Raw genomic sequence first — 53,743 nt, forward strand, 5'->3', positions numbered from 1 at the left:
AGCATTAAATTACGCAGGCTGCAGCAAGGGTGAAGAATCCGCTAAATGGATAGTAATTCTCCACATACTCGTTCAGTTTGTCCCATCGCTTATCGGTCTCCTTCCATTTCATGCTAGACCAACTACCAACATGCTCTTCTTGGGCGAAGAGGGCTAAGCTTTTGTAGCAGATTGACTCCTTAAGGTCAGGGAGCTTCTTGGCGACAAATTTCTTGAATGACGCCTCCCCCTCTTGCGGGAACCCGCTTTGGTAAAACGCGATCGCCATGCTGAGTGCGTCCATAAGCTCTGCCTTTTGGATCGTTGATTGTTCCATTTACTCTCCACAGCGTTGCATTAAGTTTGGTATTTGATAAGGGGCCAAATCGAGAGTGCAATCTCATACCAGAGATCTGACAAAGGTCACTTGTTGACTGGTTCCTGATCCGCCCCTGTGGCAGATCCTACCCAAAGACCGCCGCAAGGCGTTTTTTTTTGCCTGGAGAAAACTCATGACCCAATCCCAGCCCCGGGGCGTGCGCAACCGCAACCCCGGCAATATCGATTTCAACCCTCGCAACAACTGGCAGGGCCAGATCGGCAAGGAACCTGGTGGCCGCTTCGCCATCTTCGACACCCCGGAGAACGGCATCCGCGCTTTGGGCAAGCTGCTCATCAACTACCGGGGCAAAGACGGTATGCCAGGCGTGGGCGGGAAGGGTATCGATACCGTTCTTGAGACTATCAACCGCTGGGCGCCGAGCAACGAGAACGACACCCAGGCCTACGCTGCAGCCGTGGCCAAGTGCCTGGGCGTGCGCACCACCGACCCGATCAACATCAAAGATCCGGTCACGCTGCGCGGGATGGTGGTCAGCATCATCATTCATGAGAACGGCGGCAACCCTTATACGCCGGCGATCATTGACGAAGGGGTAAGGAGGGCGCTGGCATGACGATCAAGACGATTGGCCGGTGCTTGGGGCAGGCCGAAGATGGCTCGCCCTGGTTTTTCTGCAATGGCTGCAATCTCCCCCATAGCCTGAACGTGGGTGCAGGCAATGGGCCGCGCTGGGGCTATAACGGCGACGCCGAGGCCCCGACCTTTACGCCGTCCGTTCTGTCTCGGTATCGGATGGGCAGCAAGGAGACTATCTGCCACTCCTTCGTAACCGAAGGGCGCATCCAGTACCTGGCGGACAGCACCCATCAACTGGCCGGCCAGACGGTCGACCTTCCCGACTGGGAGGCAGCATGGAACAACTGGTAGCCAGATACAGCGCGCCCCTGCGCTGCATTGTCCTGTTGCTGTTGTTGGCATCCTATTGGGGCGTCTACCAGCATGGCAGATCGGTGGAGCGGGCCGAAGCCGACCAGGCATCAGCAGAACGAGACAGCGGCGACCGCCTGGCCGAGGTGCTCGGCGAGCGCGGTGCCCGGCAGGAAGAACAACGGCGCGCCACGGCGCAGGAGGAGGTGAGAGCGCATGCTCAGGAAGAACGAACGATTGCTGATGCTGGCGCTGCTGGCGCCGATGCTGCTGGCCAGCGGCTGCAGCACGAAGGCGCCAAGCTCGCCGCCACCGTCAGTTGCACCGGCACGGATACCGCCGCTGTCGCCCGAGGCCAAGCAGCCACCCGCGCCGCAATGGTGCTCTCCGAACTGCGCGACCGGGCTGATGCTCGAGCGGGAGAGCTGGCGAAAGCTTATGACCGTGCCCGAATAGCCGGCCTGGCCTGCGAAGCATCCTATAATGCGCTGACCAACTGATCGGAGCAGGGTGGTGGGGAAGCGCACTTTTATTGGGCTGGTGGAAGCGGGTGAGCCGCTGATCAAACAGGCTATCGATGCTATGCGGGAGTATCACGAAGCGGAGGCCGCTGGCTTGCCTTCGAGTGAAATCCAGCGGTTGCGTCTACTGGCGGATTCGCTACACCAAGCGGTTATCGATTACCAGTTAATCCAAGCAGGACGGGCACCGTCTACCATTCAGTGATGGCCGCCTCAGAATGGAGCTCCGATGAACCGTAAGCCGCCGATCCTCTACCCTGATCATCCCATGTACACCAACGCCGTACAGGCATGGAAGCGTTACCATGAGGCACAGGCTTCGGGTGAGCCAGCGGAAGAGCTGGAGCGTCTGCGCCTAATTGCCGAGGCACAGTACCAGGCGGTCACCGACTACCAACTTCGTGCTATGGCCGCAGCTCGCGGTGAAGAGCCGCCGCCCGTTCATTAGGTCCGCTGATCGACAATTGCCCGCAAGACGCCTGCTCTATACGATACTGTTTTTTTATACAGTATAGGTGCCCCATGTACTTCCTCCTCGTTCGACGCCGCGAGAATGGCGTGGCCATCCCCTCTGATCGCCTCAGGAAGATCAAGCCCCTGCGGGCTGACGTCCATATTGGTGACCATCACAGCGAAGTGCTGGGCCGAGTCGCGACCCAAGCGTGGGTGTTCAACCCGACACCCGGGCCTGACATCATCCCGCGCTTGCTCGATGCCAAGGTCAACGGCATGGCCCAGCTCGGCATGAACATCAATGGGGTGGAGGAAATCGACGGCGTGATCTATGCGCAGTCGTGGTGGTGCAGGACTGAATGATGAGCGGAATACCACGGGCTTGGCTGGCTGAGCTTGACGACCGGTTTGCCCTCGTCACGGACCCCGACGGACGCGCGGCCGTGCTCAGCGAGATGGCATTCGCCGCGCGCCGGCGCCGGGAAGTTGATGATGGCTGCCTATGCGACATGCTCGAGCTTGCGGAGGCGGCAAGGGTGTGGGCTCTGCTAGAGCACGAGGATGCTTGGCACATTGGCCTTTTTGAATATGAGGGTTGGGTTGAGCACGAGCCAGGACGGATCGTAGTTGGCAGAACGCCAGGGAAGGGTGCTTCGGATGTCTAAAACTGCGGTAAAGCTACGTGGTTTTACTGGGCCAAAGTCGACCAAAATCGCTAATGCATATTAGACACACCCGATGCATAGGCCGCGAAGTGCGCGGCCTGAGGTGCGTTTCTCACACTACTGCTGCAGTACTGGAAATTCAGTAGCAGCCGTAGCTGTTGCAGGTCGAGTGATAGGCGTTCCCACGAGAGTCAACACCACGATTGATAACTGTATTGCCGATCTGTTGGCTCGTCCCGTTCCATGAGTTGCCGTTGGCAGAGGTGCCGTTGTGGAAGGTGGTGTTTCCCATGGTAGTGCTGTGCTGATTCCAAGAGGAGCCATTGCCAGCATTGAATCCTTGCACGTTCGTGGTGTTGCCGAAGCGCTGAACGTTATACGTGTTCCCGCTGTTATCGGTGCAAGTCTTGAAGGTACCAGTGCCGTAACATCCCGCAAATGCGGCGGGAGACAGAGCGATCAATACGATTGCTACAGCTAGCCTCTTCATGGTGGCGCGTCCTGGTCGGTGATGTGGCGAGGCACAAGGATAATGCCTTTGATGTCACGGTGCTATGTGCTAGGGCGTCTCCCGGATGGAAGGTAAAAACGCTCTAGAATCGGTTCCAAAACTGAAATGGCGACCCTTGCAGTATGCGGCCTGTAGCCGTGCCGTTTCGCCTTTGTTTTGGAATCGATCTTGCCCCTGAAACCGCATGGATTGGGCGCTTATACCACGGTCTTGAAAACCGTAGGCAGACTTGGCAACGCACAGCCTCTGGTGAAGCAGTAGATGGCGCAGAATGACAGGTGGCTATATGATGGCTCGCTGCGACCGGCTTTCAACTCATAGCGCCCTTGGCGACCGTCCGCATACGACCCAAGCGGACGGTCATCGCGGACACCTGTCGACCAAGAGAAGTCATGACTGAGCAGTGCCCGCCACCGATTGCCGATAGTCATCGCCTGGTAGCGAAAGGGGGGCATCGGGTCACGTCTGCCCTTGAACCAACAGTTATTCGCTGAAAGCCGAACTTAAATCCGTTCACGTACCGGGTTTAGCCGTGTAGGCTTGCGAGCATGCTGAATAACGCTCTTGTGCGGTATTCACCCGTTAGGCTCTCTACAAACATGGAAGTCACTGTGAGCGGTTTTATATGTAACACCTGCGGCAAGCCGCACGATGAGTTGCCGATGTGCTTTGGCCCGAGCGCGCCAGACCTTTGGTACTCAATACCAGAGACCGAGCGAGATGAACGAGGCGAATTGTCATCTGATCAATGCGTGATTGATGGCGAGCATTTCTTCGTCCTAGGACGTATTCTCATCCCTGTAACCGACGGTGTCGGTCCATTTGCCTGGTTGGCATGGATCTCATTGAGCGAAAGCAATTTTCTTCGAATGTGTGAGCTTTGGGAACGTGATGGCAGGGAAGCCGAACCGCCGTACTGCGGGTGGCTGCAGAGCGATTTGCCCTACGAGCCGTCAACGTTGGGTCTTGAAATTCAAGTTCAAACTATGCCTTTGGGTGAGCGTCCACTTATCTTATTTGATCATACAGTTCACCCCCTCTCTGTAGAGCAATACACCGGTATAACGATGGCCCGAGTCCAGAGCATTGTCGAGGCGGCGCTTCATGGTTAAGCAGACGCCCGGTTCCCCCATCAAGGAATGGTTGTCCGCATTGTCGTATCTATTAGTCAGTGACGCTCTAAAAGTCGATGACTACCTCCAGCTAGTTTTTTGTGGGCGGCGCCGTGTTGTCTATATATAACCCTTGTCGGTTTGAAGGTCTAATCTTTTCCGATCTCATTGGCTGTGCGCTTAAAGAAATACGTGCAGACGAAGAGGCCGACGTTATTGTATTGGTCTTAGATAGAGGTACTCTCCATGTCAATGTGCACCCTGACGCCTGGACAGGGCCTGAAGCAATGGTGCTCCACGGGCCAGAGAATCTAATCATGATTTGGTAATGACCTCTGCTGAGTGCTCTGTAGCGGCGGTTTGCGGCTGTCAGTTATCCTCTTTGAAGGACTGCTTCGGGTCGACTGCAGTCGGTCGCGACTGACCGCTGTCGACCCATAGCGGCCTCTGGCTTTGGCCTGCAATCGGCCGCCCGCGCCATTGATCACTAGGGGGGGCAGTATGCTTCGTGAGGACACTAACTGCCGACAGAACTGGGCGAGATTTACTTAGGAATATGGTGGCCACTTAGTCAGTCTTTGACTTCATTCCGAGACAAAACATCTTCCGATAATCAGATGGCGATGTGCCCAGATGAGCGCCAAATTGTTTTCTTAAAGATAGGGGCGTTCCAAAACCTACTTCACTCGCGATGCATTCAATCGGTAGGTCAGTCTTTTCTAATAACTCCTGCGCTCTGGCAACGCGTTCAGCGCTCAACCATTTGGACACGGTAGTGCCGGTGGTCTCCTTAAACCGACGAGTAAAGGTGCGCCTACTCGTTTTCGCCATGTCTGCCATGACGTCGAGCGACAAATCATCGGCCAGATTGATGCGAGCCCACGCTAGTACATCAGAGAAATGAGTCTCGCTAGGTAGCTGCGGCACAGGATGCTCTACGTACTGAGCTTGGCCTCCCTGCCTATGCGGCGGTGTCACCAGCATCTTAGCGGTGCGATTCGCCACATCAGCACCGAGCCGCTGGCGTATGAGATGTAGGCAACAATCGATTGCCGCCACGGTTCCGGCGGAGGTCATTATATTGCCATCACCTACATAGAGCACCTCAGGCCGAAAATGAACCTCAGGGAAACGTCGCGCAAACTCGTCACGGGCCATCCAGTGAGTCGTTGCCTCTTTCCCATCAAGTAGTCCGGCATCGCCGAGCACAAATGCGCCCAAGCATAACCCTACTATCAGCTTGCCTTTGGAATTGGCGACCTGCAGCGCCCTCATTAGCTGTGCAGATGCAGTGACCGATTGATCGCCCCACGCTGGAATGACAATTACATCAGACCCCTCCATCAGTTCCAGGCCGTGGGTTACCGCCAGCGCGATGCCTTGGTCACTGCTCACCAGTCCCGGCACCTCAGCACAGTAATTGATCTCGTAAAGAGGCTCATCAGGCGCGGCTCGCGCTGCACCTAGTACGACGCCCGGCACAGATAGATGGAACAGGCTTACGCCATTAAACGCTAGAACAGCAACACGTATGGATTGCATCTGTCAGCCTCAGATTCACCCTGTATGGCTCAAGCCTATCGCACACAGGAGTTATGGACGACCGCACACGCTGATCGCGTTGTCACGGATGGAAAGGGCACGCCGACCACCATCGGCTTCCACCGATAATGCCCATCATTTGGCCCAATTATATCGAAATATGTCATTCAGGCCACTGTTTGACACGCCAGCGTTAAGCAAAAATGGTGTCCTTGATGAATCAACAGGATCAATTTGATGAAATATAGAGCTCTGGCTTTTGCCATCAGCATCGCTGCCACTTCGCCGGCCTTCGCAGCTACAGCCGCCTCCGCAGCGCCTGACGCATCTCATAAAGTGGCTTTTGAGCAAGTGCGTAACGCAACGGCAAAAATCACCTATGGTGGGACGACATTTTTGATAGACCCGATGCTTGCAAAAAAGGGCGCATATCCGGGATTTGAAAATACCTACCGTAGCAACCTGCGCAATCCACTGGTTGACCTCACCGAGTCGCCGGAAAAAGTGATCTCTGGTGTCGACGCTGTCATCGTCACTCATACGCATCTCGACCACTGGGATGATGCTGCGCAGAAAGCACTACCTAAGGATATCCCTCTGTTCGCTCAGCATGAAGAAGACGCGCAGCTAATTCGCTCCCAGGGTTTCAAAAATGTGCGCGTGTTGACTAATGAAGCTGAATTCGGCGGAGTCAAAATTACCAAAACTGGTGGTCAACATGGCACAGATGAAATGTATGCGGTGCCCGCACTCGCTAAGCCGCTAGGAGAGGCCATGGGTGTGGTTTTCGAAGCGCCAGGCTACAAGACCCTTTACCTCGCTGGCGATACTGTCTGGCGTAAAGAGGTGGATCAGACCATCGAAAAATATCATCCACAAATCATCGTACTTAATGCCGGCAAGGCAATGATGACCGGGTACAAGGGCTCAATCATCATGGGCGAGGAAGATGTATTGCGCGCCTCAAAAACTGCCAAAGACGCGAAAATTGTCGCCGTGCACATGGACGCAATCAACCATATGTCCCTGTCCCGTGAGCAGTTGCGTACCTACATCACGAAGCACGGTATCGAAAGCCAAGTCGATATTCCGGAAGACGGCACTTCGCTGAGGTACTAATCAATTGGGCCGTAGATGACGCTGGATTACCTGTCCACGAAATCTCGGCCTTCTACATCAGTTCATTGATAATTTGACTGGAGATTCCTCATGAAGCGAGCCCTAGTTGTAGTTGACCTGCAAAACGAATACCTACCCACTGGCAAGCTGCCTTTGACCGGCGTTGACACCATTGTCGAGAATGCAATCCGGGTGATCAGCCACGCCCGTGATACGGGATTTCCTGTTTTTCACATACGGCATGAGTCCGCTGAAGGCGCTCCAATCTTTGCAAAGGGGTCGGCTGGTGCGGAAATCCAACCCGATGTAGCTCCACAAGGTAATGAATCTGTAATCGTAAAAAAACACATTAATGCCTTCAGGGAAACTGATCTGAAGCAGCAGTTGGAAGCCGCTAACGTCGATGAAATCGTGGTCATAGGTGCGATGAGCCACATGTGCATTGATGCCGCAGTTCGCGCTGCCGTAGACATGGGGTATAAGGTCACTGTGCTGCATGACGCCTGCGCCACGCTGGATCTGACATTTCGCGGAGTGGCTGTACCTGCCGCCCACGTACATGCAGCGCTGATGTCAGCCTTTGAGTTCGGTTATTGCACTGTTGAGTCAGTCGACGATTATCTCTCGGCGTAAGCTCATTTAAACTCATTTTTGTATTAAACCTCCCTATGACCGTATGCAGCACATGGGTCGATAGCGGATATTTAGCCATGGGGACCAGGGGATACCAATGATGGAGATTGAGGGGGGCGGAGGGGTGTTTAGCCCAATGAAATCAATCCTTTACCACCACCCAACACCCCTTAAAAACTGCATGGTGATGTTGGCAGTAGATACCGAGGAGGCTTCCAATCAGTGCCGACCCTATACCGGATCAAGCGCGGCTTGTTGTCTGCTTTTTGCGCTACTCCATTACTGGAGGGTGGCGGGAAGATGGCCAAAAAACGGTTCCAAAACTGAAACGACGACCCTTTTAGAATGCGGGTTGTAGGCGAGCAAATCCAGTTTCGTTTTGGAACTGATTTTTCGATACAGTCCGCATGAAACGGCAATTCTTAGATCGGATTGCAAATCCGTCTACGCCGGTTCGATTCCGACCTCGGCCTCCACATTCGAAAGCCCCGCAGATTAACGTCTGCGGGGTTTTTCTTTGCGCGCTAGAAAACCTGATCGTTTCCGCATCACAAGGCATCGTTTGCGCATCAGACCGTTACTTGGTTGGGCTGACCACCTCGCTGACGCGACGATAAACTCGCTTGGTGATCTTCTCATTCGCAGGCCCGGAGCCGTCGGTGATGAGCCGAGAGTCGCGCACGCCCTGGAGCTTGCGGCGTTCAAGCAGTGTTTCAATGAGCAGGTCACGGCCGGTCGGCTCACTTTCGATGCGCCCTGCGCGCCCTTTCTATTCGCTGACCGGCCAGGGATTGGTTCTTGTTGAGTACCAATTTATGAGCCGAACAGCTCTCTATCCCAGGCAAACGGGTGGGTAGCATGGGCGCGACTTCCAGAAGGAACCGTTATCCCTAGCCGTTAATGAGGTGTGCCATGCCCAAGGTCGTTCACTTTCACCGTACCGGTGACGCTGATGTTCTGATTCTCGATGAAGTCGCTGTACCCGCGCCGAAAAGCGGCGAGGTTCAGATCGAAGTAAAAGCTATCGGCTTGAACCGTGCGGAAATCATGTACCGCACTGGGCAGTACGTGATTGATCCGCAGTTCCCGGCGAAGCTCGGCTATGAAGCGGCCGGGATTGTCCGCGCGGTTGGTAGTGACGTCAGCGATGTTGTTCCCGGTGACGTAGTTAGCGTCGTGCCGTCGTTTTCATTCGCTGATTACGGCATGTATGGCGAGGTGGTCAATGCGCCCGCGCATGCTGTCGTCAAGCATCCGTCCAACCTCAGCTTCGTGGAGGCAGCGGCCAGCTGGATGATGTTTGTCACTGCATACGGCGCCCTGGTTGAGTACGGCAATCTAAAGGCTGGCGAAACCGTGCTCATCCCGGCTGCGTCGAGCAGTGTCGGCCTGGCAGCGATCCAGATCGCCAACATGCTAGGCGCCATCCCGGTGGCCCTTACTCGCACAAGTGCCAAGCGCCAGGCGTTGCTGGATGTTGGTGCAAAATATGTAATCGCCACCCAGGAAGAGGATCTGATTGCCGAGGTGGCCGCGATCACCGAGGGCGAAGGCGCGCGTATTGTTTTCGACCCCGTTGGTGGCCCCGAGGCAACCAAGTTGATCAAATCCATGGCCAATACCGGGATCTTCTTCCAGTACGGCGCTCTCGATCATCGCGATATCCCGGTTCCGGTCTTCGACATTCTTGGCAAACACCTGACCGTGCGCGGCTACGAGCTGTTCGAAATCACCACAGATATTCAAAAGCTGGCCAATGCCAAGGCATTCGTTGGCAAAGGCTTGGCAGGTGGTCAGCTCAAGCCCGTCATCGACCAGGTCTTCCCGCTCAATGAAATTGCGGCAGCACACCGCCGAATGGAGTCGAATGCGCAGATCGGCAAGATCGTCGTCGTGGTTGACTGAATAGCATCCTGCGGCCGTCAGCCAGGCTGCGGTATGCCATCGCTGCTTGCTACCAAGCAGTGATGGCATATTTTGTTTTGGTGTATGAGAGAGGCGCCTGGCTTCGCTATCGTCCTTAGTGCAGAGTACGTCTGGCCCAATGCACAGGTAACTGGAAGATCGCGATGAACCTGATCGAAGCCATGCAAATGTTCGTGGCAGTTGTTGAGCATGGCAGCTATACCAAAGCGGCCGAGGCGCTCAATGTGCATCGCCCGGCACTCTCCAAGCTCATCCAGAATCTTGAGCACGAATTGGGCGTTCAGCTGTTACACCGCACCACGCGCAGGGTGAACACTACGCCCGCTGGCGATGAGTTCTATGAACGAAGCCTGAAATTACTCGCTGAGCTAGCGGACACGCTGGACTGGTTTTCGCCGACCCGCCCGCCGCGAGGCAAGCTCAGGATCGACATGCAGACCGTACTCGGCCAGGCGGTGATAATCCCGCGATTGCCCGAGTTCATGGATCGCTACCCTGGCCTGGAAATATCTCTGGCAACCTCTGACAATCTGAACGACCTTATCGCGCAAGGCATCGATTGTTCCGTGCGGCTCGGTGATCTGGATGATTCGAGCCTGGTTGCCAAACGTATCGGCGAGGTTGCTTTGGTGACCTGCGCGGCTCCCGCCTACGTAAAGAAACATGGGTTACCCGGCACGCTGGATGATTTACAGGCGCACCTGGCAGTCAACTTCATGGTTGAGCAGCGCCGCCAGATCATGCCTTGGCGATTCAGGGGCAACGGTAAAATGATCAGTGTAAAGATGCGCAGCGCCATCGTCGTCGACAATGCCGGGGCGTTACTCTGCTGCGCGCTGGCGGGGGTCGGGATGGTGCAGGGGTTGCGCCCGGCGTTGCAGCGATACATCGATAGCGGGGGCCTGGTGGAGGTTCTGCCGGATGTTCCAGTCGAGCCGAAGACCGTTTCCGTGCTGTTTCCGGATCGCCGGCGCCTGTCCCCCAATGTGCGCGTATTTGTCGAGTGGGTAAGTGCGTTATTCCAAGAGGAAAGGGATTCTCCGATCAGGTCAGCACGCTAGACGAGGGCAAAATCAGTTACGCAGCCCTTTGCGTCGATTGCCACCGTAAGTACCTGAGGGTCGCTCAGGCCCAGGGCCCCCTCAGTGTAGACAAACACCCACCTGAGCAATCTCAGGTCACCCAGGCTCTCGCAATTCTCATATGGGCCAAGCAGCACCTCTAGTTCGCCTGATGTGGATTGCCCGCAAACGATGTATTTCAGTTGCTCCTCAATCCGGGTAGCGCTGATGCTGAAATTCTCAAGCAGCATCTTGTGCTCCAGAGCGGTCATCAGGCGATTTGAATCCGTTTGCATCGTCTCAATACACTCCATGACCAGATCGTAGGTTTGTAGGGCAATTGCCAGTCGTAGTGGATTTTACCCATGGAATGTACTGATTAGTACAAAAAGTTGACCAAGGGTCGTGCGTGAGCTTGTTGGGCGCTGCGGCACCCGATTGTCTGAAAGTCGGCTGCATCCCTCAGCAGGGTGGCTTGATCAACAAGCACCCGCTACGGTGAGGTAATGAAGGAGATGCGGACATGGCAGATAAATATGTCGGAAAAATCATCGGTGTCGGCACGGACAACGTGCGGTACGTGATCAACATTTATCAAGATGAAACCGTTGAGCGCTCGCCGCACGGCATGGTTCGGCATGAGGGCTTGAAGCATTTCGAAATGCAGGCTGGGGGGGATGTGAAAAAGATTTCTGAAACAGAGTACGAGGTTTTGGCTACGGGTGTGAGGGTGACCGTTCTTGACGCTCCGGTCTGAGCGCCCGTCAGTAGTTTTTGGCGCGCGAGCCCGGCCAGTCGTGCGACCCCCAAGGCACCAGAAAAAGAAAACCCGCCAACAAGTGGCGGGCCTAAAGAACGTACGAAGCAATGTCAGTGTGCCTATGCACTTGTCATAAATTTGTGAAGAGCTTGTTCGCAGCCTGTCATGGCTGGCTCACTCATGGCTCAGTTCAAGTGCGCTGATCACGCACACCGAGGCATCCTCTGCCGGCGTGTCATCGCTGTAGTCCACCTGGTTGTAGACGCCGCCGTGAAAATTCAGCGTCTGCGTCGCCCAGGATGGCGCCAGTTGCAGTGCGGTCGTGGTGCCGCTGCGGCCATTGCTGCTTGCACTGACCATGCAAGCGCCACTTTCGCTCACCTCGATGCTCACATCGAAACGCGTACCCAGCGGCACCTCGGCCAGCACGGTGCTGTTGACTGGCGTGGCCTGGTTAAAATCTGAACGAAAGCCGACAGTGATTTTGCCTTTGTTCCAGAACACCTTGATTGGCGGGCTGTTATTGTCTTTCACATGCAACTGGGCAATTACCACCTTTCGCGCCAGATTTACCTTCTCAAGGGTCATTGTCTGGTGATTGCGGTGGCGCGCTGCGCTGCCCAGTGACCAATACACGGCTTCTTTCCATTCGCAGCGTGTTCGGTGAGTACTTTTGCTGGAAGCACCCTTGGTCGGCGCGGTCATGCGTATCGAGCCGTCACTCTGGCGTGCAACAACGTGGGTCAGGCTAGCCAATGCCTGTGCGCCAGTGACTTCCAAGGCGACCGGGTTGGAGGCGGATTTCGGCACCGGAGTGGTAATGATGAGACTGTCGATGTTTACTGCCATGAGATTTCTCCTTGAAAATTCCGGGTCCTGCAAGGTTTGCGAGCGTGGCAGGTGGGGGAGAAGTTCCATCGAAGAAGTCTGTCACTGATGAAGGGCAGTGCAAAAAAAGCCCGCCATTAAGGCGGGCAAGTCACGTTTGAAGGGAGAGCTTGCAGGATGAAGGTTACCGGTTAAGTCAGCATTAACCCCCGCCCCATCCATTGACCATGCCACCCGATGCGCTTATACAGGCGTGCCACTTTCCCAGGAGCGATCATGCGCCACGAAGACGACCTGCACGAGCCTGAACACGATCACCTGCTCGACCACGAATTTCTCTACGACGGCTTCGAACCCGAAGCGGACGCTCAGGGTGCCGAGGATGAAGTCGAGGAGGACGATGCGTTGCTGGATGACCTCGATGACGACGAGCGCGACCACCCAGCCTGGCACGACGACCTGGAAGACTGACTCAACGCCCGTCCAGCGAGAAGCGCCCCGGGCCGCTCACCGCCAGGAGCAGCAAGCCGCCAACAATGCTCAGGTTTTTTAGGAACTGGGTCATGTTGGCGGCCCGTTCAGGGTCGACCATGTTCCAGAATGGATGTCCGATCAGCGCGGTGCCCAGCACGAACAGGGCGAACAGGAAGGCCAGCGGGCGGGTGTAGAAGCCGAGGATCAGGATGATGGCGACGAAGAACTCCATGATCACGGCGATCGCTGCGGCAACCATGGGCGCGGGGGCGCCCAGCGAGGTCATGTAGCCGACCGTGCCATCGAAGCCGGTCAGCTTCGCCCAGCCGGAAATGACGAAGAGGATCATCAATAGCACACGGGCGATCAGGATGATCACGTCGCGTTGGCCAGCGAACAGGGAGTAGCGCATGGTGGCATTCCAGTGGATGCAGACAAGCTCCACTTTAGCAGCTGCATGGCGAATTTCCGCCGGGCAGCAAAAAGGCGCCGCAAGGGCGCCTTTCCTGGAAGTATGGTGCGAGTGGCGGGACTCGAACCCGCAAGGCTCACGCCGACAGATTTTAAGTCTGCTGTGTATACCAATTCCACCACACTCGCACGCGTGATGCCGGCACGCTTCTAAGCAGAAGGCCCTGGCAATCAAGCGCGCTTTATAACCCATTGTTATATTTGAGTCAACTATAGCGCCTATGATCTAAGAAGTGGGGTGGCTTTGGCACAGGCGATTGACACCTTACTGTCATTAGGCCACTGTGCCGTTCCTGACTGGATCCAATGAGTGCTGCATCCATGTCCCAAGCCTGTCCTCACCGTGCTGACGGGTTCATCGTCCGCCCATGCTTGGGGGCTACTCTGGCCGAACTCATTGCCGCCCAACCGCTGTGCCTGTGGAGTTTGCATGGTTTCAGCCGACTGCATCGCCTCGCCTGTAATGACCGCCAACCGCTACGAGCAGTTGGTGCAGGCTGTGGTGGACTATGCCATCTACATGCTCGACCCCTCTGGCCATGTGGTGTCGTGGAATGCAGGCGCCGAGCGGATCAAGGGTTACCGTGCTGACGAAGTTATAGGCCGGCATTTCTCGCTGTTCTTCACCCCCCAGGACTGCGCCGAAGGGCGTCCTGACTATTTGCTCAAGCAAGCCCTTGAACTGGGCGTGGCGCAGGATGAGGGCTGGCGGGTACGCAAGGACGGTACGCAATTCTGGGCGTTGGCCGCCCTCGATGTGATCCGCGATGATCTGGGGCACATCATTGGCCTGGCCAAGGTCACGCGCGATATTACAGACCGGCGCGAATCGGCACTGCAACTGGACGCCATCCGCGCCCAACTGTTCCAGGCGCAAAAGCTCGAGGCGCTGGGCCAGTTGACCGGTGGGTTGGCGCATGATTTCAACAACCTGCTCACTATCATCATGAGTTCGGCCAAGTTGGCACTCAATAGCCAGGACCCGGCGCGTGTGCAGCGTATGCTGGAGCACATCGTGGATGCGGGCCGGCGTGGTACCCAGCTGACTCAGCAACTGCTGACGTTCGCTCGGCATCGGCAGATGGATGTCACGATGGTCGCACCCGCCACTGTGCTGGCTTCGACGCGCAGTTTGCTGGAGCACGCCTTGCCGAGCGATGTCGAGTTGCAGGAGCACCTGCAACCTGACTTGCCCGTGATCGAAGTGGATGCCGGGCAGTTACAGATGGTATTGCTCAATTTGCTGTTCAATGCCCGCGATGCAATTGGCGAGCGGGGTGCGATCTGCATTGCGCTTGATGCTGTGGTGCTGACGGGCGAAGTGGACGGGCTGCACGGCCCGTTCGTGTGCTTTGAAGTGCGCGACACCGGTGCTGGCATCGACCCCCAAGTACTGCCACGCATCTTCGAGCCATTTTTCACCACCAAGCCTTTTGGCAAGGGTACAGGCCTTGGGCTCAGTCAGGCCTACGGCTTTGCCAAGCAAAGCAACGGCGCAATCACTGTGCAGAGCACGGTCGGCAAAGGCACCTGCATACGCCTTTACCTGCCGACGTCGGAGCGCGCTGCGGCCCCTCAACTCCACAGGTAATCCTCATGGTTCAGGCACTCAAGCGGCTGTTGACGGGGATCGAAGGGCTCGATGCCCTACTCAAGGGCGGCCTGGTCGCAGGTGGCTCATACATCGTTCAGGGGCCGCCTGGCGCCGGCAAGACCATTCTCGCCAACCAATTGGCCTGTGGTCATGTGCGCAACGGCGGCCGAGTATTGGTTGCCACCTTGCTCAGCGAGTCCCATGAACGGCTTTTTCAGTACCTGGCGACCTTGAGGTTCTTCGACTCGACGCTGATCGGTGACCAGGTCCAATTCGTCAGCGCCTTCGATACCCTTGAACAAGAGGGGCTCGATGCGGTGGTCAAATTGCTCCGCCAGGAAATCGGCCGGCAGCAAGCCAGCCTGCTGATCGTTGACGGCGTGCTCAACGCCCGGGTCCGCGCGGAAACGGCACTGGACACCAAGAAGTTCGTTTCCGAATTGCAGGGGCATGCCGCTTTTGCCGGCTGTACCGTGCTGCTGCTGACCAGTGCCCGGCTCGATGAAGGCAGCCCCGAGCACACCATGGTCGATGGCGTGATCGAACTGGGCGAACAACTGCTGGGCAGCCGCGCCGTGCGCCATGTGCAACTGCGCAAAACGCGGGGTAGTGGGGCGCTGTCCGGGCGCCATGAATGCCTGATCGACGAGGCCGGGATCCATGTGTATCCGCGCCTGGAGGCGCTGTACAGCCACCCCAGCCAGCTGGGCTCGGCCACGCTGAGCCAGGTGACCACGGGCGTATCCACGCTGGATGAAATGCTGGGGGGCGGGCTGGCCAGTGGCTCGGTCAGTTTGTTGATGGGCCCCTCGGGCGTTGGCAAGACGTCACTGGGCCTGGCCTTTCTTGGCGCAGCAACTGCCCAAGGCCCCGCGCTGCATTTTGGCTTCTATGAAACACCTGCAAGGTTACGCCTGAAGGCCACCTCCTTGGGTTACGATTTCGCCGCGCTGGAACGGCAAGGTGCTTTGCAATTGAGCTGGCAGCCGACTACCGAGGGTTTGCTCGACCAGGTTGGTGCGCGCCTGCTGGAACAAGTTCAGCAGCAGGGCAGCAAGCGTGTCCTGATAGACAGCCTGGGCGCATTCAGCCGCCTGGCAACTGATCCGGCACGGCTCAACGCGTTCTTCCGCGCCTTGACTGGCGAGCTGCGCGCACGCGATATCAGCGTCATGCTCACCTGGGAGATGCGCGACCTCTTCGGCTCGGAAATCACCGCCCCGGCCCCCGATCTGTCGAGCATCGTCGATAACCTCTTGCTGATGCGTTTTGTCGAACTGGATTCGCAACTGCGGCGCATGTTGTCTGTGCTCAAGGTGCGTGACAGCCATCACGACCCCGCGCTGCATGAGTTGCGTATCGGGCCGCAGGGCATCCACCTGGACAAGACTTTCGAGGGCGCATCCGGTGTGCTCTCGGGTACTCCGGTGCCCCAAGGCAGCGGGTGAAGGGCCTGCTGATGAACACTATCCTGATCGTCGATGACGAATATCTGATCGCCGATATCCTGGGCTTTGCCCTGGAGGACGAAGGCTTTTTGGTGGAAAAGGCGAGCAATGGGCGCAAGGCCCTGGAAGCGTTACAGGAAAAACGCGTGGATCTGGTGATCACCGATTACATGATGCCGGTGCTCAACGGCGAAGAGCTGGTGCTGGCGATCCGCAAAGAGTTGCAGTTGCCCGACCTGCCCGTGATCCTCATGAGCGGCGCGCAGGCCAGCCAGGGACGCCCGGAGCTGTTCGCTGCGGCGTTCGACAAACCGTTCGACGTGGACAAGTTGATCGCCAAAGTGCGCGAGCTGCTTGGCGCCTGAGGCTCGGGCTGCGGTGTGTGTACCCAATCGATCAAGCGCGTCCGTGCGGCTTGAAGTGTCGCAATCAGTGTTGGTCGTCGTGCTTTTCCGGGGCCGGGCTGCCGGCCTGGATACGCTTGAAGATTTCTTCCCGGTGCACCTGGACATCCTTTGGTGCATCGATGCCAATCCTCACCTGCATCCCCTTCACGCCCAGAATGGTGACTTTGATGTCATCGTTGATGACGATGCTTTCGCCAACCTTACGGGTGAGTATCAGCATGTAGTTCTCCTTGGTGATATCAAAATCCACCCGGCAAGTGCCGCAGTGGTGGGAGCCTGTCCCTCTTCCTTCTCATTAAAGACGCTTTCGGCGGATATTAATTCCCCGTCAGACAAATTCTGTTGTGTGTCTTTAGTTGCAGGTGCCGTTGTAAAACGCGGTAAGCGTCCCGGCGAAGGTGCTCGGTGGCAAGGATAGGGGGCTTCGGCCTTAATGGGAAATTTCTCTGCATGATTGCAGGCATAGGTTCGCTCAATTGGCTTGCGCTTGCTCCAGTGCCTGCAGAAACAACAGCAACGCTACCTCTTCGGGATCAAGGCCTTTGCGCACACGGCTGCCTGGCAGCTCTGCCAGGCGCCCCAAGGCGTAATGCTCCAGCACTGCAGGGTGGATGTAGCAGCGCCTGCACACGGCAGGGGTATTGCCCAGGCGCGCGGCCACCTGCTTGACGATACTCGCAACCTGGCGCTTTGCCTCGCTCTCGGGCTCCCAGGCCAGCGGCCTGAGCAGGCTCAGCGCCAGGCTGCTACCTGCCCAGGTGCGGTAATCCTTGGCAGTGAAATCGGCCCCGGTCAGTTGTTGCAGGAACTGGTTGATCTCACTGGACCCAATGCTGTGCCGCTGGCCTTCTTCGTCCAGATACTGGAACAGCGCCTGCCCCGGCAGCTCCATGCAGCGTTTGAGCAGGTTGGCCAGGCGTCGGTCGCGCAGGGTGACATTGTGTTCCACGCCGCGCTTGCCGCGGAACTGGAAGCGGATGGTGCTGCCCTCGACCTTGACGTGGCGGTTGCGCAGCGTGGTCAGGCCGTAGGATTTGTTGTCGCGCAGGTAGCGCTCGTTGCCGATGCGGATCAGTGTGTGGTCCAGCAGGCTGACCACCAGTGCCATTACCTTTTCCCGGTCCAGCCCCGGGCGCGCCAGGTGTGTCTCCAGCTGTGCGCGAAGCTTGGGCAATGCCTGGGCAAAGGCCAGCATGCGCCCATATTTGTGTTGATCGCGCAGCTCGCGCCACTGGGCGTGGTAGCGGTACTGCTTGCGGCCACGCGCATCGCGCCCTGTGGCTTGCAGGTGGCCTTGCGGGTCGGCGCAGATCCACACGTCGGTGTAGGCCGGCGGGATCACCAGGGCGGCGATGCGCGCCAGCGTTTCACTGTCGCGCACACGTTGGCCTTGGGCATCCAAATAGATGAAACGGTCACGCCAGCGGCGCCGGCTCAGGCCGGGCTGGCTATCGTCAACGTAATGCAGGCTGGCGGGCAAGTTGCAGTCAGGCATGGGCGGCAGGCCTCGTTCAGGTCACTGATCAATGGACAGCGGCCGTGCGAGCGATGCTCAGCCCAATAGCGCTACCGACTTTATTTGCGCAAACAAAGCCTGCCCCGGGTGCAGGCCGAGCTGGTCCGCCGAGAAGCGGGTGATGCGCGCCAGCAGGGCATTGCCGCCGGCATCCAGGCTTACCAGCACATGCGCCGGGTTATCCGCCGGGTGCACTTCGCGTACGCGCACCGCCAGCCGGTTGAGGATGCTGGAGGTACCATCTGCCGTTAGCGTGAGGCTGACGTCGCGGGCCTGAACCTTCACGCGCAAGGCGCTGCCCATGCTGTGTGCCGGGTGGGCAATGCGTAGTAAAGGCGCTTCGTGGCCAGCCAGGCGCAGGTCCAGCAGGCCGTACTGCGGGTCGTGGCCAACCACAAGGCCCTCGAACACCACGCCGGCATCGTCGCCCTGGGCCAGCGACAGGTCCAGGCGCGCGAGCGTCTGGCCAATCGGGCCACTGGCCGTGGCCTTGCCTTGCTCCAGCAGCACCAGGTGATCGGCCAACCGCGCCACTTCATCCTGGGCATGGCTGACGTACACCAGCGGGATGTCCAGTTCCTCGTGCAGGCGCTCCAGGTAGGGCAGGATCTCGCGCTTGCGCGGCCCGTCCAGTGCGGCCAGGGGCTCATCCATCAATAACAGGCGCGGGCTGCTGAGCAGCGCCCGGGCGATACCCACACGCTGGGCCTCGCCGCCGGACAGGGTCGCGGGCCTGCGCTCGAGCAGGTGGCCGATGCCCAGCAGCTGGCAGGCCTGGTCGAGGCTGACCTTGCGCTGGCCTGGTGCAATTCGCCGCCAGCCGAATTCCAGGTTGCCGCGCACCGACAAGTGCGGGAACAGGCTGGCCTCCTGGAATACGTAGCCGACCGGGCGCAGGTGCGGCGCCAGGAAGTGGCCACGTGTGCTGTCTTCCCAGACTTCACCGTTGACCTCGATGTACGCGCTCGCAGCCCGTTCCAGCCCGGCCAGGCAGCGCAGGCACGAGGTTTTGCCCGAGCCGGAATGGCCGAACAGCGCGCTGATGCCGCGCCCTGGCAGTTGCAGGTCGACATCCAGGGTGAAGTCGTCACGCGCAAGCTTGAGGCGCGCCACAATCGATCCGGTCATTTCAGCTCCAGCCAGGCTTGCCACGGCGCCCCGCGTACAGCAGGAGCAGCACCAGGAACGAGAACACCAGCATGGCACCTGCCAGCCAGTGGGCTTGCGTATACTCCATGGCTTCGACGTGATCGAAGATCTGCACCGAGACCACGCGGGTCTTGTCGGGGATGTTGCCGCCAATCATCAGCACCACGCCAAACTCGCCTACGGTGTGGGCGAAACCGAGAATGGTGGCGGTGATGAAGCCAGGCCGAGCGAGCGGCAGTACTACATGCACGAAGGTGTCCCACGGGCTGGCGCGCAAGGTGGCGGCAACTTCCAGCGGGCGCTGGCCGATTGCTGCGAAGGCGTTCTGCAGCGGTTGCACCACGAACGGCAGGGAGTACACCGTCGAGCCGATCACCAGGCCAGTGAAACTGAACACCACGCTTCCCAGGCCCAGCGCCTCGGTGGCCTGGCCTATCCAACCCTGCGGGCCGAGGGCGATCAGCAGGTAAAAACCGATCACCGTCGGCGGCAGCACCAGTGGTAGCGCCACCACCGCACCCACCGGCCCGCGCAGCCAAGAGCGCGTGCGCGCCAGCCACCAGGCTATGGGCGTGCCGATGAGCAGCAAGATCAGGGTGGTCAGGCTGGCCAGTTTCACCGTCAGCCAGATGGCACCCAGGTCACTGGCGTCCAGCGGCATCAGCGTTCATAACCATAGGATTTGATCAGCGCAGCAGCTTTTGGGCCTTTGAGGTATTCAACCAGTGCCTTGGCCGCCGGGTTGTCTCTGCCCTTGTTGAGAATGACGGCGTCCTGGCGGATAGGGTCGTGCAGTTCGGGCGGTACGACCCAGGCCGAACCGCCGGTGACTTTGCCGTCTTTGTAGATCTGCGAAAGGGCGACGAAGCCCAGCTCGGCATTGCCGGTGGAGACGAACTGGAAGGCCTGGGTGATGTTCTGGCCTTCGACGATCTTGCCCTGGGTGGCTTCGGCCAGGCCAAGCTTGGCCAGCACCTGAGTGGCGGCCAGGCCGTAGGGTGCCGTCTTCGGGTTGGCGATGGACAGGTGCTTGTACTGGTTTTTCTTCAGTACCTCACCATGGGCGTCAACATAGCCTTCCTTGGCCGACCACAGCGCAAGGGTGCCGATGGCGTAGGTGAAGCGCGAGCCGGGGACGATGTCCTTTTCCAGCTCTAGCTTGGCCGGGGTGCTGTCATCGGCGGCGAGGAACACCTCGAACGGTGCGCCGTTCTTGATCTGTGCGTAGAACTGCCCCGTGGCGCCATAGGCGGCGATCAGCTTGTGGCCGGTGTCTTTCTCGAAGTCCTTGGCGATGGCCTGGATCGGCGCGGTGAAGTTTGCCGCGACCGCAACCTGCACCTCGTCGGCCCAGGCGCTGTTGAGTGATAGCAGGCAGGCGAGGGCAGTGGCGGTGAGGTGGGGCAGGCGGATACGCATGAAAACAGCTCCCTAGGAGTGCAGGTTATCGTTATAGCGGTAACTATATAGCGATAGGCCCCAAGCCGGAAGGTGCTGTCTGGCTTGCAATCCTTGCAGGAGCCGGCTTGCCGGTAATCACCGGCACAGCCGGTGCCATGCCCCGCAGCCCCTGCAAGCCGGCACCCCCGATAAATTCCTAACGCCCAACCAGCGCCAACGCCCTCTCTGCAATCTCCCGGGTCAACTGTTCAGCCGGCATTGCCTTGCCCAGCCGCAACGCTTGCCCCGCCCACAAGTTGCTGAAGTCGCTGTTGCCTTGCGGGTCGGTGATTGCCCGCAACGGCATCAGCGCGCCGCCTGCCAGGGGGAAGCGTGGCGCCAGTTCACTCATCGGCCCCAGCTCGCGCATGACGCGGTTGTTGATGCCGCGCGCCGGGCGCCCGGTGAACAGGTTGGTCAGGGCCGTGTCGCTGGCCGGTGCACTGTCCAGCGCGCGTCGATGGGCCGCAGCCACCTTGGCTTGGGGGCAGAACAGGTAGGCCGTGCCGATTTGCACGGCGCTGGCGCCCAGGGCCAGTGCTGCAACCAGGCCACGGTGGTCAGCGATGCCGCCAGCGGCGATCACCGGCACGCCCACTGCATCGGCAACCTGCGGCACCAGGGCGAAGGTGCCGATCTGGCTGTTGATGTCTTCGCTGAGGAACATGCCGCGATGGCCACCGGCTTCACTGCCCATGGCAATGATCGCGTCGCAACCCTTGGCCTCCAGCCACAGCGCTTCTTCCACCGTGGTGGCACTGGACAGCACCTTGGCCCCGGCTGCTTTTACCCGCTGCAGCAATGCAGCCTCAGGCAGGCCGAAGTGGAAACTCACCACCTCAGGGTGCAATTGTTCGACCAGCCGGCAGCTGTGCTCGTCGAACGGTGCACGGTTGGAAACCGGAGTGGGAGCCTCGAAGTCGGCGCCAACTTCTGTGTAATACGGTTTGAGTGCCAGCTTCCAGCGCGTTTCGCGGTCGGTGTCTGGGGTGGGCGGCTGGTGGCAGAAAAAATTCAGGTTAAGCGGGGCGCCCGGGCAAGCGCTGCGAAAGGCTGCAATCTCGCCGCGCACCTGCTCGCCCGTGAGCATGGCGCAGGGCAGGGCGCCCAGGCCACCGGCTTTGGCCACGGCGATTGCCAGGGGCGAGCCGCTGGCGCCGGCCATGGGCGCCTGGAGGATGGGCAACTCGATGCCCAGCAGATCGAGAATACGATGGTCGGGCCAGTTGCTCATGCAGTCCTCCCTGCGGTTTTACAGTGCCTTGCTGACCTGGATGTCGCTGATCTTGTCGGCGTCGTCGCCGTGGATCTTGCGCAGGGCATCGAGTGCCTGCTCGTGCGAGGCATCGGGCATGACGGCGAAATCCCAGCGGCGTTCGCCGTCGAGCTTGTATTTGATGACGTACTTGATGTTCTGGGTCATGGCGGTCTTATCTGAGTTTGGACGACGAACGACGGATGATCTTGATCTTGTGGGTCAAGGTCGGCTTGCGCGTTACCGAGATGGGACGGGTGGTGACGGTGTCGATGGTGATGTTCCAGAAACCGGTGCTGGGTACCGTGATCTTGGCCGGGAACCGCTCGAAGTGGCCGCCGTGGTAAGTGTGTCGGCCGCCATTTTTGAAGCTGCGGAAGTTGGCGTCGTTCATCAGGCGGATGTTGCAGCGTTGAGAGCACTCGACGACAACGATGTCGTCCTCGTTGAGATGCTCGCGCTGGTGTACGAATTTCATGGGGTGCTCCGCAAAGTCGGGTTCTGCAAACGCGAACGATACCACGATGTCGGGATTGGCTGGCGCGCCTGATGGCATGGGGCTAGATAAATCTGCCAAAGCACGGAGCAAAAGTGCCTGGCCGTGGTCTGATGCATTCCTGATAGGTGAGGTGTGCCAAATGAAGTGGATGGTGGCGGCGTTGTCCCTGACGCTGGGTGGTTGTGTCAGCGTTTCCGAGCTGGAGCAGTCGCACGAAACGATGGATGTGATCTCTGGCAAGACGCCCCGCGAGTATGCCGACTGTGTCAAGGCAGAGCTGGCGAACACCCGTGATCCCTTGGTCGAAGAGCAGCGCGACGATGGCCTGCGGTTGATCGTGCCGCAAAAGTTGACTGCCGGCGCCGGGCCAGCGGCACTGGTGGACATCGAGGAACGTGGCAGCGGCAGCAGCATCAAGCTGCATGAACGCTTGAACAACTTCCCGCTGCGCCTGGGTGATGTGCGTACGGCGGCGACCAAGTGCATCTCTGGCGGTTGATCTGGCTCAAGTAAAACGCGCTTAACAGGCCAATTGCCATCTGTTGGTCGGGTTGGCGTTGTTGGCAATTCCCTGGCGGGGCTAGTATCCATTTGCTTATGTGTTTTAAGCCTAAGCTTATAACAAAAGAAATGGAGATTCGTGATGACCCCGTTGAGTCGAGTCCTGGTCGGCAGCCTGCTGATCCTGGCCTGGCCCATGGCGCACGCCGCCGATGGCCAGAAAATCTTCACCCAGGGTGGCGCCAACCCTGCCGCCATGGCATGCCTGGGCTGCCATGGCCCGGACGGCAAGGGTATAGCCGCCGCTGGGTTCCCCCGCCTGGCCGGCCTGCCGGCCGGCTACCTGAGCAAGCAGTTGCATGACTGGCGTGCCGGCAGCCGCAAACAGGCGGTGATGGAGCCGCTGGCCAAAGCCTTGACCGAGGATGAGATCACGGCCGTCAGCGACTACCTGGCCAGCCTGCCTGGCGAGCCGGCCCCCGGCTTGCGCCGCCAGCAAATCGCAGACGACCCCACCACCCGGCTGGCCCTTTACGGCGACTGGAGCCGCAACATCCCCGGTTGTGTGCAATGCCATGGCCCCGGTGGCAGTGGTGTCGGCGAGCACTTTCCGCCCCTGGCAGGGCAGCCTGCCAGCTACCTGGTGGCGCAACTCAACGGCTGGCGCGACGGCAGCCGCAGCAACGACCCCAATCAGCTGATGGTCGGTGTGGCCAAGGCCATGACCGACCAAGAGGTCCAGGCAATCGCAGAATTCTTTGCCAACCCTGCCAGCCAGGAGGTCAAGCCATGAAAGCCATGAAAGCCATGAAAGCATTGATGCCAGCGTTGCTGCTGTCGGCCATGGGGCACGCCGTTGCGGCGCCCATCGCCATGGAAGACCAGTCGCAGTTGAACGTTCCTGCTGCCCAGGCCTCAGCGCAGTTCGCGCCTCCCGCTGAGCGTGAGCTGCCGGACAACGCCTTCGGCAAAATGGTACGCGAGGGCCATGCGCTGTTCGTCGACACCCGCCGACTGATGCCCGAGGCGGTGGGTAATGGCATGAACTGCAGTAACTGCCACCTCGACCAGGGCCGCCTGGCAAACTCCGCGCCGATGTGGGGTGCGTACCCTATGTACCCGGCCTATCGCAAGAAGAACGACAAGGTCAACACCTACGCCGAACGTATCCAGGGCTGCTTCCAGTTCAGCATGAACGGCAAGCCCCCGGCCGCCGACAGCCCGCAGATGACTGCGCTGTCGGCCTATGCCTACTGGCTGTCCACCAAAGCGCCTACCGGTGTGGAGATCGCCGGGCGTGGCTACCCTGAGGTACCACAACCCCAGGGTGGCTACGACTTCAAGCGCGGCCAGCAGGTCTACCGCGAGCAGTGCGCCATCTGTCACGGGGACAATGGTGAAGGGCAGAAAGTGGCCGGCGAATACGTGATGCCGCCCTTGTGGGGCAAGGATTCCTACAACTGGGGTGCCGGCATGCACCGGATCAACACCGCGGCCTCCTTCATCAAGCACAACATGCCGCTGGGCCGGCCAGGCAGCCTGAGTGATCAGCAGGCGTGGGATGTGGCAGCCTGGGTCAATCGCCACGAACGGCCGCAGGACCCTCGGCTGGTGGAGGGCTCTGTCGAGAAGACCCGGCTCAAGTTCCATGCCAACGACGGGGTCAACCTGTATGGGCAGAAGGTCGAGGGGGTGCTGATCGGGCAGGGAACAGGTAGCTGACGCGCTCACCGTTGGCCTCACGGTTCTGTCATCCGGCCGTCACCGCTTTGCAACCCCTGCGGGGTAGCAATGTCCGCTATCTCACTCAAGGAGCGCGGCCATGGACCTCTGTGTGATCGGGGCAGGGTATGTAGGGTTGGTGACGGCAGCCTGTTTCGCCGGGATGGGCAACCGGGTGGTGTGCCTGGAACGCGACCCGCAGCGCCTGGCACAACTGCGTCAGGGCCAGTGTCCGATCCATGAACCGGGGCTGCAGGCACTGTTGCAATCTGGGATCGGCCAAGGGCTGCTGAGCTTCAGCGACCAGTGGGAGCCGTCGCTGGCCAAGGCGCAGGTGGTGTTCATCGCTGTCGGCACGCCCAGCCAGGAAGATGGCTCGGCCGACCTGCAGCACGTGCTGGCCGTGGCCGACAGCCTTGGCCGCCATTTGCCGCGCAGTTGCCTGGTGGTCAACAAGTCGACCGTGCCGGTGGGCACCGCAGAGCGCGTGGCCCGGCACGTGATGCAGGGCCTGCGCGACCGCAGCGCCGGTTTTACCGTCGAGGTGGCGAGCAACCCGGAGTTTCTCAAGGAAGGCAGCGCCATCGACGATTTCATGCGCCCGGACCGCATCATCATCGGCACGGACAACGAGGCAGCACAGCAGTCCTTGCAACGCCTCTACGCGCCTTTTGTGCGCAATCGCGAACGTATCCTGGTGATGTCCCCGCGTGCGGCCGAATTCAGCAAGTACGCAGCCAATGCCTTCCTGGCGACCAAGATATCGTTCATCAATGAATTGGCCGGGCTGTGCGCACACTTGGGGGTGGACATCGAACAGGTGCGCCACGGCATCGGTAGCGACCGGCGCATCGGCAGCCATTTCATCTATGCCGGCTGTGGTTATGGGGGGTCATGCTTCCCGAAGGATATCCGCGCGTTGGTCCGCACCGCCGAGCAGCAAGGTTATCAGCCTGCCATCCTGCGGGCAGTACAAGCCCGCAACGATCAGCAGAAGACCCTGTTGTTCACTGCGTTGCAGCAGCATTTCGGTGGGTTCATGCGCGGGCGTACCGTGGCGGTATGGGGGCTGGCTTTCAAACCGGGCACCGATGACCTGCGCGAGGCCCCCAGCCTGGTGCTGCTCGATGCCTTGCTGGCCGCAGGGACGCGCGTGCAGGCCTGCGATCCGGTGGCGCTGGCCGGGGTTGCCGAGCGCTATGCGCAGGCGCTGGCCAGTGGCCAACTGAAACTGACCGATGACCCCTACGCCTGCGTGGAGGGTGCCGATGCACTGGCCCTGGTGACTGAATGGAAGCAGTTCCACCAGCCGGATTTCAGCCGTGTGCGCGGGTTGATGCGCATGCCGGTGATATTTGATGGCCGTAATATTTACGATCCCTTGGAACTATCTACACTGGGTTATCTCTATCATGGCATCGGTCGGCCGCAGGCGGGGCATTGTAAGGTGACAGCCGCCTGATTAGACTGCGCCGAATTCCACAGGCTCTGCCTTTGTTTAAGGACGTTTATGATCAAGAAATGCTTGTTCCCGGCAGCCGGTTACGGCACTCGCTTCCTGCCTGCTACCAAAGCCATGCCCAAGGAAATGCTGCCAGTGGTCAACAAGCCACTGATCCAGTATGGCGTTGAAGAGGCCCTGGACGCTGGCCTGAACGAGATTTCCATCGTCACCGGCCGCGGCAAGCGCGCCCTGGAAGACCACTTCGACATCAGCTACGAGCTGGAAAACCAGATCAAGGGCACCGACAAGGAAAAATACCTGGTCGGCATCCGCCGCCTGCTCAACGAGTGCTCGTTCTCCTACACCCGCCAGACCGAAATGAAAGGCCTGGGCCACGCCATCCTGACCGGCCAGCCGCTGATCGGTGACGAACCGTTTGCTGTGGTGCTGGCGGACGACCTGTGCGTAAACCCGGAAGGTGACGGCGTACTGACCCAGATGGTCAAACTGTACAACCAGTTCCGCTGCTCGATCATCGCCATCCAGGAAGTCGACCCGCAGGAAACCAACAAGTACGGCGTGATTGCCGGCGACATGATCCGCGACGACATCTTCCGTGTGACCAACATGGTCGAAAAGCCTGCGCCGGAAGACGCGCCATCGAACCTGGCGATCATCGGCCGCTACATCCTGACCCCGGATATCTTCGATATCATCCGCAACACCCCACCGGGCAAAGGCGGCGAGATCCAGATCACCGACGCACTGATGCAGCAGGCACAGAACGGCTGCGTGATTGCCTACAAGTTCAAGGGCCAGCGTTTCGACTGCGGTGGCGCCGAAGGCTATATCGACGCGACCAACTTCTGCTTCGAGAACTACTACAAGACCGGCAAGGCTTACTGATAAGCCCCTACAGGTCGACGAGCCACCCTTCGGGGTGGCTTTTTTGTTTGTGGCGGCCAACGGCGGTATGCTGAGCGCCAGCCAAGGAGACTGAATACATGGCCTACGATTTTGATCTGTTCGTGATTGGTGCCGGGTCCGGTGGTGTGCGAGCGGCACGCTTCGCAGCGGGCTTTGGTGCAAAAGTGGCGGTGGCCGAGAGCCGCTACCTGGGTGGTACCTGCGTCAACGTCGGTTGCGTGCCCAAGAAGTTGCTGGTGTATGGCGCCCACGTCGCTGATGAGCTGGAGCAGGCTGCCGGCTACGGCTGGTCCCTGGAAGAGGGCCACTTCGACTGGGGTACCCTGATCGCCAACAAGAACCGCGAAATCGAGCGCCTCAACGGCATCTATCGCAACCTGCTGGTCAACAGCGGCGTGACCTTGCTGGAAGGCCATGCGCGCATCACCGGCGCCAACGAAGTGGAAGTGCAAGGCCAGCGCTACAGCGCCGGGCACATCCTCATCGCCACCGGTGGCTGGCCTCAGGTGCCGGACATCCCGGGCAAGGAGCTGGCCATCACCTCCAACGAGGCGTTCTACCTCAAAGAACTGCCACGCCGGGTGCTGGTGGTGGGGGGCGGCTACATCGCGGTCGAGTTCGCCGGCATTTTCCAGGGCCTGGGCGCCGCCACCACGTTGCTGTACCGCGGCGAGATGTTCCTGCGCGGCTTCGACGGCTCGGTGCGTACCCACTTGAAGGAAGAACTGGAAAAACGCGGCATGGACTTGCAGTTCAATGCCGATATCCAGCGCATCGAGCAGCTTGAGGACGGCAGCCTGAAGGCCACGCTCAAGGATGGCCGCGAGCTGCTCACCGATTGTGTGTTCTACGCCACCGGCCGACGCCCGATGCTCGACAATCTGGGCCTGGAAAACACCGGTGTGGAGCTGGATGCCCGCGGTTATATTCGCGTCGACGAGCAGTACCAGACCACCGCCCCGTCGATCCTGGCCATTGGCGATGTGATTGGCCGCGTGCAGCTCACCCCGGTCGCCCTGGCCGAAGGCATGGCCGTGGCGCGGCGCCTGTTCAAACCCGAGCACTACCGCCCGGTGGATTACCAGAACATCCCCACCGCGGTGTTCAGCCAGCCACCGATCGGTACCGTGGGCCTGACTGAAGAGCAGGCGCTGGAAGCCGGGCACAAGGTGCAGGTCTTCGAGAGCCGCTTCCGCGCCATGAAACTGACCCTCACCGACATCCAGGAAAAGACCCTGATGAAGCTGGTGGTGGACGCCGAGACCGACAAGGTGCTGGGCTGCCACATGGTCGGCCCTGATGCCGGCGAGATCATTCAGGGGTTGGGTGTTGCCCTGAAGGCTGGCGCTACCAAGCAGCAGTTCGACGAGACCATTGGCGTGCACCCGACGGCGGCGGAAGAGTTCGTCACCATGCGGACCGTTACGCGCTAAACCTCACGGACCCTATCGCCGGCAAGCCGGCTCTCACAGGTACGGCCCAGCTCTCAAGCTCGGCGCCGTACCTGTGTGTCCTGGCGTGCCAGTGATAGGCCCCTCAAATGCTTGCGCAATCCTTTGCTCAGCCCAATCCCTTCTATTAATAAACCTCGCTTATAGCCAAAACCAATCGCAAGCATGAGGTTTGCCAATGAGCCTTCGTGGCGACCAGCGGTTAGGATTCTCTCCGTCAACTGATTTCAACCCCATGAAGGAGCGTCTCTCATGCCTATCATCAACAGCCAGGTCAAACCGTTCAACGCCACCGCCTTCCACAACGGCGAATTCGTTCAGGTAAGCGAAGCCGACCTGAAGGGCAAGTGGTCTGTCGTGTTCTTCTACCCGGCCGACTTCACTTTCGTCTGCCCGACCGAGCTGGGTGACCTTGCTGACAACTACGCCGAGTTCCAGAAGCTGGGCGTGGAAATCTACGGTGTGTCCACCGACACCCACTTCACCCACAAAGCCTGGCACGACACTTCCGACACCATCAGCAAGATCAAGTACCCGCTGATCGGTGACCCGACCCACGTCATCTCGCGCAACTTCGACGTGCTGATCGAAGAAGCCGGTATGGCCGACCGCGGTACTTTCGTGATCAACCCGGAAGGCCAGATCAAGATCGTCGAAATCAACGACGGTGGTGTAGGCCGCGACGCCAGCGAGCTGCTGCGCAAGGTCAAGGCTGCCCAGTACATCGCCGCTCACCCAGGTGAAGTCTGCCCGGCCAAGTGGAAAGAAGGCGAAGCTACCCTCGCGCCATCCCTGGACCTGGTCGGCAAAATCTAAGACCGTGCGCCAGTCGTGGGCGGTGAGCAGCCGCCAAAGCTGAAGTACTCACTGCCCCGCCAAACGCCCGGGCGCTATTGCCTGGGCGTTTTTGTATCCGAAGATTGAAAAAGGAATCGCCCGTATGTTGGACGCCACGCTTAAATCGCAACTGAAAACCTACCTGGAGCGGGTCACCCAGCCGATCGAGATCGTTGCTTCCCTCGACGACGGCGCGAAGTCCCGCGAATTGCACGACCTGCTGGTGGAAATTGCCAGCCTGTCGAACCTCATTACCTTGAGCGCGGACGGTACCGACGCCCGTCGCCCGTCGTTCTCGCTCAACCGCCCGGGCGCTGACATCAGCCTGCGTTTTGCCGGCATCCCCATGGGCCACGAATTCACCTCCCTGGTGCTGGCGCTGCTGCAAGTCGGCGGCCACCCCTCCAAGGCCAGTGCCGAAGTGATCGAGCAGATCCAGGCCTTGGAAGGCGAGTTCACCTTCGAGACCTACTTCTCGCTGTCGTGCCAGAACTGCCCGGACGTGGTCCAGGCGCTGAACCTGATGGCGGTGCTCAACCCTAACGTACGCCACGTGGCCATCGACGGTGCGCTGTTCCAGGACGAAGTCGAGTCGCGCAAGATCATGGCCGTGCCCAGCATCTACCTGAACGGCGAAGTGTTCGGCCAGGGGCGCATGGGCCTTGAGGAAATCCTCGGCAAGATCGACACCAACGCCGGCGCCCGCCAGGCCGAGAAGATCAATGCCAAGGACGCCTTTGACGTGCTGGTGGTCGGCGGCGGCCCCGCCGGTGCCGCGGCTGCCATCTACGCAGCACGCAAAGGCATCCGTACCGGTGTCGCTGCCGAGCGTTTCGGCGGCCAGGTGCTCGATACCATGGCCATCGAGAACTTCATCTCGGTGCAGGAAACCGAAGGGCCGAAACTGGCTACTGCACTGGAAGAGCACGTCAAGCAGTACGACGTCGACATCATGAACCTGCAGCGCGGCGAAGCACTTATTCCGGCCACCGACGGCGGCCTGCACGAAGTACGCCTGGCCGGCGGCGCCTCGCTCAAAGCCAAGACCGTGATCCTCGCCACCGGCGCCCGCTGGCGCGAAATGAACGTGCCGGGTGAGCAGGAGTACCGTGCCCGTGGCGTGGCTTACTGCCCGCACTGCGATGGCCCGCTGTTCAAGGGCAAGCGTGTGGCGGTGATCGGTGGCGGCAACTCCGGCGTGGAAGCAGCCATTGACCTGGCCGGCATCGTCGCGCAGGTGACGTTGATCGAGTTCGACAGCCAGCTGCGTGCCGATGCCGTGCTGCAGCGCAAGCTGCACAGCCTGCCGAACGTCAAGGTGATCACCAGCGCGCTGACCACCGAGGTGGTGGGCAATGGTGAGAAGGTGACCGGCTTGCGCTACAAGGACCGCACCACCGACGAGCAGCATGAGCTGGCGCTGGAAGGTATCTTCGTGCAGATCGGCCTGTTGCCCAACACCGACTGGCTCAAGGGGACGATCGAGCTGTCGCCGCGTGGCGAGATCATCGTCGATGCCAAAGGTGCGACCAGCATCCCGGGCGTGTTCGCAGCCGGTGATGTGACCACCGTGCCGTACAAGCAGATCGTCATTGCGGTGGGCGAGGGTGCCAAGGCATCGCTGGCGGCCTTCGATCACCTGATCCGCACCTCGGCGCCGGCGTAAACCTGAAACCCGGGGGTGTCTATGCTTACTGCCGACACCCTCGGGAATTCAAGCCATGACCCTGATCAGCCGCGAACCCTGGTGGCTAGTGCCACCCCAGCCCGGGCAGCAGGAGCAGGACCTGCACTGGGGTTACCTGGAAATCTACGCAGACGGCCGTACCGTGTTCGTCGACCAGCGCCCCAGTGAGCGGGAAATGGCCGAGCGCAAAAGCTGCCGCAACTTCCCTGAACCGGAACACTGAGTGGCTTAGCCTTCAAGCTCGGCCAGGCGCGCCTCCAGCGCGGCAATCCGGGCCTCCAGGGCTTCGATCCTTTCTTCCGACACATTGCCGCCACTGTTGCGCGCCCCACCTTCCTGCTGGCGAGCGGCAAGAATCGCCTCGATTTCTGCCGGATCCCCCAGTGCATGGGTGTAGCGGTCTTCGCGCTGCCCGGCCTGGCGTGGCAGATGCAGTGCCAAACCACGCGAGATCAGGCGCTCCAGCTGGTGCTGGATCTGTTCGGTGTCATCGAAGTCGTGCAAGCGGTTGCTGCGGGTCAACAGCTCGTTGAGGGTTTGCGGCCCACGCAGGAACATCAGGCCCATCAGTATCAGCTGGGCCGGTACCAGCTCCAGTGCCTTGTCCACCCGCTGTTCCCAACGGTCTGCGCGGCTGCCCATCTGCAGCCGGGTCATGCCCTGGCTTTCCAGGGCACGCAGCGCCTGGCCGACCTGGCCCTGGGACAGGTTCATCACCGGCTCACGGCTGGTCTTCTGGTTGCAGGCCAGCACCAGGGCATTGAGGGTCAGTGGGTAACTTTCAGGGCTGGTGGCCTGTTTTTCGATCAGCGCGCCGAGAATGCGGATCTCGGTACTGCTGAAGCGGCCTTCGTCTGCGGTTTGATTTTCTGACATGGCCAAGTCTCATTGCGAGGAAAAGGCCACTAGCGTAGGTAAAGCGCCTGGCTTAAGCAATCACTGCCCCATCGCCGGCAAGCCGGCCCCCACAGACTGGCCCTGAACTCAAGGCATGTGCAGAGCCTGTGGGGCTGCAGTGTTGCTTGATTTCAAACCTTGACGCCATCCCTATTGTGGGAGCCGGCTTGCCGGCGAATGGGCCGCTACGCGGCCCTGGCTATCTCAAGCGCTACGGCGCTCTTGCGCTTGGCAGGCCGCTGCCGTGAACAGCACATCGGTCGAAGAATTCAGCGCAGTCTCTGCCGAATCCTGCAGCACGCCAATGATGAAGCCAACAGCAACCACCTGCATGGCAATCTCGCTGGGAATGCCGAACAGGCTGCACGCCAGCGGGATCAGCAGCAACGAACCGCCAGCCACGCCCGACGCACCACAGGCGCAGACCGCCGCCACCATGCTCAGCAGCACCGCGGTAGGCAGGTCTACCGGGATGCCCAGCGTGTGCACGGCTGCCAGGGTCAGCACGGTGATTGTGATGGCCGCGCCCGCCATATTTATGGTCGCTCCCAGCGGGATCGACACCGAGTAGGTGTCCTCATGCAGGCCCAGGCGCTCGGACAGTGCCAGGTTGACCGGAATGTTGGCCGCCGAGCTGCGGGTGAAGAAGGCCGTGATACCACTTTCGCGCAGGCACAGCAGCGTCAATGGGTAAGGGTTGCGGCGGATCTTGCAGAACACGATCAGCGGGTTCATCACCAGCGCCACGAACAGCATGCAGCCGATCAGCACCCCCAGCAGGTGCAGGTAGCCAAGCAGGGCATCGAGGCCAGACTGGGCGAGTGTCGAACTGACCAGGCCGAAAATGCCCAGCGGGGCGAAGCGGATGACTACCCGCACGATCAGGGTTACGCCATTGGACAGGTCCTCGACCACGGTTCGGGTGGTTTCGCCGGCATGGCGCAGCGCCACGCCCAAACCAATGGCCCAGGTCAGCACACCAATGAAATTGGCGTTGAGCAGGGCGTTGATCGGGTTGTCGACGGCGCTCAGCACCAGGTTTTGCAGCACTTCACCAATGCCGCCAGGCGCGCTCAGGGTCACATCGCTGGCGCTTAGGGCAAGTTGCGAAGGGAACAGCATGCTGGCGACAACGGCCACCACCGCAGCCGAGAAGGTGCCCAGCAGGTACAGCCAGAGAATCGGGCGGATGTGGGTTTCCTGGCCATGGCGATGGTTGGCGATCGAGGCCATGACCAGAATGAACACCAGCACCGGCGCGACTGCTTTCAGGGCGCTGACGAACACCTTGCCGAGAAAGCCCAGGTCGAGGGCGATGGCTGGCGCAAGCAAGGCCAGGACAATACCGGCGATCAGGCCGATGACGATCTGGGTCACCAGGCTGGTGCGGTTGAGGACGCGAAGGAGGGGGGACATGTGCTGCGCTATCTCGGTATCTTGAAAGGGCGTGACTTTACCATAGACCTTGGTAGGGTCGTCCCGGCCTGTTTGCGCTCACCAATGGAACAGCTCCCGACGCGCCCCCTCGGTAATGGCAACGATCCCGGGGTGCTTGACCTTGCGTTCAACCGAAATGGCATAGAACGACTCGTGCACCGCCTCGGTCTGCCCGATCAGCTCCACCCCGTACTGGCGGCACACTTCCTCGGCAATCACACTGGGAGCCACGAAGATACCGCTGCCCGACTGGCCGAATGCCTGCATCAAGGCGCTGTCGTCGAATTCGCCGATTATCCGCGGTTGCACCTGCTGCTCGCCAAGCCAGCGCAGCAGCCGGCTGCGCACTACCGTTTCCTGGCCCGGGATCAGCAATGGTGCATCGTGCAGGCAGCCAGGAAAGACGCCAGCGTGGCGTTGGGCCAAGGCTTTTGTAGCAAAGAAGCTCAAGCCGCATTCCCCGAGCTTCTGGCTGTAACCCTTGATATCCAGGTGGTTGGGCATCGGGCTGTCGGATATCACCAGGTCCAGGCGCTGGATCGCCAGGTCTGCCAGCAGGCGTTCGAGTTTGTCCTCACGGCAGTTGATGCGCAGCACATCGTCCAGCTCCATGGTGGGCGCGAGCAGGCGATAGACGATCGATTTGGGCACCACGTCGGCAACCCCCACGCGAAACAGGATCTGTTCCTGCGGGCCGGCGCGCAGCATGGCCTCCAGTTCACCGCCGATCTGGAACATCTGCTCGGCGTAGACCAAGGTCTGGCGACCGGTTTCGGTCAGCTCCAGCTGCCGCCCGACCCGTTGGAACAGCTCCAGGCCGTAGGTCTGCTCGAACAGGCTGATCTGACCGCTGATGGTCTGCGGGGTCAGGTTCAGTTGCTCACTGGCGCGGGCGATGCTGCCGGTCTTGGCCACGGCCCAGAAATAGTGAAGCTGTCGATAGTTGAGCATCACAGCGTTCCCGATTCGTAAAAACCGAAGTATAACCGCTGAAAATACGAATTTTCCTGATGTATCGGCATCTTTAGAATTCGACGCCATCAGGCGCATTGCGCGCCGTCGGGATATCGACAAGCGAGGACCCCATGCTGCAATTCAAATCCATTGGCACACCCTTGGTGCTAGCCTTGGCACTGATGAGCCTGGCAGGCTGCGACCAGGCCGAGAAATCTGCCCAGCAGATGCTCGACCAGGCCGCCAAATCGGCCAAGCAGGCCATCGATGACACCAACGAAGCGGCGCAGCAGGCGCTGAGCGACGCTATCGGCACCGAAGGGCAGAAGCCCAAGGACGCCGACCAGCAAGACAAAACCCAGGACATCTGACCCAGAAACGTTGCAGGACTGAAAAATGGAATATTTGCTGGAACTCGCCGCAAGCCCCACCGCCTGGGTAGCCCTTGCCACACTGGTGGCCATGGAAGTCGTACTGGGCATCGATAACCTGATCTTCATCTCGATCCTGACCAACAAATTACCGGTCGAATACCGTTCCAAGGCACGCCGTATCGGTATCAGCATGGCCTTGATCATGCGTTTGGCGCTGCTCAGCACGGTGGCGTGGATCGTTCAGCTGACCGACCCGGTATTCGAAGTGTTCGGTAATGCCTTCTCCTGGAAGGACGTGATCCTGATTGCCGGTGGCCTGTTCCTGCTGTGGAAAGCGACCAAGGAAATCCACGAAAACGTCGACCCGCACGGCGCCAAGGAAGAAGCCAAGGTGTCCTCCACGGTTACCCTGGGCTTCGCGGCCGCGATCTTCCAGATCCTGCTGCTGGACATCGTGTTCTCGGTTGACAGCATCATCACCGCTGTGGGCATGACCGAGCACCTGCCGATCATGATCATTGCCGTGATCACTGCCGTGATCGTCATGATGGTGGCCGCTGACCCGTTGGCGAACTTCATCAACGACAACCCGACCGTGGTCATGTTGGCCCTGGGCTTCCTGATCATGATCGGCATGACCCTGATCGCCGAAGGTTTCGGTGCCCATGTGCCAAAAGGTTATGTGTATGCAGCGATGGCCTTCTCTACGGCGATCGAAGTGCTCAACATCCTGGCCCGCCGGGCACGGATGAAGCGCGAAGCGACCGAAGGCTGATTCATGGCGGGGGGCGCTGTGCGCCCCATTCGCCGGCGGGCCCCCTTCCAGGAAGGGGGCAACTGACGCTTACTGCGCTTCGACCTTGCGCGGCGCCATGAAGTACAACCACACCAGTGCAATGAAATACATCGCCGGGATCATGGTGAACAGCACTGCGTAGTTGTTATTGGTAACCGTCAGCACGGTGCCGACGATCTGCGTCATGAACATGCCGCCAATGGCCGCACACATGCTGCCAAAGCCGAACACCGTGCTTATCAGGTGCTTGGGCGTGTAATCCATCAGCAGGCTCCATATGTTCGCCGTCCAGGCTTGGTGCGCGCCGACCGCCACGGCAATGGCAAGCACCGCTACCCACAGGCCACTGGCGTTGGCGGCGAAGGTCACGCTGATCATGGTGCAGGCGAAGATCAGCATCGATATCAGGCGTGCCCGTATGGCGCGTACGCCACGGCCTATCAGCCAGGACGAAAGGATGCCGCCGCCAATGCTGCCGAAGTCGGCCGTGAGCCAGATCAGGATCAGCGGGATGCCCATCTGGGTCACGCTGATGCCCAGGTTGTACTGCTGGTTGAGAAAAGGTGGCAGCCAGTACAGGTAGAACCAGAACACCGGTGCGGTGATCGCGAATGCCACGGCGAAGGCCCAGGTGCCGCGCATGCGCAGGATGCGGCTGAAGGGCACACGTACCGCCTCAGGCTCGGCTTCGCGCTGGATGTACTCCAGTTCGCTCTGGCGCACAGTCGGGTGCTCTTCAGGGTTGAAGTATTTCAAGCCCCAGAACACCACCCAGACCAGGCCCAGGCAACCCATGGCGATAAAGGCGGCCTGCCAGCCCCAGGCCGCCAGGATCACTGGCAGCAGCGCCGGGGTGATCATCGCGCCAACGTTGGTGCCGGCGTTGAACAGCCCGGTGGCAATGGCCCTTTCACCCGCGGGGAACCACAGTCGTGTGGTCTTCACACAAGCCGGATAATTGGCGGCTTCGGTCAGGCCGAGGATGAAGCGGCAGACCATGAAGCCTGCGGCCGATGTCGCCAGGCCATGGGCTCCGGTGGCCAGGCTCCAGAGCAGTACCGCCATGAAAAATGCACGTTTTACGCCGATTTTGTCGATCAACCGGCCCTGCAACAGGAAGCCGATGGCGTAACCCACCTGGAACCAGAAGTTGATGTTGGCGTAGTCCATCGCCGTCCAGCTCATGTCCTTGGCCAGCATGGGCTGCATGATGCCGAGGGCGGCGCGGTCGATGTAGTTCAGTGTGGTGGCGAAGAACACCAGGGCGAGCATGCCCCAGCGCGTCTTGCCGACAGCAAAGGCGTCGCGAATCTTGCTGCCCATGGAAGCATGGGGAATAGGAGGCATGGCCGATGTACCTGTTTCTTGAAATTGTAATGAGCTGCTGGATGCTTCTGGCCCGCGGGTTTGGCTCAAGGCAGTGAGCACCCGCAAGGCCGTGGCATGGTGAGCAGTGAAGCAAGGACCGTCAATGCCAGAAAACGCGCTACCGTTCGATAACCGAACGATTGCCGTCCGTCATTATTTTGCGTGAAAGACTCGATATCTCTACATAAAGTTGTACATGAAAATATACTTGTACAATATTTGAGTATTCCGGTCTCCAGAGTATGGCCATGCGAAGCACTGTCACAGCCCTCAACCTGTTCGTGCTTGCCGTTGCGCTTGCCGTCATGCCACCCGCCGTGGCGGACTGGCGGTCAGCGGTGCCCGAGGCGCGCAGCGTCGGCAGCGGTGAGTTCACCTGGTTTGGCCTGCGTGTCTACACCGCCCGTTTGTGGAGCGCAGGCTCGCCGCAGGGCTGGAGTGAGCCTTTTGCCCTGGACCTTCTCTACCACCGGAGGTTGTCACGCGAGGCGCTGGTGCAGGCCAGTCTGGATGAAATGCGTCATCTGAGCGACCGCCCTTTGCCCGAGGCCACGCTTGAGCGTTGGGAGCAAGCGATGAACGAGGCGTTCGTCGATGTGCGCCCGGGCATGCGCATCACCGGGGTGTACCTGCCGGGGCAGGGCTCCCGGTTCTATGTCGATGGTCAACTGCGTCGCGAAATTGCCGACCCGGCATTTGCCAGGGCATTTTTTGCCATCTGGCTGGACCCGCGGGCCCGGGACCCCGAATTGCGCCAGCGCCTGCTCGGCCTGGCCGGTAATGATCAAGGAGATTGAACATGCGAAGAGTGTTGCTATTGGTCGGCTGCCTGCTGCTGGGCAGTTGCGGCAATGTCGAGGTCGACCATTACGCCGGTGAAAAGCCGGCGCTGGACCTGGTCACGTTCTTCTCCGTGCCGGTGCAGGCCTGGGGCATGTTCCAGAATCGCTCGGGGGAAGTGGTCAAACGCTTCGATGTGCGCATCGACAGCCGCCGCGAAGGTGACCGGCTGATTCTTGACGAGCACTTCGTGTACAGCGACGGTACGCGCCAGCGGCGCATCTGGACCCTGACCCCGGACGGCCCCGGGCGCTGGCGTGGTCGTGCGGGCGATGTGATCGGCGAAGCCCGCGGCGAGGTGGCGGGCAACGCCCTGCACTGGCGCTACCGCCTGGACCTGCCGGTCGACGGCCGGCATTGGGAAATGGACATCGATGACTGGATGTACCTGATGGATGAGGACACCCTGATCAACCGTTCGAGCATGCGCAAACTGGGTGTGGAGGTCGGGCAGATCACCCTGTTTTTCCGCCGCCTGCCAAAGGCCTCGCAGTGACTCAGGCCGCTCTCGCGAGCCGTAGCATCAACGGAAATGCCACCGCCCAGATCGGTGCCAGCAGCAGGGCGGTAGGCAGGGGACCCATTGGTAGTTCCACCCCGGCCAGCCGCGCCCCCGCCAGGTAGGCCAACGGCCCACCGAACAGTCCAAGCAGCCCTCCTAGCCACAGCGGGCGGGTAGCCCAGGCCAGGCTGTGGCGCAACCCGCTTGCCAGCACCAGCCACATCAGGGCCAGCCAGCCGGGCAGCGGCCATTGGGCAAAAGCAAATACCCCCAGTGCCCCCAGCAGGCTGTCCAGCAGACAACCTGCAAGCCCTATCGCCAGCAGCGCACGCAGCTCTGCGCGCCGCTCATGGCAATAACCCAGGTGCAGCGCCACGCCTATCGGCACCAGGGCAAGCAGCCAGGGCGTGTGGGCGCCGAGTACACATACCCACCAGCCAGCCTGCAACCACACTGCATTGGCGATAAGCCAGGTACGTGACATGTTCAGGCACCTGGCAAAGGCGCCCGACGGGCTTGCGGCGCGGCCCACAGCAGTTGCGCCACGCCAATGGCACGTTCCTCGAAGCCGCCCTGGCAGTAACACAGGTAGAACTCCCACAGGCGCTGGAAGGTTTCGTCGTAACCCAGTTCCTTGAGTGCCGTGCGCGCCTGGCGCAGGTTATCGCGCCAATGGCGCAAGGTGCGGGCATAGTCCTGGCCAAAGTCCTCCATATGCACCAGGTTCAACCCGGTCTTGCGGCTGGCGGTGTCCAGCAGCACGCTCAGTGATGGCAGCGCACCGCCTGGGAATATGTAGCGCTGGATGAAATCCACCGAGCGCCGCGCCTGGGCGTAACGTTGATCGCGAATGGTGATGGCCTGCAGCAGCATCAGGCCATCCTCCTTGAGCAGTGCGGCACACTGGCGGAAGTAAGTGGGCAGGTAACGGTGGCCGACGGCCTCGATCATCTCGATCGAAACCAGCTTGTCGAAGCGCCCGCTCAGGTCGCGGTAGTCCTCGCGCAGCACCGTGATGCGTTGCGTAAGGCCCAGCGCTTGCACCCGTTGCAGGGTGTGGGCGTACTGCGCCTCGGACAGCGTCGTGGTGGTGACGCGGCAGCCATACTGGGTGGCAGCATGGATGGCCAGGCTGCCCCAGCCGGTGCCGATTTCCAGCAGGTGTTCGTGGGGTTTGAGCTCGAGCTTCTGGCAGATGCGTTCAAGCTTGTTCAGTTGCGCCTGCTCCAGGGTTTGCTCGGCGCTCTCGAACTGCGCCGCCGAGTACATCATGGTTGGGTCGAGCAGGCGTTCGAACAAGGCGTTGCCCAGGTCGTAATGGGCCAGGATGTTGCGCCGTGAACCGCGTCGGCTATTGCGGTTGAGCCGGTGCAGCAGGTGCAGGGCCGGGCGTGCCAAGCGTGCCAGCCCGCCCTCCATGGCATCGAGCACCTCAAGGTTGGCGACGAACACACGGGTGACTGCGGCCAGGTCGGGGGTGCGCCAGTAGCCATGGATATAGCCTTCCCCGGCGCCGATCGAGCCGTTACTGGCGACCAGGCTCCAGGCGGCCTCGTCAACGATTTCGACCTGGGCGTGCAGAGCACTGCCGGCTTCACCGAAGGTCCACTGACGATCGTTGCAGATCACCCGTAAACTGCCGCGGGCCAAGCGGCGCAACTGGGCCAGCACGGCCGTCCTGGCCAGGTTGCCAAGCAGCGGTGTCAGGCCGGTGGACTTGCTAACGCTCAGGGTGGGCTCGGTCATCATCTAACTCCTTGGAGGCGGCTTGGCCCAGGCTCAGGTTACCCAGGCTGGCGCTATGGTCGTGGATGGGCGTGCGCTTGAGCAGCAGCTGCAAGGCCTGCCAGTAGATGGCTGCTACGGTGCGCAGGCTCATCCAGGGGAAACTCAGGATATGGCGGTGCAGAGCGGCGCGATCCAGCGGCCCGCGTTGCAGCGCGAGGTCGGCATCGAACACCTTTTGCCCCTCGCGCCAGTTCTCCATGTGCACGTGTACGCGTCGCGCATCGAGCAGAAAACGCAGGCGGTACTCCATGTCCAGGGGCATGAACGGCGACACATGGAACGCCTTGGCCACGCAAAACCCGGTAGACAGGCCGTCTTGCACCGGCAACACGTAGTGAAAGCGCTGGCGCCATGGCGTGTTGCGCACCTCCAGCAGGATCGCCTGCAACTGGCCGGCGGGGTCGTGGCAGAAGTAGACACTCACCGGGTTGAACGAAAGGCCCCAGCAGCGCGGCTGGGTTAGCAGGTGCACGGCGCCTTCAGGCGTTTGCCCGGTGGCCTGGCCGACCAATTGCCGAGCGGCCTGGGCCAATGGCATGCCATTGCGGGTCAGCGCCGGCAGGTAATCGCTTTCGCGCCAGCTCAGCGGCGCCAGTCGCGACCGCCCCAGCCAGCGGCTGAGGCTGAGCAGGCGGGGTTGCTCGTCCAGGTCCAGGTAGAACATGCCGATCCGATAGCGGAAGGCATGCTGGCGTGGTGTCAGGCGCCTATGGCTGACCCAGCCGTGGCACAGGCTGCTGATCACAAGCCTTCCCCAAAAAACTCAGCCACTTTCAAGGCGCTGACCACGCCGTCCTCGTGGAAGCCGTTGGCCCAGTAGGCGCCGCAGAAGTAGCTGTGCTGTCGGCCCTGCAATTCAGCCTGTCGGGCCTGGGCAGCGAGGGCGACGAGGCTGTACTGCGGGTGCGCATAGTTGAAGCGGGCGAGGATCTGCGTCGGGTCCACCAGTGCGGTCTGGTTCAGGCTCACGCAGAAGGTCACCGGCGCTTCGATACCTTGCAGGATGTTCATCGCGTAGGTCAGCGCGGCCGGTGCCTGCTGCGGGCCGCCGAGGCGGTAGTTCCAACTGGCCCAGGCTTTGCGCCGGGTTGGCAGCAGGCGGGTGTCGGTGTGCAGCACCACGTCGTTGCTGGCGTAGGTGATGGCGCCGAGTATTGCGCGCTCATCGGCACTGGGCGCCTCCAGCAAGGCCAAAGCCTGGTCGCTGTGGCAGGCGAACACCACATTATCGAAGCGCTCGCTGCCGGCCGCGCTGAACACGGTCACGCCGCCTTCGTCACGGCTGACACGGTCAACCGGGCAGTTGAGGCGGATGCGCTCGGCGAATGGCTTGCACAACGGCGCCAGGTAACTGCGTGAACCACCCTCGATCACCCGCCATTGCGGGCGGTTGCTCACCGAGAGAAGGCCGTGGTTACGGCAAAAGCGCACGAAGAACTGCAGCGGAAAACCGAGCATGTCGGCGCGTGACATCGACCAGATAGCCGAGCCCATCGGCACGATGTAGTGGTCGATGAAGCGCTGGCCATAGCCCTGCGTCTGCAGGTAGCCACCCAGGGTGGTGGCTTCGTCGATACGCTGGCTGTCCAGGTCGGCAAGGACCTTGCGGTTGAAGCGCAGGATATCGCGCAGCATGCCCCAGAAGCCTGGCGATAACAGGTTGCTACGCTGGGCGAACAGCGTGTTGAGGTCATGGCCGTTGTATTCGAAACCGTTACGCGGGTCATGCACCGAAAAGCTCATTTCGGTGGGCCTGGAGGCAACCTTGAGCTGGTCGAGCAGGCGGATGAAGTGCGGGTAGGTCCAGTCGTTGAATACGATAAAACCGGTATCCACTGCGTACTGCCGGCCACCCCATTGGACATCGACGGTATGGGTGTGGCCACCGATCCAGTCGGCGGCCTCGAACACAGTGACTTCATGCCGCCGAGAGAGCAGATAGGCACAGGTGAGGCCGGCAATACCGCTGCCGATGATTGCGATGCGCATGTCTGTTTCAGTCCTGTTGCTTGCGTGCCAGGCGCTGGCCTAGCTTCAGTCGCCAGCGCACCGGCATTGCGCCCAGCAGGCGCAGTACCAGAGTGAATACGCCGGGGAAGTTGATTTCTAGCGGGCGCTTGGGCAAACGCACGGCAATGTGCCTGGCGGCGCGTTCTGCACTCCAGATCTGGGGCATGGGGAAGTCATTGCGGCGGGTCAATGGCGTATCGACAAAGCCAGGGCTGATTAGCGTGACATCGATGCCCTCGTTGACCAGATCGATGCGCAGCGACTCGATCAGGTAGCGCACGGCCGCTTTGGAGGCACCGTAGGCCCCGGCACGGGGCAGCGCCAGCCAGGACACCGAGCTGCCGATCACCACTAGGTGCGGGCGTTGGCCACGGCGCAGCAAGGGCAGGGCAGCGTGCAGGCAGTGACTGACGCCGATCAGGTTGGTGCCCACCACGCGCTCGACCAGCTCTGGGTCGAAATGGCCCGGCTCCAGGTATTCACAGGTGCCTGCATTGAGAATCACCAGGTCGAGCGCGCCCCAGCTGCGTTCGATGTGCGCGGCAACATCAGCGACCTGCCGAGGGTCACTGATATCGCCGATGGCCAGCAACGTCTGCTGTGGAAACTGCGCGGTCAGCGGCGCCAGGTTTTCGGCCTGCCGGCCACCCAGCGCAACCTGATGGCCCTGTTCCAGCAGCTGTTGCGCCAGCGCGGCGCCGATGCCGCTGCTGGCACCGGTCAGCCAGCAGCGGCTCATGCCAGCCGCCCCTTGAGCCAACGCACAGCGCTGCCTACTACTGGCACATGCTCGTAAAGCAGTGCACCGGCGTCGAAGTAGTCTTGATGAAAGTGCACGCGTTCGTGCCAGCGAAGGTGGCTGCAACCCTGCAGGCTGATCAGGCGCCCGTTGGCCAGGCGTGGGTGGCGAAAATGCAGGGTCCAGCGAATGTAACCGTGGCCCGGTTGGACCTCGTCGGTACCCTCGAAGGTGTAACGCACCTCCTGGGTGTTGGCGTAGAGCTCAGCGAAGTAGGCACGCAGGTCGCTCAGCCCGTCGATCTTGTGCAGAGGGTCGCGGAAGGTGACATCCTCGCTGTACAAGTCACCCAGGCGGTCGAGGTTGTCCGCATCGAGGCTGGCAAAGCGTTCGGCGAAGGTTTGCAGGTAGCTGGACATGCGCGGCCCTGTACAAAAATGGTTTCTTGTACAGGTATAGTCGATCCCGCTGCATAAAGCTATACAGGGTCATAATTTTGTACAGTTTTGCGCGGGGGTGTCAGCTGTCCCTGTCATCCAGTTGTCGCCGCAATTGGGCGACCTCCGCTTCCAGCTCTCGTACTCTCTCCTCGGCGAACACCTGGGCCGTGACATCACGCTGTATGCCAATGTAATACGTCAATTGATCGGCCTCGTTTCGTATCGGCGAAATCGACAGTTCATTCCAGAACAGGCTGCCGTCCTTGCGGTAATTGCGCAGCACCTGGCAGCACGGGCGCCCGTCCAGGATGGCCTGGCGAATGGCATCCAGCGCTTCCTGGTCATGGTCCTGGCCCTGCAGGAAGCGGCAATCCTGATAGAGGATGTCATCGGCCGCGTAGCCGGTCAGGCGCTCGAAGGCGGGGTTGACGTAGATGAGGATGCTGTCGTTTCCTTCCTGCTCGGCAATGACGATGCCGTCGTTGGACGCCTCGACCATCAATTGCAGGAGTTTTGCGTCGATCATGGGGCCTCCTCGAAGTGGTTGCGTATGCTTATGCGCAGCTTAGCCTGCATGCAGCTATAGGTTTAGTATGTGTAACCGTCCTGATGACCCGCCGCAATGAACGAAGCGACCTTCACCGACCTGTTGCCAATGCGTGACGTTGTCAGCCTGACCGGGGTCAACCCGGTGACCTTGCGTGCCTGGGAGCGTCGTCATGGCCTGATCCGCCCGCAGCGCACCGAGGGCGGCCATCGCCTGTACACCGCACAGGATGTCCAGCACATCCGCGACATACTGCGCTGGACCGCCAGTGGCCTGCCGATCGGCAAAGTCAGCGAAATGCTGGCCAGACGGCGAGACGCATACGAGCAAACGGTTGAACCGGCTGCTGATGGCTTTGCCGCGTGGCGTGCTGCCGTGCTACGTGCAACCCAGACGTTCGATGGCCAGGCGCTCGAGGGTATTCACGGGCAGCTGTTCACCCTGTTCCCCAAAACCACGGTGTTGCTCGACGTACTGATGCCTGTGTGGTGCACATTACAGTCGGGCAGCTCTTACGGCCAGCGTAGCCAGTGGCTGTTTCTCGATGCCTTTCTGCGCGCCCGGTTGCTGTTGCGCCTGCAGTTGAACCAGGCCAACGCCCCGCGCGTGCTGTTGGCCGGTACCGGGGGCAGTGCTGAGCTTGAACTGCTGTGCCACGGCTTGCTGCTGAGCGGTGAGCAGCAGCGTATCGACGTGCTGAGCAGCGAACAACCACTTGAGGAGTTGCCACTGCTGTGTGCAGCCATTGCGCCTGCCGCGCTGGTGGTTCTGGTGCAGCCCCCAGTGAGCAGTGGCCTGGCAGATCGTCTGCGCGCCTTGCAGATGGATATCGCCTGCCCATTGGCGCTGCTGGGTGATGGCCTGGCCGAGTCGGCCACTGCACTGAAGGGAATTCCGCTGAGGCTGTTGGAGGGGCGGGGTGGCGAGGCAGGCGCGATGCTCAATGCCTTGCTCAGGGGGGCGCTGGAGCTCTCGACCACCCAGCCTGCAGAAGGGGAGCAAAGCGCTGAGCAACCCCTCTAGCCGGCTTTGGCTGCTGCTTGCTGGCTCAGCCTGGCGCAGATCACATCGACCAATGCGGCTACTTTAGGAAGCGACTGCCGGCTTTTCAGCCATGCAACGTTGATAGGCAGGCCGATGGTGCTCAGCTCAGGCAGGATCTGGACCAGCGTGCCAGCGTCAAGATGTTCCTGCACCAGCCAGGAGGGCAATTGGGCCACCCCCAGCCCGGCCAGCACCATGGCAAGCTGGCCTTCTGCGTTGCCGATTGCAATACGGCCCGAGACCACCCGCTGCTCGCTGTCACTGGCATGAGCGCCCGGGAAGTGCAGCGGATACACACCGCCGTCGGTCCTGCCGTAAAGCACGCACCCGTGCTCATGAAGGTCCCGCTCCGTTTCAGGCACTCCCCGTCGTTGCAGATAACCCGGTGCTGCGCAAAAGATGTGCTGCTGGATGCCAATCAGCCGCCGTTCTACACCCTGGGGCCAGGTCTGCGGCCCGCCAATGCGCACCAGGATGTCGATGTCATGCTCGATGGGATCGACGAAGCGGTCCGTGAGCGTGATGTGTGGCATCAGCAGTTCATGCTCGGCAATGAACTCGATGAGCAGCGGTAGTACCCGCAGTTTGCCGTATGACGCCGGCAGGTCAATGCGCACCCGGCCGCAGGGCTCGGTCTGGGCACTGTGCATTTGCATTTCGGCCTCTTCCAGGCTGGCCAGGATCTGCTTGCAGGTCTGGTAGTAATTGGCCCCCGTATCGGTCAGTGCCAGGCGCCGTGTGGTGCGTGCGAAGAGCTTCATGTTCAGGCGCTGCTCCAGCCGCGCCACGCTTTTGCTGACTGCGGAGGTGGTCAGGCTCATGCGTTCGGCCGCAGCAGTGAAGCTTCCGGCCTCTGCCACGCAAATGAAAACCGCAATGCCCTTCAAGCGTTGTTCACTGAGCAATGGCGCCTCCAACTGTTGAATAAATTTCTTAAGTATCCTTGCTTAAATACCAAAGATGATAATTTTATTCCAGTATAACCTCCTGCTCCATTTTCCTGTTCTGGAGTATTCGCTCATGCATGCCAACCCTGCGTCCCTGTCGGGGGCAGCAGATGCCCGTGCAGGCACCAGCATTCTGATCCTCACGATGGCGGCGTTCGCGGTGCTGACCACCGAATTCATCATTCTCGGCATCTTGCCCGGGCTCGCCCGGGATCTGGGCATTACCGTGCCCAAAGCGGGTCAGTTGGTCACCGTGTTCGCCTTTACCGTGATGCTTGTCGGGCCGTTTCTCACCGCTGCGATATCCCACTGGGATCGCAAAAAGGTGTTTCTCGGGGTTCTGCTGATCTTCGCCGCATCCAATGCGCTGTCGGCGGTCGCTACTGACTTCTGGACCATGGCATTGTCGCGCATCCTGGCTGCTGCGACGCTTCCCGTGTTCTGGGGCACCGCCAGTGAATCGGCAGCCCAGCTGGCGGGTAAAGGCAATGAAGGCAAGGCGGTCGCCCGGGTCTATCTGGGCATCACGGCGGCGTTCGTGTTCGGCATTCCCTTGGGCACACTGGCAGCCGATGCGCTCGGCTGGCGGGGCACCTTCTGGTTGATCTCGGGCCTTTGCCTGGTCATTGCGCTGCTGATGTGGGTGTTCCTGCCACAGCTGCCGGAAGCCCCCAAAAGGGCGGGCGGCGAACGCCAGACGGTCATCCTGCGGGATCCGAAGTTCGTCTTCCACGTCGCGCTCTCGGTGGTGGTGTTCACTGCCATGTTCAGCGCATACACCTACCTGGCTGACATGCTCGAGCGCCTTGCCCATGTGCCCAGCGCGCAGGTCGGCTGGTGGCTGATGGGCTTCGGTGCGGTGGGCATGATTGGCAATGCCATCGGCGGGCGGCTGGTCGACCGCAGCCCGCTTGGCGCGACCATCGTGTTGTTGACGGTGCTGGGCGCCGGCATGGCGGGTGCACCACCCGCGGTCGATACGCTGTGGTTGCTGGTTGTGGCCCTGGCCGCGTGGGGTATTGCGTATACCGCGTTGTTCCCTGTTTGCCAGGTGCGCGTGATGATCGCAGGCGCCAAAGCGCAGGCCCTCGCCGGCACGCTGAACGTCTCTGCGGCGAACGCGGGCATCGGGTTGGGCGCTGTGATTGGCGGCGTCACCATTGAGCAGTTGGGGCTGGCTGCGCTGGGCTGGGTGGGTGCGCTGATTGCAGTGCTGGCGGTGGGCTTGTCACTGCTGTTGTGGATGGCAAGCGATCGGTCCGGTAATGCTGCTAAATGCGCTCGCGCAACGGCACCCGCGCCAGTGAAAGAAAGCTGAGGTTGAACACGGTCTACTCAAGGGCATATCGATATACCCTTTAATTCTTTGTTTACTGAGCCCGCCTGCTTTCAACTAACGCCTTTTTGAGCGAGCGATACTCAGTGGAGCACTGCGAAGTAGTCGTCATCGGGCTTGGTGCCATGGGGGCCGCCACCGTTTATCAATTGGCCAAGGCGGGCGTGGATGTGGTGGGGGTCGATCGCTACCACCCACCGCATACCTTTGGCTCGAGCCACGGTGATACGCGCATTACCCGGCTTTCCGTAGGCGAGGGTGCCCAGTATGTTCCCATCGTGAAGAGGGCTCAGCAAATCTGGCGTGAACTTGAGGCGCTGTCTGGCGAATCGTTGTTCGAGCAGTCCGGTTTGCTGGCACTGACCTCCAGTCCCGACTTCGATCCGGACGATATAAGCGATTTCACCCTGCGCACCATAGGCCTGGCCCAAGCCTACGGAATCGAGCACGAAGTGCTTGGCGCTGCACAGATCCGTCAGCGCTTCCCGCAATTTGCCAACGTGCGCGACGATGCGATCGGCTACTTCGAGCCCGGTGGCGGCTTCGTGCGCCCCGAACGGTGCATCGACGCGCAGTTGCGCCTGGCAGTGCAACACGGGGCAACGCTGCACACAGGTGAAACGGTTACTCAGATCAGCTCGGATGAAAGCGGCGTCACGGTCTGCACCAACCTGCGTACGTTAAAGGCCCGCAAACTGGTGTTCAGTGCCGGCAACTGGGCGGGTGGTTTGTTGGGCGAGCCGTTCGACCGTTTGCTGCGTGTCTACCGGCAGAAGCTGTTCTGGTTCGAGCTCGAAGCCCAGGCGGGCCTTGAGGGTGCATCGCCAACGTTCATCCTGACCCATGGGCGCGGGGACGACAAAATCAATTACGGTTTCCCTGCGCTGCCGGGTGAGGGCAGCCTGAAAATCGCCACGGCCCAATACCACACGGCATCGCTGCCCGACCTGCTGGACCGGACCGTGAGCGCGGCAGAAGAGCGCGAGATGTACGAGTTGCAAGTACAAGGCCGTATCGCCGGGGTGACCGACAAGGTCGTCAAGTCTGCCGTTTGTGCCTACACCGTCACTGCAGATCGCCACTTCATTATCGACGAACACCCTGCGCTGAAGCACACCTTGGTGGTGTCAGCGTGCTCTGGCCATGGTTTCAAACACTCCGCCGCCTTGGGCGAGGCATTCGCCCAGTGGTGCATCCGGGGCTCGACCGACCTCGATCTTTCATCGTTCACCCTCCAACGATTCCAAGGAAAACTCTCGTGAAGCGCATTGCACTTTCGCTGGCTCTGCTGGCTGCCACGCTCGGTACTGCACAGGCTGAAACGCTCAAGATCGCTGTGGTGCCTGTGCCTCACGCCGAGATTCTGGAATTCCTCAAACCTGAGCTGGCCAAGCAGGGGGTCGAGCTGGATATCAAGGTCTTCACCGACTATATCCAGCCTGACCGCCAGGTAGACGAGGGCCGGCTGGATGCCAACTACTTCCAGAGCAAGCCCTACTACGAGGCGTACAAGAAAGACCGGCCCAATAGCGACCAGGTCCCGGTTGTTGCTGTACACATCGAACCGTTCGGGGCCTACTCAAGCAAGGTCAAATCTGTGGCCGAGTTGCAGGACGGCGCCATCGTTGCAATTCCCAACGACCCCACCAACTCCGGGCGCGCACTGCTACTGATTGCCAAGCAGGGGCTGATCACGCTCAAGGACCCTGGCAATATCATGGCGACCGCCGCTGACATCACCAGCAATCCGAAGCATCTGAAGTTCAAGGAACTTGAAGCCGCCATGCTGCCGCGCGTCCTTGGTCAGGTGGACCTGGCGCTGATCAATGCCAACTACGCGCTGGAGGCCAAGCTTGAGCCGCACAAGGATGCGTTGTTCATCGAAAGCTCGGAATCGCCGTACGCCAACTACCTGTATGTACGCAGGGACAAGGCTAGCGACCCGGCTGTACAGAAGCTTGGGGCATTGTTGAATTCGCCTCAGGTGAAGCAGTTCATCCTGGATCGCTACCACGGCGATGTTGTGCCGGCGTTCTGATTTTTGGCCTTTGGGGATTGCTGTGGCGTCCACCTCCCGATATCCCGCCCCCGGACAATCCGTTAAAAACCTGACTCTTGAGTAACCCCAACCGATCAACGGTTCGGCCACTTCTCCAGCAAAATGGAAACAAACTTCTCTGCCGCTGGTGAAAGCGAGGCCCCACGTCGATACACCAGCCCGAGCGTGCGCGTCACCTCGGGCTCCATCAGCGGAATGCTCACCAGCGTTGGATGGTCGGCAGCCGGCATGGCCAGGCTTGGCATGGCCGACACCCCCAGCCCGGCTTCGACCATGCCCAACGAGGTGGAAAGGTGCTGCACCTCATAGAACCACTTCGGCCGCCAGCTGAGCCCGGACAGCGCATGGTCCAGCAACATGCGGTTGCCACTGAGGCGGCCGACGCCGATGAGCCGGTAATCGGCAAGCTCTGTCCAGGTGACCGAAGCGCGATCGGCCAGCTCGTGGTCGCGCCGGCAGGCCAGCACGAAACGCTCCTGCACCAGCGACACGAACTCGATATCCGGATGCTGGCCGCTCATCATGTTGATGCCGAAATCGGCTTCGCCGCGCAGCACCGCCTCCAGCCCCTCGTTGGCACTGAGGTCCAGCAGCCGAATCCGGATTTTCGGGTACTGCTCGTTGTAGTCCCGAATCACCGAGGGCAGGAAGTAGAACGCGGCGGTTGGGATGCAGGCCAGGGTCACCTGGCCGGTCTGGCGCTCTGCAAGTTCACGAATGCTCAGGATCGAATCTTCAAAATCATCCAGCAGGCGCCTGGCCTTGGGCAGAAAATCGCGGCCGACGGTGGTCAGGCTCACGCGACGGGTGGTCCGCTCGAGCAGGGGTGTTCCCAGACCCTCTTCGAGCTTTTTTATCCGCCGGCTCAACGCAGGTTGCGAGAGGTGCAGCACCTCAGCCGCCTCGTGAAAGCTGCCAAGTTCGGCGATTTTCACGAAAGATCTTATGTCTTGCAGCTCATATTCCATGATGTTTTCCTAAGGGAATTCACCGCTTTATTGTTTTGTTAAACGCAACAATGGCGACGATATTTGCATTGGATCGATTTATCAATCTTTGTCACTCTTGTGTCCAGAACATCAATTTCCCCAATTGATCAACAAGAGTCAGTAGTCATGCAACGAATTCCTTGTGTGCTCATGCGCGGCGGTACCTCCAAAGGCCCGTTCTTTCATGCGTGGGATCTGCCAGCCAATGTGGTCGAGCGCGACGAGCTGCTGATCAACCTGATGGGCTCCGGTCACGAGCTTGAGATCGACGGCATCGGCGGTGGCAGCCCGCAGACGAGCAAGGTGGCCATCATCAGCCCTTCGCTGCATGCCGACGCCGATGTCGACTACCTGTTCGTGCAAGTGATGGTTGCCCAGCGCCGCGTCGATACCGCCCCCAACTGCGGCAACATGCTGTGTGCCGTGGGCCCTTTCGCCATCGAGCAAGGGCTGGTCAAGGGCAATGACGGCAAGACCCTGGTGCGTATCCGCAACCTCAACACCAACACTTTCGTCAATTCGCTGGTGGAGACACCCGGCGGCATCGTGCGCTACGAAGGGCGTACGGCGATCGACGGCGTGCCGGGCACTGCCGCCCCGGTTCACCTGACCTTCCTCGATGCCGTGGGTAGCAAGACCGGCAAGCTGTTCCCGACGGGGCAGGCCAAGGATGTGATCGACGGTATTCCCGTGACCTGCATCGACATGGCCATGCCCATGATGATCGTCGATGCCGCGCAACTGGGCGTAACGGGGTCGGAAACCCCAGCGCAACTGGATGCGAACACGGCCCTGCTGCAGCGCCTGGAAGCCCTGCGCCTGAAAGCGGGCAAGGCCATGGGCCTGGGCGACGTCAGCGGCATGGTGATCCCAAAGCCCGTGCTGATATCGGCACCACGCTTTGACGGTACGCTGCAGGTCCGGTATTTCATGCCGCACAACTGCCACCGGGCGCTGGCCATCACAGGGTCCATCGGGCTGGCAACTGCCTGCGTCAGCCCAGGCACTGTAGTGATGGACATGCTCGGTGATACTGCCGAAGCACTCACCCAAGTACGCCTGGAACATCCCAGCGGCGGTATCGATGTCGCGCTTTCGCGCGGTGGCCCTGATGGCCAGACCATTCAGGCCTCGGTGGTACGCACTGCCCGCAGGCTGTTCTCCGGTTTTGTATACGCCCCTGGTTTTCAGCGTATGGCCGGTTGAAACCCGGCCTGGCGTCAAACCGTGGTAACCCAGGCAACAAAGCGCATCCGCACAATTTCAACAATGGGTGATGCCTCATGAAGATCGCAAAATCACTGTACTTCCAGATTCTCTGCGCCGTCGTGCTGGGCGTAGTGGTCGGGCATTTCTGGGCGCAACAGGCCGTTGCGCTCAAACCGCTGGGCGATGCCTTCATCAAGCTGATCAAGATGATGATCGCGCCTGTCGTGTTCTGCACCATCGTCACCGGGATTGCCGGCATGACCGACAAGCGTTCGCTGGGGCGCTTGATGAGCAAGACCTTGCTCCTGTTCCTGGGGTTGACCGTTGTCAGCCTGATCATCGGCCTTGCGGCGGTCTACCTTTTCCGTCCCGGCGAGGGCATGAACATCGACCCCGCCACCCTCAGCACCGAGGGGCTCAGCCAGTATGCGGCGTCGGCGGCGAAACTGAGCGTGGTCGACTTTTTCATGCACATCATTCCCGATACCTTCATCGGCGCATTCAACAAAGGCGAAGTGCTGCCGGTGCTGTTCATCGCGGTACTCAGCGGTTTTGCCCTGTCCTCGATGGGTGAGAAGGGCAAGCCGGTGCTGGATGTGCTCGAATCCGCTTCGGCCATGGTGTTTCGCATTTTTGGCTACCTGATGCGCTTCGCGCCGATCGGTGCGTTCGGTGCCCTGGCCTTTACCGTAGGCCAGTACGGCATCAGTTCGCTTGGCGCCCTGGCGAAGCTGGTAGGCACCTTGTACATCGCCTGCGCCTTCTTCGTCATCGTCGTACTCGGTGGCATCTGCCGCGCGCATGGTTTCAGCCTGTGGAAACTGCTGCGTTATTTCCGTGAGGAGTTTCTGGTGGTGCTCGGTACTTCTTCTACCGAGCCGGTGTTGCCGCGCATGCTGGAGAAGCTGGAAAAACTGGGCTGCAAAAAAGGAGTGGTGGGGCTGGTGCTGCCCACCGGTTACTCCTTCAACCTGGACGGCACGGCGATCTACCTGTCACTGGCGGCCATCTTCATCGCCCAGGCGTGCAACATCGACCTGACCTTGGGGCAGACCATCACCATGCTCGCCATCATGCTGCTGTCTTCCAAGGGCGCTGCCGGTGTGACCGGGAGTGGCTTCGTAGCCCTGGCCTCGACCCTGACCGTCATCCACGACATCCCGTTGGCAGGCTTGGCGCTGCTGATCGGCGTCGATCGTTTCATGTCCGAGGCGCGCGCCCTGACCAGCCTGGCCAGCAATGCAGTTGCCACCGTGGTGGTCTCGCTTTCGGAAAATGCCTGTGAGCGGGATACCTTGATGCGCACCCTTAACGGTGAGCGTGAGCCGCTCGCCGGGCAGGCCGCGCCAACAGCGCCCAGTTGGCCTGCAGAGCCCCGTCATCACGGCTGATCATCACCCGTAACACCCTTCGTTGACTTGAACCCCGCTCAGCATCACTGTGATGCCGAGTGGGGCAGGGGGCCGCCTGCGCGCCAGATGGCCACGCCTAGAATAAAAACAAGAGAACCCAATCATGCTCGCATTGCTTGGCCTGATCATGGTGGTGACCTTCACCTACCTCATCATGAGCAAACGGCTGTCGCCGATCGTTGCGCTCACCGTAGTCCCCATCGTGTTCGCCGTGATCGGCGGGTTTGCGCCGACAACCGGCAAGATGATGCTCGACGGCCTGAAGATGGTTGCCCCGTCGGCTGCACTGCTGTTGTTCGCCATTCTGTTCTTTGGCCTGATGATCGACGCAGGGCTGTTCGATCCGCTGATCCGCAAGATTCTCAAACGCGTCAATGGCGACCCGATCAAGATCGCCATCGGCACTGCACTGCTTTCGCTGCTGGTGGCGCTCGATGGTGATGGCACTACCACCTACATGATCACCTGTGCGGCCATGTTGCCGCTGTACAAGCGCATCGGCATGAACCCGATGATCCTGGCAACGGTGGCGATGCTTTCGCTGAGCATCATGAGTGGCCTGAGCCCATGGGGCGGGCCGGCGACACGGGCCATCGCCGCGCTGGGGCTCGATGCGACCGAGTACTTCATCCCGATGTTGCCGACCATGATCGGTGGGGCTGCCTGGGTAGTCTTCACCGCGTTCCTGCTGGGCCGTGCCGAACGCAAACGCATCGGCAACATCAAGCTCGAATCCGGTGGCGGCAATTGCTACATCAAGGCGATTCTCGAGGACACGCCGCACAAGCGTCCGCGGCTTGCCTACGTCAACCTGTTGCTGGTGGTGGCGGTGATGATCGCGCTGGTCCTGGGC

At 60.4% G+C, this 53,743-nt stretch carries 64 protein-coding genes and 1 tRNA gene (1 of these 65 cut by a window edge); 37 read left to right on the top strand and 28 right to left on the bottom strand.

All coding sequences use genetic code 11. The features are described 5' to 3' along the window. Positions 1-4: 4 nt before the first annotated feature. On the bottom strand, positions 5-316 hold the full coding sequence (locus IWW33_RS20985) for a hypothetical protein (RefSeq protein WP_196914387.1): 312 nt from the start codon (positions 314-316) through the stop codon (positions 5-7). A 175-nt stretch (positions 317-491) separates the two neighbouring features. On the opposite strand from IWW33_RS20985, the gene IWW33_RS20990 reads away from it, so the two are divergent. The 7 genes from IWW33_RS20990 to IWW33_RS26735 all read left to right on the top strand — a co-directional run bounded on the left by IWW33_RS20990 (position 492) and on the right by IWW33_RS26735 (position 2,888). Beyond that, entirely contained in the window at positions 492-935 is a 444-nt protein-coding gene (locus tag IWW33_RS20990; RefSeq protein ID WP_196914388.1) for a structural protein P5, read from the top strand. Continuing rightward, positions 932-1,249 (top strand): DUF6527 family protein, encoded by a 318-nt coding sequence (locus IWW33_RS20995; RefSeq protein ID WP_196914389.1) that lies wholly within the window; start codon positions 932-934, stop codon positions 1,247-1,249. Before IWW33_RS20990 ends, IWW33_RS20995 begins: the two co-directional genes overlap by 4 nt. After that, positions 1,234-1,749: a DUF2514 domain-containing protein gene (locus IWW33_RS21000; RefSeq protein ID WP_196914390.1), complete on the top strand. Its 516-nt coding sequence runs from the start codon at positions 1,234-1,236 to the stop codon at positions 1,747-1,749. The genes IWW33_RS20995 and IWW33_RS21000 overlap by 16 nt, the downstream gene beginning before the upstream one ends. Positions 1,750-1,762: 13 nt before the next feature. Beyond that, complete coding sequence (locus IWW33_RS26730) at positions 1,763-1,975, top strand: hypothetical protein (protein WP_348635187.1); 213 nt, start codon at positions 1,763-1,765, stop codon at positions 1,973-1,975. A 24-nt stretch (positions 1,976-1,999) separates the two neighbouring features. After that, positions 2,000-2,218, top strand: a complete 219-nt coding sequence (locus IWW33_RS21005; protein WP_196914391.1) for a hypothetical protein — start codon at positions 2,000-2,002, stop codon at positions 2,216-2,218. A 74-nt stretch (positions 2,219-2,292) separates the two neighbouring features. Further along, a complete protein-coding gene (locus tag IWW33_RS21010) occupies positions 2,293-2,586 on the top strand; it encodes a hypothetical protein (protein WP_196914392.1) in 294 nt (97 codons plus the stop codon). Continuing rightward, positions 2,583-2,888, top strand: coding sequence for a hypothetical protein (locus tag IWW33_RS26735; RefSeq protein ID WP_231386177.1), 306 nt, complete (start codon positions 2,583-2,585; stop codon positions 2,886-2,888). The genes IWW33_RS21010 and IWW33_RS26735 overlap by 4 nt, the downstream gene beginning before the upstream one ends. A gap of 139 nt (positions 2,889-3,027) precedes the next feature. Here the strand turns inward: IWW33_RS26735 and IWW33_RS21015 are convergent, their stop codons facing one another. Beyond that, positions 3,028-3,378, bottom strand: coding sequence for a hypothetical protein (locus tag IWW33_RS21015; protein ID WP_196914393.1), 351 nt, complete (start codon positions 3,376-3,378; stop codon positions 3,028-3,030). 620 nt (positions 3,379-3,998) lie between these two features. Here IWW33_RS21015 and IWW33_RS21020 point away from each other — a divergent pair. Further along, positions 3,999-4,511, top strand: coding sequence for a DUF2199 domain-containing protein (locus IWW33_RS21020; protein ID WP_174142504.1), 513 nt, complete (start codon positions 3,999-4,001; stop codon positions 4,509-4,511). Positions 4,512-5,078: 567 nt separating this feature from the next. Here the strand turns inward: IWW33_RS21020 and IWW33_RS21025 are convergent. Beyond that, a complete protein-coding gene (locus IWW33_RS21025; protein ID WP_196914394.1) occupies positions 5,079-6,053 on the bottom strand; it encodes a helix-turn-helix domain-containing protein in 975 nt (324 codons plus the stop codon). 237 nt (positions 6,054-6,290) lie between these two features. On the opposite strand from IWW33_RS21025, the gene IWW33_RS21030 reads away from it, so the two are divergent. The 4 genes from IWW33_RS21030 to IWW33_RS21045 all read left to right on the top strand — a co-directional run bounded on the left by IWW33_RS21030 (position 6,291) and on the right by IWW33_RS21045 (position 10,792). Further along, positions 6,291-7,172, top strand: a complete 882-nt coding sequence (locus IWW33_RS21030) for an MBL fold metallo-hydrolase (RefSeq protein ID WP_196914395.1) — start codon at positions 6,291-6,293, stop codon at positions 7,170-7,172. Positions 7,173-7,262: 90 nt separating this feature from the next. Continuing rightward, a complete protein-coding gene (locus IWW33_RS21035) occupies positions 7,263-7,805 on the top strand; it encodes a cysteine hydrolase family protein (RefSeq protein WP_196914396.1) in 543 nt (180 codons plus the stop codon). 912 nt (positions 7,806-8,717) lie between these two features. Further along, positions 8,718-9,710, top strand: a complete 993-nt coding sequence (locus IWW33_RS21040; protein WP_119687348.1) for a zinc-dependent alcohol dehydrogenase family protein — start codon at positions 8,718-8,720, stop codon at positions 9,708-9,710. Positions 9,711-9,874: 164 nt separating this feature from the next. Further along, positions 9,875-10,792, top strand: a complete 918-nt coding sequence (locus IWW33_RS21045) for a LysR family transcriptional regulator (RefSeq protein WP_115274391.1) — start codon at positions 9,875-9,877, stop codon at positions 10,790-10,792. Here the strand turns inward: IWW33_RS21045 and IWW33_RS21050 are convergent. Next, positions 10,789-11,106, bottom strand: coding sequence for a hypothetical protein (locus IWW33_RS21050; protein ID WP_144415451.1), 318 nt, complete (start codon positions 11,104-11,106; stop codon positions 10,789-10,791). The genes IWW33_RS21045 and IWW33_RS21050 overlap by 4 nt on opposite strands. A 209-nt stretch (positions 11,107-11,315) precedes the next feature. On the opposite strand from IWW33_RS21050, the gene IWW33_RS21055 reads away from it, so the two are divergent. Beyond that, positions 11,316-11,549 (top strand): hypothetical protein, encoded by a 234-nt coding sequence (locus tag IWW33_RS21055; RefSeq protein WP_046785726.1) that lies wholly within the window; start codon positions 11,316-11,318, stop codon positions 11,547-11,549. 177 nt (positions 11,550-11,726) lie between these two features. Here the strand turns inward: IWW33_RS21055 and IWW33_RS21060 are convergent, their stop codons facing one another. After that, the gene (locus IWW33_RS21060; RefSeq protein ID WP_119687347.1) at positions 11,727-12,401 is read right to left on the bottom strand and encodes a polysaccharide lyase family 7 protein; all 675 of its coding nucleotides are present in this window, start codon (positions 12,399-12,401) and stop codon (positions 11,727-11,729) included. A 255-nt stretch (positions 12,402-12,656) separates the two neighbouring features. Here IWW33_RS21060 and IWW33_RS21065 point away from each other — a divergent pair, with 255 nt between their 5' ends. Continuing rightward, positions 12,657-12,851 carry a hypothetical protein gene (locus IWW33_RS21065; protein WP_115274393.1) on the top strand — a complete coding sequence of 65 codons (195 nt, stop codon included), beginning with the start codon at positions 12,657-12,659 and terminating at the stop codon, positions 12,849-12,851. A gap of 1 nt (position 12,852) precedes the next feature. On the opposite strand, the gene IWW33_RS21070 is transcribed toward IWW33_RS21065, so the two are convergent. Next, a complete protein-coding gene (locus IWW33_RS21070; protein ID WP_115274394.1) occupies positions 12,853-13,266 on the bottom strand; it encodes a DoxX family protein in 414 nt (137 codons plus the stop codon). Between the two features lie 103 nt (positions 13,267-13,369). Next, positions 13,370-13,454: transfer RNA gene (locus tag IWW33_RS21075), tRNA-Leu, on the bottom strand. A gap of 301 nt (positions 13,455-13,755) precedes the next feature. Between IWW33_RS21075 and IWW33_RS21080 the strand changes: the two genes are divergently transcribed. Genes IWW33_RS21080 through IWW33_RS21090 form a run of 3 tightly spaced genes read left to right on the top strand, consistent with a single transcriptional unit; the run spans position 13,756 to position 16,732 of the window. Beyond that, positions 13,756-14,916 carry an ATP-binding protein gene (locus tag IWW33_RS21080; protein ID WP_115274395.1) on the top strand — a complete coding sequence of 387 codons (1,161 nt, stop codon included), beginning with the start codon at positions 13,756-13,758 and terminating at the stop codon, positions 14,914-14,916. A gap of 5 nt (positions 14,917-14,921) precedes the next feature. Then, positions 14,922-16,367: an ATPase domain-containing protein gene (locus tag IWW33_RS21085; RefSeq protein ID WP_174142502.1), complete on the top strand. Its 1,446-nt coding sequence runs from the start codon at positions 14,922-14,924 to the stop codon at positions 16,365-16,367. Positions 16,368-16,378: 11 nt separating this feature from the next. Further along, a complete protein-coding gene (locus tag IWW33_RS21090; protein WP_012315048.1) occupies positions 16,379-16,732 on the top strand; it encodes a response regulator in 354 nt (117 codons plus the stop codon). 64 nt (positions 16,733-16,796) lie between these two features. Here the strand turns inward: IWW33_RS21090 and csrA are convergent, their stop codons facing one another. The 8 genes from csrA to IWW33_RS21130 all read right to left on the bottom strand — a co-directional run bounded on the left by csrA (position 16,797) and on the right by IWW33_RS21130 (position 22,612). Continuing rightward, positions 16,797-16,994 (bottom strand): carbon storage regulator CsrA, encoded by a 198-nt coding sequence (csrA, locus tag IWW33_RS21095; protein ID WP_012315047.1) that lies wholly within the window; start codon positions 16,992-16,994, stop codon positions 16,797-16,799. A 252-nt stretch (positions 16,995-17,246) separates the two neighbouring features. Continuing rightward, positions 17,247-18,269: a DNA topoisomerase IB gene (locus IWW33_RS21100; protein WP_046785731.1), complete on the bottom strand. Its 1,023-nt coding sequence runs from the start codon at positions 18,267-18,269 to the stop codon at positions 17,247-17,249. Positions 18,270-18,326: 57 nt separating this feature from the next. Further along, positions 18,327-19,418 (bottom strand): molybdenum ABC transporter ATP-binding protein, encoded by a 1,092-nt coding sequence (modC, locus tag IWW33_RS21105; RefSeq protein WP_046785732.1) that lies wholly within the window; start codon positions 19,416-19,418, stop codon positions 18,327-18,329. Position 19,419: 1 nt separating this feature from the next. Then, positions 19,420-20,100 (bottom strand): molybdate ABC transporter permease subunit, encoded by a 681-nt coding sequence (gene modB / locus IWW33_RS21110; protein WP_174142501.1) that lies wholly within the window; start codon positions 20,098-20,100, stop codon positions 19,420-19,422. Further along, positions 20,100-20,858, bottom strand: a complete 759-nt coding sequence (gene modA, locus IWW33_RS21115; RefSeq protein ID WP_174142500.1) for a molybdate ABC transporter substrate-binding protein — start codon at positions 20,856-20,858, stop codon at positions 20,100-20,102. Before modA ends, modB begins: the two co-directional genes overlap by 1 nt. A gap of 178 nt (positions 20,859-21,036) precedes the next feature. Next, positions 21,037-22,113, bottom strand: a complete 1,077-nt coding sequence (locus tag IWW33_RS21120) for a nitronate monooxygenase (protein WP_174142499.1) — start codon at positions 22,111-22,113, stop codon at positions 21,037-21,039. An 18-nt stretch (positions 22,114-22,131) separates the two neighbouring features. Beyond that, positions 22,132-22,302: a hypothetical protein gene (locus IWW33_RS21125; protein WP_012315041.1), complete on the bottom strand. Its 171-nt coding sequence runs from the start codon at positions 22,300-22,302 to the stop codon at positions 22,132-22,134. A gap of 7 nt (positions 22,303-22,309) precedes the next feature. Beyond that, entirely contained in the window at positions 22,310-22,612 is a 303-nt protein-coding gene (locus tag IWW33_RS21130; protein ID WP_046785735.1) for a DUF1883 domain-containing protein, read from the bottom strand. Positions 22,613-22,772: 160 nt separating this feature from the next. Between IWW33_RS21130 and IWW33_RS21135 the strand changes: the two genes are divergently transcribed. The 9 genes from IWW33_RS21135 (at position 22,773) to IWW33_RS21175 (ending at position 31,425) form a co-directional block, all read left to right on the top strand. Continuing rightward, complete coding sequence (locus tag IWW33_RS21135) at positions 22,773-23,132, top strand: hypothetical protein (RefSeq protein WP_039602624.1); 360 nt, start codon at positions 22,773-22,775, stop codon at positions 23,130-23,132. Between the two features lie 144 nt (positions 23,133-23,276). Continuing rightward, positions 23,277-23,927, top strand: a complete 651-nt coding sequence (locus tag IWW33_RS21140; RefSeq protein ID WP_115274400.1) for a c-type cytochrome — start codon at positions 23,277-23,279, stop codon at positions 23,925-23,927. A gap of 14 nt (positions 23,928-23,941) precedes the next feature. Beyond that, positions 23,942-24,856, top strand: a complete 915-nt coding sequence (locus tag IWW33_RS21145) for a c-type cytochrome (protein WP_046786371.1) — start codon at positions 23,942-23,944, stop codon at positions 24,854-24,856. A gap of 100 nt (positions 24,857-24,956) precedes the next feature. Next, positions 24,957-26,318: a UDP-glucose/GDP-mannose dehydrogenase family protein gene (locus tag IWW33_RS21150; protein WP_174142498.1), complete on the top strand. Its 1,362-nt coding sequence runs from the start codon at positions 24,957-24,959 to the stop codon at positions 26,316-26,318. Positions 26,319-26,366: 48 nt separating this feature from the next. Further along, on the top strand, positions 26,367-27,206 hold the full coding sequence (gene galU / locus IWW33_RS21155) for a UTP--glucose-1-phosphate uridylyltransferase GalU (RefSeq protein ID WP_012315035.1): 840 nt from the start codon (positions 26,367-26,369) through the stop codon (positions 27,204-27,206). Between the two features lie 98 nt (positions 27,207-27,304). Continuing rightward, positions 27,305-28,660 (top strand): glutathione-disulfide reductase, encoded by a 1,356-nt coding sequence (gene gorA / locus IWW33_RS21160; RefSeq protein WP_196914397.1) that lies wholly within the window; start codon positions 27,305-27,307, stop codon positions 28,658-28,660. 270 nt (positions 28,661-28,930) lie between these two features. Then, positions 28,931-29,494 carry an alkyl hydroperoxide reductase subunit C gene (gene ahpC, locus IWW33_RS21165; protein WP_012315033.1) on the top strand — a complete coding sequence of 188 codons (564 nt, stop codon included), beginning with the start codon at positions 28,931-28,933 and terminating at the stop codon, positions 29,492-29,494. A gap of 124 nt (positions 29,495-29,618) precedes the next feature. Then, positions 29,619-31,181 carry an alkyl hydroperoxide reductase subunit F gene (gene ahpF, locus IWW33_RS21170; protein WP_119687341.1) on the top strand — a complete coding sequence of 521 codons (1,563 nt, stop codon included), beginning with the start codon at positions 29,619-29,621 and terminating at the stop codon, positions 31,179-31,181. 55 nt (positions 31,182-31,236) lie between these two features. Then, positions 31,237-31,425 (top strand): hypothetical protein, encoded by a 189-nt coding sequence (locus IWW33_RS21175; RefSeq protein ID WP_046785739.1) that lies wholly within the window; start codon positions 31,237-31,239, stop codon positions 31,423-31,425. Between the two features lie 5 nt (positions 31,426-31,430). Here the strand turns inward: IWW33_RS21175 and IWW33_RS21180 are convergent, their stop codons facing one another. The 3 genes from IWW33_RS21180 to nhaR form a co-directional block, all read right to left on the bottom strand. Continuing rightward, positions 31,431-32,078, bottom strand: a complete 648-nt coding sequence (locus IWW33_RS21180) for a DUF480 domain-containing protein (RefSeq protein WP_115274404.1) — start codon at positions 32,076-32,078, stop codon at positions 31,431-31,433. A gap of 225 nt (positions 32,079-32,303) precedes the next feature. Continuing rightward, on the bottom strand, positions 32,304-33,515 hold the full coding sequence (gene sstT, locus IWW33_RS21185; RefSeq protein ID WP_125923997.1) for a serine/threonine transporter SstT: 1,212 nt from the start codon (positions 33,513-33,515) through the stop codon (positions 32,304-32,306). 78 nt (positions 33,516-33,593) lie between these two features. Continuing rightward, positions 33,594-34,487, bottom strand: coding sequence for a transcriptional activator NhaR (gene nhaR / locus IWW33_RS21190; RefSeq protein WP_012315028.1), 894 nt, complete (start codon positions 34,485-34,487; stop codon positions 33,594-33,596). A 134-nt stretch (positions 34,488-34,621) separates the two neighbouring features. Here nhaR and IWW33_RS21195 point away from each other — a divergent pair, with 134 nt between their 5' ends. Both IWW33_RS21195 and IWW33_RS21200 read left to right on the top strand, forming a co-directional pair. Continuing rightward, a complete protein-coding gene (locus IWW33_RS21195; RefSeq protein ID WP_012315027.1) occupies positions 34,622-34,861 on the top strand; it encodes a hypothetical protein in 240 nt (79 codons plus the stop codon). Positions 34,862-34,886: 25 nt separating this feature from the next. Next, a complete protein-coding gene (locus IWW33_RS21200) occupies positions 34,887-35,639 on the top strand; it encodes a TerC family protein (protein WP_012315026.1) in 753 nt (250 codons plus the stop codon). A gap of 69 nt (positions 35,640-35,708) precedes the next feature. Here the strand turns inward: IWW33_RS21200 and IWW33_RS21205 are convergent, their stop codons facing one another. Beyond that, positions 35,709-37,007, bottom strand: coding sequence for an MFS transporter (locus IWW33_RS21205; RefSeq protein WP_046785743.1), 1,299 nt, complete (start codon positions 37,005-37,007; stop codon positions 35,709-35,711). 263 nt (positions 37,008-37,270) lie between these two features. On the opposite strand from IWW33_RS21205, the gene IWW33_RS21210 reads away from it, so the two are divergent. Both IWW33_RS21210 and IWW33_RS21215 read left to right on the top strand, forming a co-directional pair. Continuing rightward, positions 37,271-37,825 (top strand): chalcone isomerase family protein, encoded by a 555-nt coding sequence (locus IWW33_RS21210; protein WP_174142497.1) that lies wholly within the window; start codon positions 37,271-37,273, stop codon positions 37,823-37,825. A gap of 2 nt (positions 37,826-37,827) precedes the next feature. After that, positions 37,828-38,364: a DUF3833 domain-containing protein gene (locus IWW33_RS21215; protein WP_174142496.1), complete on the top strand. Its 537-nt coding sequence runs from the start codon at positions 37,828-37,830 to the stop codon at positions 38,362-38,364. A 1-nt stretch (position 38,365) separates the two neighbouring features. Here IWW33_RS21215 and IWW33_RS21220 read toward each other — a convergent pair whose 3' ends face one another. The 7 genes from IWW33_RS21220 to IWW33_RS21250 form a co-directional block, all read right to left on the bottom strand. Next, positions 38,366-38,854 (bottom strand): DUF2878 domain-containing protein, encoded by a 489-nt coding sequence (locus tag IWW33_RS21220; RefSeq protein WP_174142495.1) that lies wholly within the window; start codon positions 38,852-38,854, stop codon positions 38,366-38,368. A gap of 2 nt (positions 38,855-38,856) precedes the next feature. After that, the gene (locus IWW33_RS21225) at positions 38,857-40,116 is read right to left on the bottom strand and encodes a cyclopropane-fatty-acyl-phospholipid synthase family protein (RefSeq protein ID WP_174142494.1); all 1,260 of its coding nucleotides are present in this window, start codon (positions 40,114-40,116) and stop codon (positions 38,857-38,859) included. After that, a complete protein-coding gene (locus IWW33_RS21230; protein ID WP_115274408.1) occupies positions 40,091-40,903 on the bottom strand; it encodes a DUF1365 domain-containing protein in 813 nt (270 codons plus the stop codon). Before IWW33_RS21230 ends, IWW33_RS21225 begins: the two co-directional genes overlap by 26 nt. Continuing rightward, a complete protein-coding gene (locus tag IWW33_RS21235) occupies positions 40,900-42,147 on the bottom strand; it encodes an FAD-dependent oxidoreductase (RefSeq protein ID WP_174142493.1) in 1,248 nt (415 codons plus the stop codon). The genes IWW33_RS21230 and IWW33_RS21235 overlap by 4 nt, the downstream gene beginning before the upstream one ends. Before the next feature lie 7 nt (positions 42,148-42,154). Then, complete coding sequence (locus IWW33_RS21240; RefSeq protein WP_174142492.1) at positions 42,155-42,907, bottom strand: SDR family NAD(P)-dependent oxidoreductase; 753 nt, start codon at positions 42,905-42,907, stop codon at positions 42,155-42,157. Then, entirely contained in the window at positions 42,904-43,326 is a 423-nt protein-coding gene (locus IWW33_RS21245) for a nuclear transport factor 2 family protein (RefSeq protein ID WP_115274410.1), read from the bottom strand. The genes IWW33_RS21240 and IWW33_RS21245 overlap by 4 nt, the downstream gene beginning before the upstream one ends. 100 nt (positions 43,327-43,426) lie before the next feature. Beyond that, positions 43,427-43,873, bottom strand: a complete 447-nt coding sequence (locus IWW33_RS21250) for a PAS domain S-box protein (protein WP_046785752.1) — start codon at positions 43,871-43,873, stop codon at positions 43,427-43,429. Between the two features lie 96 nt (positions 43,874-43,969). Here IWW33_RS21250 and IWW33_RS21255 point away from each other — a divergent pair, with 96 nt between their 5' ends. Beyond that, on the top strand, positions 43,970-44,917 hold the full coding sequence (locus IWW33_RS21255; protein WP_174142491.1) for a MerR family transcriptional regulator: 948 nt from the start codon (positions 43,970-43,972) through the stop codon (positions 44,915-44,917). On the opposite strand, the gene IWW33_RS21260 is transcribed toward IWW33_RS21255, so the two are convergent. Then, positions 44,914-45,843 (bottom strand): LysR family transcriptional regulator, encoded by a 930-nt coding sequence (locus tag IWW33_RS21260; RefSeq protein ID WP_115275514.1) that lies wholly within the window; start codon positions 45,841-45,843, stop codon positions 44,914-44,916. The two genes, IWW33_RS21255 and IWW33_RS21260, sit on opposite strands and share 4 nt — an antisense overlap. A gap of 115 nt (positions 45,844-45,958) precedes the next feature. Between IWW33_RS21260 and IWW33_RS21265 the strand changes: the two genes are divergently transcribed. The 3 genes from IWW33_RS21265 to IWW33_RS21275 all read left to right on the top strand — a co-directional run bounded on the left by IWW33_RS21265 (position 45,959) and on the right by IWW33_RS21275 (position 49,259). Continuing rightward, on the top strand, positions 45,959-47,203 hold the full coding sequence (locus IWW33_RS21265; protein WP_174142490.1) for an MFS transporter: 1,245 nt from the start codon (positions 45,959-45,961) through the stop codon (positions 47,201-47,203). 104 nt (positions 47,204-47,307) lie between these two features. After that, complete coding sequence (gene solA / locus IWW33_RS21270) at positions 47,308-48,483, top strand: N-methyl-L-tryptophan oxidase (RefSeq protein ID WP_174142489.1); 1,176 nt, start codon at positions 47,308-47,310, stop codon at positions 48,481-48,483. Further along, the gene (locus IWW33_RS21275) at positions 48,480-49,259 is read left to right on the top strand and encodes a MetQ/NlpA family ABC transporter substrate-binding protein (protein ID WP_012315011.1); all 780 of its coding nucleotides are present in this window, start codon (positions 48,480-48,482) and stop codon (positions 49,257-49,259) included. Before solA ends, IWW33_RS21275 begins: the two co-directional genes overlap by 4 nt. Before the next feature lie 95 nt (positions 49,260-49,354). Here IWW33_RS21275 and IWW33_RS21280 read toward each other — a convergent pair whose 3' ends face one another. Beyond that, positions 49,355-50,248, bottom strand: coding sequence for a LysR family transcriptional regulator (locus IWW33_RS21280; RefSeq protein WP_012315010.1), 894 nt, complete (start codon positions 50,246-50,248; stop codon positions 49,355-49,357). 147 nt (positions 50,249-50,395) lie between these two features. On the opposite strand from IWW33_RS21280, the gene IWW33_RS21285 reads away from it, so the two are divergent. The 3 genes from IWW33_RS21285 to IWW33_RS21295 all read left to right on the top strand — a co-directional run. Further along, complete coding sequence (locus tag IWW33_RS21285) at positions 50,396-51,475, top strand: 4-oxalomesaconate tautomerase (protein ID WP_174142488.1); 1,080 nt, start codon at positions 50,396-50,398, stop codon at positions 51,473-51,475. Positions 51,476-51,552: 77 nt separating this feature from the next. Further along, positions 51,553-52,869, top strand: a complete 1,317-nt coding sequence (locus IWW33_RS21290) for a dicarboxylate/amino acid:cation symporter (RefSeq protein WP_125924022.1) — start codon at positions 51,553-51,555, stop codon at positions 52,867-52,869. A gap of 124 nt (positions 52,870-52,993) precedes the next feature. Beyond that, positions 52,994-53,743, top strand: partial view of a citrate:proton symporter gene (locus IWW33_RS21295; protein ID WP_012315007.1) — the 5' portion only. Its footprint extends 555 nt past the window's final position; only the first 750 of its 1,305 coding nucleotides appear in the window; it begins with the start codon at positions 52,994-52,996; the stop codon falls past the right edge of the window.

Source organism: Pseudomonas sp. M2 (assembly GCF_015751845.1).
GTDB lineage: Bacteria > Pseudomonadota > Gammaproteobacteria > Pseudomonadales > Pseudomonadaceae > Aquipseudomonas > Aquipseudomonas putida_E.

Excerpts from the sequence above, each read along its gene's own strand:
- IWW33_RS21145 (WP_046786371.1), top strand. The coding sequence starts at position 23,942 with ATGAAAGCATTGATGCCAGCGTTGCTGCTGTCGGCCATGGGGCACGCC.
- csrA (WP_012315047.1), bottom strand. The coding sequence starts at position 16,994 with ATGCTGATACTCACCCGTAAGGTTGGCGAAAGCATCGTCATCAACGAT.
- IWW33_RS21020 (WP_174142504.1), top strand. The coding sequence starts at position 3,999 with ATGGAAGTCACTGTGAGCGGTTTTATATGTAACACCTGCGGCAAGCCG.
- IWW33_RS21065 (WP_115274393.1), top strand. The coding sequence starts at position 12,657 with ATGCGCCACGAAGACGACCTGCACGAGCCTGAACACGATCACCTGCTC.
- IWW33_RS21235 (WP_174142493.1), bottom strand. The coding sequence starts at position 42,147 with ATGCGCATCGCAATCATCGGCAGCGGTATTGCCGGCCTCACCTGTGCC.
- IWW33_RS21225 (WP_174142494.1), bottom strand. The coding sequence starts at position 40,116 with ATGACCGAGCCCACCCTGAGCGTTAGCAAGTCCACCGGCCTGACACCG.
- IWW33_RS21045 (WP_115274391.1), top strand. The coding sequence starts at position 9,875 with ATGAACCTGATCGAAGCCATGCAAATGTTCGTGGCAGTTGTTGAGCAT.
- IWW33_RS21040 (WP_119687348.1), top strand. The coding sequence starts at position 8,718 with ATGCCCAAGGTCGTTCACTTTCACCGTACCGGTGACGCTGATGTTCTG.
- IWW33_RS21195 (WP_012315027.1), top strand. The coding sequence starts at position 34,622 with ATGCTGCAATTCAAATCCATTGGCACACCCTTGGTGCTAGCCTTGGCA.
- galU (WP_012315035.1), top strand. The coding sequence starts at position 26,367 with ATGATCAAGAAATGCTTGTTCCCGGCAGCCGGTTACGGCACTCGCTTC.
- sstT (WP_125923997.1), bottom strand. The coding sequence starts at position 33,515 with ATGTCCCCCCTCCTTCGCGTCCTCAACCGCACCAGCCTGGTGACCCAG.
- modC (WP_046785732.1), bottom strand. The coding sequence starts at position 19,418 with ATGACCGGATCGATTGTGGCGCGCCTCAAGCTTGCGCGTGACGACTTC.
- IWW33_RS21000 (WP_196914390.1), top strand. The coding sequence starts at position 1,234 with ATGGAACAACTGGTAGCCAGATACAGCGCGCCCCTGCGCTGCATTGTC.
- IWW33_RS21285 (WP_174142488.1), top strand. The coding sequence starts at position 50,396 with ATGCAACGAATTCCTTGTGTGCTCATGCGCGGCGGTACCTCCAAAGGC.
- gorA (WP_196914397.1), top strand. The coding sequence starts at position 27,305 with ATGGCCTACGATTTTGATCTGTTCGTGATTGGTGCCGGGTCCGGTGGT.
- IWW33_RS21265 (WP_174142490.1), top strand. The coding sequence starts at position 45,959 with ATGCATGCCAACCCTGCGTCCCTGTCGGGGGCAGCAGATGCCCGTGCA.
- IWW33_RS21055 (WP_046785726.1), top strand. The coding sequence starts at position 11,316 with ATGGCAGATAAATATGTCGGAAAAATCATCGGTGTCGGCACGGACAAC.
- nhaR (WP_012315028.1), bottom strand. The coding sequence starts at position 34,487 with ATGCTCAACTATCGACAGCTTCACTATTTCTGGGCCGTGGCCAAGACC.
- IWW33_RS21025 (WP_196914394.1), bottom strand. The coding sequence starts at position 6,053 with ATGCAATCCATACGTGTTGCTGTTCTAGCGTTTAATGGCGTAAGCCTG.
- IWW33_RS21010 (WP_196914392.1), top strand. The coding sequence starts at position 2,293 with ATGTACTTCCTCCTCGTTCGACGCCGCGAGAATGGCGTGGCCATCCCC.
- IWW33_RS21015 (WP_196914393.1), bottom strand. The coding sequence starts at position 3,378 with ATGAAGAGGCTAGCTGTAGCAATCGTATTGATCGCTCTGTCTCCCGCC.
- IWW33_RS21175 (WP_046785739.1), top strand. The coding sequence starts at position 31,237 with ATGACCCTGATCAGCCGCGAACCCTGGTGGCTAGTGCCACCCCAGCCC.
- IWW33_RS21050 (WP_144415451.1), bottom strand. The coding sequence starts at position 11,106 with ATGGAGTGTATTGAGACGATGCAAACGGATTCAAATCGCCTGATGACC.
- IWW33_RS21150 (WP_174142498.1), top strand. The coding sequence starts at position 24,957 with ATGGACCTCTGTGTGATCGGGGCAGGGTATGTAGGGTTGGTGACGGCA.
- IWW33_RS21250 (WP_046785752.1), bottom strand. The coding sequence starts at position 43,873 with ATGATCGACGCAAAACTCCTGCAATTGATGGTCGAGGCGTCCAACGAC.
- IWW33_RS21005 (WP_196914391.1), top strand. The coding sequence starts at position 2,000 with ATGAACCGTAAGCCGCCGATCCTCTACCCTGATCATCCCATGTACACC.
- IWW33_RS21080 (WP_115274395.1), top strand. The coding sequence starts at position 13,756 with ATGGTTTCAGCCGACTGCATCGCCTCGCCTGTAATGACCGCCAACCGC.
- IWW33_RS21030 (WP_196914395.1), top strand. The coding sequence starts at position 6,291 with ATGAAATATAGAGCTCTGGCTTTTGCCATCAGCATCGCTGCCACTTCG.
- IWW33_RS21035 (WP_196914396.1), top strand. The coding sequence starts at position 7,263 with ATGAAGCGAGCCCTAGTTGTAGTTGACCTGCAAAACGAATACCTACCC.
- IWW33_RS21135 (WP_039602624.1), top strand. The coding sequence starts at position 22,773 with ATGAAGTGGATGGTGGCGGCGTTGTCCCTGACGCTGGGTGGTTGTGTC.
- IWW33_RS21200 (WP_012315026.1), top strand. The coding sequence starts at position 34,887 with ATGGAATATTTGCTGGAACTCGCCGCAAGCCCCACCGCCTGGGTAGCC.
- modB (WP_174142501.1), bottom strand. The coding sequence starts at position 20,100 with ATGCCGCTGGACGCCAGTGACCTGGGTGCCATCTGGCTGACGGTGAAA.
- IWW33_RS21070 (WP_115274394.1), bottom strand. The coding sequence starts at position 13,266 with ATGCGCTACTCCCTGTTCGCTGGCCAACGCGACGTGATCATCCTGATC.
- IWW33_RS26735 (WP_231386177.1), top strand. The coding sequence starts at position 2,583 with ATGATGAGCGGAATACCACGGGCTTGGCTGGCTGAGCTTGACGACCGG.
- IWW33_RS21130 (WP_046785735.1), bottom strand. The coding sequence starts at position 22,612 with ATGAAATTCGTACACCAGCGCGAGCATCTCAACGAGGACGACATCGTT.
- IWW33_RS21100 (WP_046785731.1), bottom strand. The coding sequence starts at position 18,269 with ATGCCTGACTGCAACTTGCCCGCCAGCCTGCATTACGTTGACGATAGC.
- IWW33_RS21180 (WP_115274404.1), bottom strand. The coding sequence starts at position 32,078 with ATGTCAGAAAATCAAACCGCAGACGAAGGCCGCTTCAGCAGTACCGAG.
- IWW33_RS21245 (WP_115274410.1), bottom strand. The coding sequence starts at position 43,326 with ATGTCCAGCTACCTGCAAACCTTCGCCGAACGCTTTGCCAGCCTCGAT.
- IWW33_RS21125 (WP_012315041.1), bottom strand. The coding sequence starts at position 22,302 with ATGACCCAGAACATCAAGTACGTCATCAAATACAAGCTCGACGGCGAA.
- IWW33_RS20995 (WP_196914389.1), top strand. The coding sequence starts at position 932 with ATGACGATCAAGACGATTGGCCGGTGCTTGGGGCAGGCCGAAGATGGC.
- modA (WP_174142500.1), bottom strand. The coding sequence starts at position 20,858 with ATGCGTATCCGCCTGCCCCACCTCACCGCCACTGCCCTCGCCTGCCTG.
- IWW33_RS21215 (WP_174142496.1), top strand. The coding sequence starts at position 37,828 with ATGCGAAGAGTGTTGCTATTGGTCGGCTGCCTGCTGCTGGGCAGTTGC.
- ahpC (WP_012315033.1), top strand. The coding sequence starts at position 28,931 with ATGCCTATCATCAACAGCCAGGTCAAACCGTTCAACGCCACCGCCTTC.
- IWW33_RS21140 (WP_115274400.1), top strand. The coding sequence starts at position 23,277 with ATGACCCCGTTGAGTCGAGTCCTGGTCGGCAGCCTGCTGATCCTGGCC.
- IWW33_RS21090 (WP_012315048.1), top strand. The coding sequence starts at position 16,379 with ATGAACACTATCCTGATCGTCGATGACGAATATCTGATCGCCGATATC.
- IWW33_RS21280 (WP_012315010.1), bottom strand. The coding sequence starts at position 50,248 with ATGGAATATGAGCTGCAAGACATAAGATCTTTCGTGAAAATCGCCGAA.
- IWW33_RS21290 (WP_125924022.1), top strand. The coding sequence starts at position 51,553 with ATGAAGATCGCAAAATCACTGTACTTCCAGATTCTCTGCGCCGTCGTG.
- IWW33_RS20990 (WP_196914388.1), top strand. The coding sequence starts at position 492 with ATGACCCAATCCCAGCCCCGGGGCGTGCGCAACCGCAACCCCGGCAAT.
- IWW33_RS21240 (WP_174142492.1), bottom strand. The coding sequence starts at position 42,907 with ATGAGCCGCTGCTGGCTGACCGGTGCCAGCAGCGGCATCGGCGCCGCG.
- IWW33_RS21120 (WP_174142499.1), bottom strand. The coding sequence starts at position 22,113 with ATGAGCAACTGGCCCGACCATCGTATTCTCGATCTGCTGGGCATCGAG.
- IWW33_RS21085 (WP_174142502.1), top strand. The coding sequence starts at position 14,922 with ATGGTTCAGGCACTCAAGCGGCTGTTGACGGGGATCGAAGGGCTCGAT.
- IWW33_RS21220 (WP_174142495.1), bottom strand. The coding sequence starts at position 38,854 with ATGTCACGTACCTGGCTTATCGCCAATGCAGTGTGGTTGCAGGCTGGC.
- IWW33_RS21210 (WP_174142497.1), top strand. The coding sequence starts at position 37,271 with ATGGCCATGCGAAGCACTGTCACAGCCCTCAACCTGTTCGTGCTTGCC.
- IWW33_RS21060 (WP_119687347.1), bottom strand. The coding sequence starts at position 12,401 with ATGGCAGTAAACATCGACAGTCTCATCATTACCACTCCGGTGCCGAAA.
- IWW33_RS21205 (WP_046785743.1), bottom strand. The coding sequence starts at position 37,007 with ATGCCTCCTATTCCCCATGCTTCCATGGGCAGCAAGATTCGCGACGCC.
- IWW33_RS20985 (WP_196914387.1), bottom strand. The coding sequence starts at position 316 with ATGGAACAATCAACGATCCAAAAGGCAGAGCTTATGGACGCACTCAGC.
- IWW33_RS21255 (WP_174142491.1), top strand. The coding sequence starts at position 43,970 with ATGAACGAAGCGACCTTCACCGACCTGTTGCCAATGCGTGACGTTGTC.
- ahpF (WP_119687341.1), top strand. The coding sequence starts at position 29,619 with ATGTTGGACGCCACGCTTAAATCGCAACTGAAAACCTACCTGGAGCGG.